General features: G+C 29.1%; 40 protein-coding genes and 1 pseudogene (2 of these 41 cut by a window edge). 4 read left to right on the top strand and 37 right to left on the bottom strand.

Going from position 1 to position 57,671, the window contains the following annotated elements; genetic code table 11:
- From RSF37_RS02060 to RSF37_RS02020, 9 genes are all read right to left on the bottom strand, one after another.
- Window positions 1-2,388, bottom strand: the 5' portion of a protein-coding gene (locus RSF37_RS02060; RefSeq protein ID WP_332562716.1) for a GH36-type glycosyl hydrolase domain-containing protein. 6,096 nt of this gene lie to the left of the window's left edge; only the first 2,388 of its 8,484 coding nucleotides appear in the window; it begins with the start codon at window positions 2,386-2,388; its stop codon lies beyond the left edge, outside the window.
- 284 nt (window positions 2,389-2,672) lie between these two features.
- Window positions 2,673-4,472, bottom strand: a complete 1,800-nt coding sequence (locus tag RSF37_RS02055; RefSeq protein ID WP_332562715.1) for an FUSC family protein — start codon at window positions 4,470-4,472, stop codon at window positions 2,673-2,675.
- Between the two features lie 192 nt (window positions 4,473-4,664).
- The gene (locus RSF37_RS02050; RefSeq protein WP_332562714.1) at window positions 4,665-5,936 is read right to left on the bottom strand and encodes an L-cysteine desulfidase family protein; all 1,272 of its coding nucleotides are present in this window, start codon (window positions 5,934-5,936) and stop codon (window positions 4,665-4,667) included.
- 113 nt (window positions 5,937-6,049) lie between these two features.
- Window positions 6,050-6,973, bottom strand: coding sequence for a DMT family transporter (locus RSF37_RS02045; RefSeq protein WP_332562713.1), 924 nt, complete (start codon window positions 6,971-6,973; stop codon window positions 6,050-6,052).
- Between the two features lie 108 nt (window positions 6,974-7,081).
- Window positions 7,082-8,164: a sensor histidine kinase gene (locus RSF37_RS02040; protein WP_332562712.1), complete on the bottom strand. Its 1,083-nt coding sequence runs from the start codon at window positions 8,162-8,164 to the stop codon at window positions 7,082-7,084.
- Window positions 8,164-8,835, bottom strand: coding sequence for a response regulator transcription factor (locus RSF37_RS02035; protein ID WP_332562711.1), 672 nt, complete (start codon window positions 8,833-8,835; stop codon window positions 8,164-8,166). The genes RSF37_RS02040 and RSF37_RS02035 overlap by 1 nt, the downstream gene beginning before the upstream one ends.
- A gap of 80 nt (window positions 8,836-8,915) precedes the next feature.
- Window positions 8,916-9,434 (bottom strand): PepSY domain-containing protein, encoded by a 519-nt coding sequence (locus tag RSF37_RS02030; protein ID WP_332562710.1) that lies wholly within the window; start codon window positions 9,432-9,434, stop codon window positions 8,916-8,918.
- Between the two features lie 105 nt (window positions 9,435-9,539).
- Complete coding sequence (locus RSF37_RS02025) at window positions 9,540-10,838, bottom strand: M18 family aminopeptidase (RefSeq protein WP_332562709.1); 1,299 nt, start codon at window positions 10,836-10,838, stop codon at window positions 9,540-9,542.
- A 127-nt stretch (window positions 10,839-10,965) separates the two neighbouring features.
- Entirely contained in the window at window positions 10,966-11,736 is a 771-nt protein-coding gene (locus RSF37_RS02020; RefSeq protein ID WP_332562708.1) for an N-acetylmuramoyl-L-alanine amidase, read from the bottom strand.
- A 185-nt stretch (window positions 11,737-11,921) separates the two neighbouring features.
- Here RSF37_RS02020 and RSF37_RS02015 point away from each other — a divergent pair, with 185 nt between their 5' ends.
- Together RSF37_RS02015 and RSF37_RS02010 are read left to right on the top strand one after the other, a co-directional pair.
- Window positions 11,922-13,103 carry a cation diffusion facilitator family transporter gene (locus RSF37_RS02015; RefSeq protein WP_332562707.1) on the top strand — a complete coding sequence of 394 codons (1,182 nt, stop codon included), beginning with the start codon at window positions 11,922-11,924 and terminating at the stop codon, window positions 13,101-13,103.
- Window positions 13,104-13,233: 130 nt separating this feature from the next.
- Entirely contained in the window at window positions 13,234-13,899 is a 666-nt protein-coding gene (locus tag RSF37_RS02010; RefSeq protein ID WP_332562706.1) for a DUF2628 domain-containing protein, read from the top strand.
- A 59-nt stretch (window positions 13,900-13,958) separates the two neighbouring features.
- On the opposite strand, the gene RSF37_RS02005 is transcribed toward RSF37_RS02010, so the two are convergent.
- The 14 genes from RSF37_RS02005 to ulaG form a co-directional block, all read right to left on the bottom strand.
- Window positions 13,959-14,366 (bottom strand): hypothetical protein, encoded by a 408-nt coding sequence (locus tag RSF37_RS02005; protein WP_332562705.1) that lies wholly within the window; start codon window positions 14,364-14,366, stop codon window positions 13,959-13,961.
- 18 nt (window positions 14,367-14,384) lie between these two features.
- The gene (locus tag RSF37_RS02000) at window positions 14,385-15,170 is read right to left on the bottom strand and encodes a hypothetical protein (RefSeq protein WP_332562704.1); all 786 of its coding nucleotides are present in this window, start codon (window positions 15,168-15,170) and stop codon (window positions 14,385-14,387) included.
- A 115-nt stretch (window positions 15,171-15,285) separates the two neighbouring features.
- Complete coding sequence (locus RSF37_RS01995) at window positions 15,286-23,574, bottom strand: SPOCS domain-containing protein (protein WP_332562703.1); 8,289 nt, start codon at window positions 23,572-23,574, stop codon at window positions 15,286-15,288.
- 41 nt (window positions 23,575-23,615) lie between these two features.
- Window positions 23,616-24,233 carry a hypothetical protein gene (locus tag RSF37_RS01990; RefSeq protein ID WP_332562702.1) on the bottom strand — a complete coding sequence of 206 codons (618 nt, stop codon included), beginning with the start codon at window positions 24,231-24,233 and terminating at the stop codon, window positions 23,616-23,618.
- 16 nt (window positions 24,234-24,249) lie between these two features.
- Window positions 24,250-25,449: an SPOCS domain-containing protein gene (locus RSF37_RS01985; protein ID WP_332562701.1), complete on the bottom strand. Its 1,200-nt coding sequence runs from the start codon at window positions 25,447-25,449 to the stop codon at window positions 24,250-24,252.
- A gap of 24 nt (window positions 25,450-25,473) precedes the next feature.
- Window positions 25,474-25,956, bottom strand: a complete 483-nt coding sequence (locus RSF37_RS01980; RefSeq protein ID WP_332562700.1) for a hypothetical protein — start codon at window positions 25,954-25,956, stop codon at window positions 25,474-25,476.
- A 13-nt stretch (window positions 25,957-25,969) separates the two neighbouring features.
- Window positions 25,970-26,458: a DUF3794 domain-containing protein gene (locus RSF37_RS01975; RefSeq protein ID WP_332562699.1), complete on the bottom strand. Its 489-nt coding sequence runs from the start codon at window positions 26,456-26,458 to the stop codon at window positions 25,970-25,972.
- Window positions 26,459-26,689: 231 nt separating this feature from the next.
- The gene (locus RSF37_RS01970) at window positions 26,690-27,535 is read right to left on the bottom strand and encodes an L-ribulose-5-phosphate 3-epimerase (RefSeq protein WP_332562698.1); all 846 of its coding nucleotides are present in this window, start codon (window positions 27,533-27,535) and stop codon (window positions 26,690-26,692) included.
- A gap of 30 nt (window positions 27,536-27,565) precedes the next feature.
- Window positions 27,566-28,264 carry an L-ribulose-5-phosphate 4-epimerase gene (locus tag RSF37_RS01965; RefSeq protein WP_332562697.1) on the bottom strand — a complete coding sequence of 233 codons (699 nt, stop codon included), beginning with the start codon at window positions 28,262-28,264 and terminating at the stop codon, window positions 27,566-27,568.
- Window positions 28,265-28,357: 93 nt separating this feature from the next.
- The gene (locus RSF37_RS01960; RefSeq protein ID WP_332562696.1) at window positions 28,358-29,392 is read right to left on the bottom strand and encodes a hypothetical protein; all 1,035 of its coding nucleotides are present in this window, start codon (window positions 29,390-29,392) and stop codon (window positions 28,358-28,360) included.
- Between the two features lie 23 nt (window positions 29,393-29,415).
- Window positions 29,416-29,706 (bottom strand): PTS sugar transporter subunit IIB, encoded by a 291-nt coding sequence (locus RSF37_RS01955; RefSeq protein ID WP_332562695.1) that lies wholly within the window; start codon window positions 29,704-29,706, stop codon window positions 29,416-29,418.
- Between the two features lie 60 nt (window positions 29,707-29,766).
- Window positions 29,767-31,233, bottom strand: coding sequence for a PTS ascorbate transporter subunit IIC (locus tag RSF37_RS01950; RefSeq protein WP_332562694.1), 1,467 nt, complete (start codon window positions 31,231-31,233; stop codon window positions 29,767-29,769).
- A gap of 99 nt (window positions 31,234-31,332) precedes the next feature.
- Entirely contained in the window at window positions 31,333-31,767 is a 435-nt protein-coding gene (locus RSF37_RS01945) for a PTS sugar transporter subunit IIA (protein ID WP_332562693.1), read from the bottom strand.
- A gap of 30 nt (window positions 31,768-31,797) precedes the next feature.
- On the bottom strand, window positions 31,798-32,862 hold the full coding sequence (gene ulaG / locus RSF37_RS01940) for an L-ascorbate 6-phosphate lactonase (RefSeq protein WP_332562692.1): 1,065 nt from the start codon (window positions 32,860-32,862) through the stop codon (window positions 31,798-31,800).
- A gap of 465 nt (window positions 32,863-33,327) precedes the next feature.
- On the opposite strand from ulaG, the gene RSF37_RS01935 reads away from it, so the two are divergent.
- The gene (locus RSF37_RS01935; RefSeq protein WP_332562691.1) at window positions 33,328-34,110 is read left to right on the top strand and encodes a DeoR/GlpR family DNA-binding transcription regulator; all 783 of its coding nucleotides are present in this window, start codon (window positions 33,328-33,330) and stop codon (window positions 34,108-34,110) included.
- A gap of 82 nt (window positions 34,111-34,192) precedes the next feature.
- Here the strand turns inward: RSF37_RS01935 and RSF37_RS01930 are convergent, their stop codons facing one another.
- The 9 genes and pseudogenes from RSF37_RS01930 to RSF37_RS01885 all read right to left on the bottom strand — a co-directional run bounded on the left by RSF37_RS01930 (window position 34,193) and on the right by RSF37_RS01885 (window position 47,247).
- Window positions 34,193-36,553 (bottom strand): glycogen/starch/alpha-glucan phosphorylase, encoded by a 2,361-nt coding sequence (locus tag RSF37_RS01930; protein WP_332562690.1) that lies wholly within the window; start codon window positions 36,551-36,553, stop codon window positions 34,193-34,195.
- A 5-nt stretch (window positions 36,554-36,558) separates the two neighbouring features.
- Window positions 36,559-38,040 carry a 4-alpha-glucanotransferase gene (gene malQ / locus RSF37_RS01925; protein WP_332562689.1) on the bottom strand — a complete coding sequence of 494 codons (1,482 nt, stop codon included), beginning with the start codon at window positions 38,038-38,040 and terminating at the stop codon, window positions 36,559-36,561.
- A gap of 11 nt (window positions 38,041-38,051) precedes the next feature.
- Window positions 38,052-40,077 (bottom strand): annotated as a pseudogene (locus tag RSF37_RS01915) (TIM-barrel domain-containing protein).
- A gap of 35 nt (window positions 40,078-40,112) precedes the next feature.
- Window positions 40,113-41,825 carry a glycoside hydrolase family 13 protein gene (locus tag RSF37_RS01910; RefSeq protein ID WP_332562686.1) on the bottom strand — a complete coding sequence of 571 codons (1,713 nt, stop codon included), beginning with the start codon at window positions 41,823-41,825 and terminating at the stop codon, window positions 40,113-40,115.
- Between the two features lie 26 nt (window positions 41,826-41,851).
- Window positions 41,852-42,709: a sugar ABC transporter permease gene (locus tag RSF37_RS01905; RefSeq protein ID WP_332562685.1), complete on the bottom strand. Its 858-nt coding sequence runs from the start codon at window positions 42,707-42,709 to the stop codon at window positions 41,852-41,854.
- A 1-nt stretch (window position 42,710) separates the two neighbouring features.
- The gene (locus RSF37_RS01900; protein ID WP_332562741.1) at window positions 42,711-43,586 is read right to left on the bottom strand and encodes a carbohydrate ABC transporter permease; all 876 of its coding nucleotides are present in this window, start codon (window positions 43,584-43,586) and stop codon (window positions 42,711-42,713) included.
- A gap of 122 nt (window positions 43,587-43,708) precedes the next feature.
- The gene (locus tag RSF37_RS01895) at window positions 43,709-44,920 is read right to left on the bottom strand and encodes a sugar ABC transporter substrate-binding protein (RefSeq protein ID WP_332562684.1); all 1,212 of its coding nucleotides are present in this window, start codon (window positions 44,918-44,920) and stop codon (window positions 43,709-43,711) included.
- Window positions 44,921-45,127: 207 nt separating this feature from the next.
- The gene (locus tag RSF37_RS01890; protein ID WP_332562683.1) at window positions 45,128-46,096 is read right to left on the bottom strand and encodes a PucR family transcriptional regulator; all 969 of its coding nucleotides are present in this window, start codon (window positions 46,094-46,096) and stop codon (window positions 45,128-45,130) included.
- Window positions 46,097-46,134: 38 nt separating this feature from the next.
- Complete coding sequence (locus tag RSF37_RS01885) at window positions 46,135-47,247, bottom strand: ABC transporter ATP-binding protein (protein WP_332562682.1); 1,113 nt, start codon at window positions 47,245-47,247, stop codon at window positions 46,135-46,137.
- 292 nt (window positions 47,248-47,539) lie between these two features.
- On the opposite strand from RSF37_RS01885, the gene RSF37_RS01880 reads away from it, so the two are divergent.
- The gene (locus tag RSF37_RS01880; protein ID WP_332562681.1) at window positions 47,540-48,337 is read left to right on the top strand and encodes a transposase-like zinc-binding domain-containing protein; all 798 of its coding nucleotides are present in this window, start codon (window positions 47,540-47,542) and stop codon (window positions 48,335-48,337) included.
- A gap of 313 nt (window positions 48,338-48,650) precedes the next feature.
- Here the strand turns inward: RSF37_RS01880 and pulA are convergent, their stop codons facing one another.
- The 5 genes from pulA to RSF37_RS01855 form a co-directional block, all read right to left on the bottom strand.
- A complete protein-coding gene (gene pulA, locus RSF37_RS01875) occupies window positions 48,651-50,657 on the bottom strand; it encodes a type I pullulanase (RefSeq protein WP_332562680.1) in 2,007 nt (668 codons plus the stop codon).
- 160 nt (window positions 50,658-50,817) lie between these two features.
- The gene (locus tag RSF37_RS01870; protein ID WP_332562679.1) at window positions 50,818-52,833 is read right to left on the bottom strand and encodes an amylo-alpha-1,6-glucosidase; all 2,016 of its coding nucleotides are present in this window, start codon (window positions 52,831-52,833) and stop codon (window positions 50,818-50,820) included.
- Between the two features lie 19 nt (window positions 52,834-52,852).
- Window positions 52,853-55,210 (bottom strand): glycogen/starch/alpha-glucan phosphorylase, encoded by a 2,358-nt coding sequence (locus RSF37_RS01865; RefSeq protein ID WP_332562678.1) that lies wholly within the window; start codon window positions 55,208-55,210, stop codon window positions 52,853-52,855.
- A gap of 3 nt (window positions 55,211-55,213) precedes the next feature.
- A complete protein-coding gene (gene malQ / locus RSF37_RS01860) occupies window positions 55,214-56,707 on the bottom strand; it encodes a 4-alpha-glucanotransferase (protein ID WP_332562677.1) in 1,494 nt (497 codons plus the stop codon).
- Window positions 56,708-56,718: 11 nt separating this feature from the next.
- Window positions 56,719-57,671 carry the 3' end of a TIM-barrel domain-containing protein gene (locus RSF37_RS01855; RefSeq protein WP_332562676.1) on the bottom strand. The gene runs 1,168 nt beyond the window's last position, so only the last 953 of its 2,121 coding nucleotides appear in the window; its start codon lies off the right edge, out of view; it ends in the stop codon at window positions 56,719-56,721.

Here is a 57,671-nt window from a genome sequence, read left to right as displayed (position 1 = left end):
TGGTGTAACTACAAAATCAGTTACTGTAAATAGTAAAGGTGAAATTATTGCTAAAAATAATATTACGGATACTTCAATACCTCTATTTAAGTACCTTAGCGCAATAATTAATCCAATTAATAGAGATGGTGCAAGTAAACTTCTTCTTAAATTATCAACTATTTTCCACTTTGATAGTAATGATAATTTTGATGAGAAAATCCAAGGTAATAACTGCCAGTCTCCTCTTACCCATCTATGTAATCTTTTTGCACTTCCTAAATAGCTTGAAGGATAATTGTCAATTAGTTCGCAATCAGTAACTAATGCACTTCTAACGAAACACCCTTCTAAAAGATCGTGACTTAAAATTCTATTGTTTGGAATTTCATCTTTTAAAATATTATAAAATACATCAATATCCAATATTCCTTTACCTGTAAATGAGCCTTCTCCAAATAAATCTTGGTAAGTATCTGAATATGCTGTTGAATATCCATCAACACCACCTTCCCCTCCAAAAATATTTGAAAATTCACTCATGTTTTTGCTTTCTAAAGATATCGATACTTTAGGTTGCATTATTCCATATCCTCTAACTACCTTATCTTTATCTATTAATGCTTTATTTAAAGGATGGCACATTGCCCCAACAAGTTTTCTTACAGTGTCTCTTGGCATAAATGTATCTGTATCTAAAGTTATTATGTATTTTGCATCTTTTAATATGTCAGTAGAACTACTTACAATATTAAAAGTTTGGTTTCCAGCTCCTTTTATAAGAGAAATAAATTCAATAATCTTACCTCTCTTTCTTTCTCTACCCATGAATTTTTCTTCTTTTTCATTATAAAGTCTTCTTCTATTTACATAGAAAAATTTACTTTGATTTGAATTACAATATTTATTATTTAATTTTTGAATTTCAGATACACCAAAATCATTAAGGATTTTATCCTGTTCATCCTGTTCATGATCACTATCTAAAAAGTCACCAACAATTGCAAAATATAAATTTTCTTCTTTGTTAGCTAAATATGAAACTTCTAGCTTTTCGATAAGATTTTTTATATTTTCTTTAGAGCTAATCATTGATGGAACTATAACTATAGTTTTATCACTTTTATTTATTCCATTTATTAAATCAATTTTAGGCACATACCTCATAGGAACCTTTTTTCCAACAAACCAATTTATACAAGTTACTATTATTTCACTTGAAGGGATTAATATTATAATTCCTGCAATTATATATTGGTATCTGTTGTATTGAACTCCTGATAAACGTCCAAGTAACAATACTACCGCTATAATTAATAAAGTACCTATTATATTAATGCCCCAAAACTTTATAGCGCTATATTTATTTCTAATACTACGACCTAGTACTTCACCTAATTCATTAATTCCGTCGTCTATTAAGTAATATCCAACATGAACTTTATACTCTTTCTTTTCTTTTTCTTTCGCTATATTTGATAACTCAATTAATTTCTCAGCAATTGTATTCTCATCTACTCCATACTTTCTAGATATTTTTTCTATAGTATGCCTATAGTAATCTTTTGATTCAAAGTCCATTTTTTCATAAATATTACTTGGATCTTTTTTAAGTATTTTTTCAACTTGTGATGTTTCCTCAAAAAATCTTCTCCAATTAATTCCGTCAATCTCTCTTAGTGATGTTATTGATGAACTTATAGTATCTTCTAAATACTCTTCTTTAAAACTATTCTTTATGGAATCTTCATCATGCTTAGCAGTTCCCATATTCACTACTATTGAGTTATAAAGTTCCTCATCATCTATTGAGTTGTCTTTAAGCACTTTATAAAACTCATGAATAAATATAGTTGATTTGCCGTTTATTTGGCTCTTTAAAAAATCATCTATATGTTCTTTATTTCTTGAGCTTATTATTCTATATGCTAATTCTTTACCACTTTTCTTATCTTTTTGTATCTCTTTCAGTTTCTCTGAAGCTTCTGAAAGATTTATTATTATCCCAGCTCTAAGCATTAATGGAAATGCCCAAAGCTCACCCATTTTGAACTTATCTCTTTTTTGATTTATAAAGTTTATTGAATTTTCTTCTGTTACCTTGCCTTTGCTATCTTTTATCATTTCTTTTGCTAAAAGATATATTCGTGGAGCTGCTTTGCTTTGATCTTGTGAAGTCTCAGTAAAAAGATTTTGGAAATACTCTTTTGGCATATTTGCTTTTATAGCTTTATACTCTTTTTCAATCAAGTAAATATTATCAAGAAGCCATTCGCCGGATCCTATTATCTCTTCCCCTTCATTTGATAAAACTTTTATATACTTGTAAGTATCCTTTATCTTCATAAAACTAAGCTTTAGCTCATTTAGAACGTTTCTTCTACTATTCAATGAATCATTTTTATTCATATCACTTTTCTCCTTTGCAAAGTTTTACTTATGGGAATAGTTTTTACCAAAATTCCAAAAATAATTACTTTTTTCTTCAAATTATTTCATAGGAGATTGTCTTATAGATTTATACGTTCTTATATTATTATTTGTAGTTTATTTCTTTATTGTTCTTTTATACTTAATTGTTGATATATATATGATTATTTTCTACAAATTTCTATCAACAATTAAATACAAAAGAGTTATAGTCTAAAATAAGTAAATTATTTTAGACTATAACTCTTTCCGAAATGTATTTATTATATCGTGCTCGGCTTCAAATTAAATATTAAATCTATATCTTTTTCAATATCAATAATAAGCCTTTTCTTTAGATAATTATCTAAGTCAACTTTTTCCCCTAGTACTACTAGCTTATATAAAAATGCTGAATTTACTGATATTCTATTGTGATACATTTTAAACTCTATATAAATGGCATTATCGTTATCACTTATTGTATTTAAATAATTTATCATAAGAGTATTTTGAAGCATTATCTCTCTTATATTGTTGTATCCCACACTATTACATCTAGCTGCTTTCTCTCTTATAAAATTAAATATCTTCCTGTCATTTCCCTTAATTTTAATAAGTTTTTTATTACACTCATCACTAAACTTATATGGTTTTATTATATAAGTTAGTATAATAGATATAGTTATTCCAACAAAAACAAATATTAATCTATCTCCAATTATTGATATTGAAGGACTCGTAATATCTTTAACACCTAATGTACATATAGTTGTAAATATCATTAATTTATCGTAGCTCTTAAATAATGTGGCACAAAATACAGCAATTATAATTAATGCTATTTTTAAATTCATATTATCTACATACTGGAATATTATAACCGATATACCAGCACCAATTATAGTTCCTTTTAGTCTTTTAAAGCCTTTTAAAAGTGTATCTCTTAAGTTAACTTGAATTACTACAAAAGCAGAAAATACCATCCAATAGTAATATTCTAAATTAATCATTCTTCCTACCCCGTATGTAATTGTTACTGCTAAAACCATTCTTATATTAAAATAAAATGTTTCTTCACGTTCTTTAAATGAATTAACTACCTTTTTTATTATCTTTTTTGGTGCTAATGTTATTTTAATTTCTTCAAAGAATGATTTATGTTCCGTATCACCAACTGAATATCCTCTAATTGATATTATCATTAAATCTATTAAACATAAATTAAGCTTTTCGCCATTACAATTGCAATTTGATATAATCTTTTTCTCTTCATCTAACTTGCTCATAGCTTCATCAATAGTTAATTTCCCTGTTATAAATAATTTTAAATTATTTAATGACCTCTCTATTGAATTTAATAATTCCTCATTCTTTTTATAATTTACACCTTTATCAATTTCTAAATTTATCTTTTCAATTGTAATTAAAACATCGAATAAGTATTTGCTTTGATAAATAAAATTACCATTACTATCTGTTGAATTATTAAGTAAATCCTCTAACTTGTTTGATAATTTTTCTAGCTTAATGTTAAATTCAATGTTGTTTTTATTTTCGCTTAAGTTTTCAATTTTACTATTTGTAACGTTAATCATTTCAACTAATAAATTCATCTTCTTATTTTTGAAATTAGCTTTAATTACATACAGCTTCAATACCATAATTAATACTGCACAAAATATAACTCCTAACAATCTTATAGGAAATTGATTAGTATCTACTGAAAATACTAAAGTATACAAATATAAATTTGTAAACGCATAATAATATCCATTGTCTAAATCATCTAAATATAATGCCCCTATCGTAAATAAAAATATTGCATTTAAAATAATTCCAAAACAAATATTTATATTAGCAAGCTCTGAAAATGTAGCTAATGATATAAATCCAACTAATAATTTTATGAATTCATTTTTTGGATTTATAGTAAAATCTTTTTTAGCTAAATTCATTATTGCAATAATTACTGCTAAAGCTAACACTATGTTTTCTTTACCAAATAAGAAGTATACAGCCGCAAGAATTAGTGTTGAAACTAATGTTAATGATGTTGCTGTAATAAGTTGTTTCTTCATCATATAATTGTTCCTCTTAACTTTTATTTTAATTATATCATTTGTAATTTTTATAATTAATATATAAACATTTAACTTTTAATTAATCTTCTTTTATACTAAATTGTTGATTTTAGAAAATCAACAATTTAGTATAAAAGAAAAAGAGTGTGAAAAATCCGCACTTGATTCCATCACACCCAATCTATTACTTTACTATTTTGCAAGCATTATATTTAATATAGTATTATCAGCATTTCCTAAGCCTTCCTTAACTAAAACACCAATATTTTTTATTGTATCTTCAGCATCCTCAAATATTATTCCGTCCTTTGATGTTGGAGATATGTTATTCATAGCTAATGTTGCACATTGAATTGCTGCATTAGTAGCAGTTGCTATTTTTAAAGCACAAGTGCTCTTTGCGCCATCGCATATCATTCCTGCAATATCTGAAATCATATTATTAACTGCATATTTTATATTAGTTAAGTTTCCACCTAAAAGATAAGTTATACCACAGCATGCTCCTGTCGCTCCTGCAATTCCAGCTCCACATAAAGGAGATAATCTTCCCATATACTCTTTTAAATGAATTGTAATAAGATTACTTATAACTAAGGCTCTCGCTATGTCTTCTCTTGATTTCCCTAAAACTTTTGCGGTTTCAACTATTGGCATTGAGCATGCTATACCTTGATTTCCAGAACCAGCTGTTGTCATAATAGTCATTGAGCAACCATCCATCCTCGCATCTGATGCTGCTGCAGTTGCTGCAATTACTCTATTTGCCATATTGTTAGTAAATAAATTAAACTTTTTATCTTCAATTATTTTACTACCAACTTCTAAGCCATAACCACCTTTTAGCCCTTCATCTGATACTTTACTGTTCATATCAGCTGCTTCTAATATAAACTTTATTTCTTCAAAAGGCATTTTAGTTGCAAATTCGTATATTTCTTCAATTGATAATCCTGTTTCTTGATTAGAACTATCATCATTCTCTTCTTCTGAATCCTTATTTAAAAATACTTCACCATTCTTTTCTATAGTAATTACATTAGTATGATCTTTTGAAATTACTACTCTTGAAGAATTACTTTCTCCTTTTGATATTACTTCTATATAAAGTTTTTCCTTTGTATCTTTCTGAGAAACTTTTATTTTTTTACTTAAAACAAGCTTGTTTGCTTTTTCTAATTCTTCTTCTGAAAAGTCTGATAACATTTCAAGCTTCTTGTTTGATTTCTTAATAACAGCTCCAAGTGCTGCTGCTATATCTATCCCAATTTTCCCGGTCCCTGGAATTCCAACGCCTAAAGCATTTTTTATAACGTTTGCACTAAGAAGTATATTTATACTCTCTGGATCTTCTCCTAAAGCTTCAACTCCTAATGCAACACCATAAGCTACTGCTATAGGTTCAGTACACCCTTCGGCAGGTACCATTTCTCTATTTAGTATTTCTATAAATTCTCTTCTCATAATTTTCGCCTCTTCTCCCAAGTTTATACTCTCATTATACCACCAATGTAAACAATTAACTAAAAAAACAACCTAATATTATTTTAGGTTGTTTTTAATATTAAACTTTTTATTTATGCTTTTACTTTTGTAATACTTTTATGTTCAATTAATTCTTCTAATGTTTCATCACCATTTTTATCTTTAGATAAAATTATTGTTGATATTAATATAAATATAGTTCCAAGTATTAAAGCAAAAGTAAGCTTTTCTCCAAATAATACTATTCCCATAACTATACTAACTATCGGCTCAAATGTTCCAAGTATTGATGCAGATGATGCTCCTATTATTTCTATACCTTTAAGTAAGAATATAATTGATAAAATAGTAGATACTACTGCAATTAATACGTATGATAAGCTAAGGCTTAAATTTATTTTATTAATTATTTGACCAGTTGCACCACCATAAACTAGCATTCCAGCTGCTGCTCCAAATGATATATACATTGTTATTACTCTATTATCTATATCAGCTATTTCCTTCATTGCAAGCATCAGTACATTAATACCATAAGATATTCCTGAGAATAATGCTAAAAATAATCCCATTGTGCTAAGCGTTTGATTTTCAAAGGCAACTAGTGCGTATACTCCAATTGCTGCAAACATAAGTGACATAACTTTTGCCTTACTCATGTTTTTCTTAAATAAGAAGTACTCTAAAACGCAAACAAATGCTGGATATATAAAATGTAATGTTGTTGCAAGTCCTACACTTAAATAGTTATAAGACATAAATAATGTTTGAGTTGTTATTGTATATCCAATTGCTCCTGTGAAAAACAAAAGTAAAAATTGTTTTCTAGAAACTTTTAATACTACCTTTTTAAACTTTAAATATACAAACAAAATTATTGCTGCTATTGAAAATCTATATAATAAAACTGTTGCTGGATTTGATCCATTTATATATGCTGCCTTTGCAAATATAGGCATTAATCCAAAAGCAACAGAAGCTAAAATCGCGTACATAATCCCTTTATAATTTTTCATTTCTTTCCCTCCAAAATAATGTAAATATTAAATTCCCAATTAACAATTTTAGTTATATTTTTTTCCATTGTCAATGGATTATTTAAATTATTTTTTAAGGTATATTTATTACTTTGGAATTAGCACTTTAAATATTGTTTGTACACCTTCTATACTACTAACAGAGATACTTCCCCCATACATTGTAATTAACCTATTTGCTATTGAAAGACCTAATCCATTACCACCAGTTTTACTATTTCTTGACTTATCAACTCTATAAAATCTATCAAATAAAAATGGTATATCATCTTTTGGTATTCCAACGCCTTTATCACTTACTTCTAATATTTGATAGTTACTATCTTCCTCTACATTAACTTCTATTTCATTGAATCCTTTTGAGTACTTTATAGCATTATCTAAAAGTATTATTAGTATTTGTTTTAAATGCTCACCTTTCATATTAAATACGTAAACGCCTTTATTTTTATAATCAATTTTGTAATCACTATTTAAAATAGAGAAATCATTTAATACTACATCCATAATTTCTTTAATGTCTGAACTTCCTTTAAAAGTTTCATTACTATTTTCAAACTTTGACATATCCAAAAGAGATTTAACTAATATAGTTAATCTATCAACCTCTTCTCTACTAACTTTTATTGACTTATCTAATACTTCTGGATTGTTTTTACCCCACCTACTTATAAGAGATAAATGCCCTTTTATTATTGTAAGAGGAGTCTTAAGCTCATGGGATGCATCTTGAACAAATCTTTTCTCACGATTAAAGGAGCTCTCAACATCGTCCATTAAAGAATTAAATACCCTTCCAAGCTTTGATATCTCGTCATTAGTATTGCTTACCTTCACTCTCTTATCAAGCTTGCCTTCACTTTTTATATTTTCCATAGTTACAATAACATCTCGTACATTTGATAAAAGTAACCTTGATATAATTATTCCACCTATTATGCTAAGTACTATTCCAAAGAATAGTGTAATTAAAAGTACAGCTCCATAAGACTGAAATATATCATCAAAAATATCAAGATCTATTCCATACTTATTTTTATGCTCAAAGAACCAATCAAAAAATATAACTGATTGTGCTATCCCTATAAATAATAAAAATATAAGAAAAATCATTACAGATGCTATAGTTATCTTCCAAAATATCGGTAAGTTTTTGTATTTTTCTTTCATTAGTCTCTCATTATATATCCAACACCTCTAATAGTTTGAATATATTTCTCCTTATCATTTTTATCTAACTTATTTCTAATATACCTTACGTAAACATCCACAACATTAGTTTCAGCTTCACTATTATATCCCCAAATGTTTTCTAAAATAATATCTCTAGTTAGTACACGATTTATATTTTTCATAAACATAAGGAGTAACTGAAACTCTGTATTAGTAAGTTCTATAGTTTCCTTATTTCTTCTTACAGTTCTTCCTTCTATATCAAGTTCTATATCTTTAAACTTCATCTCTGATTTATTATTATCTTTTTTATTCCTTCTAAATATAACTTCCATTCTTGCAAGAAGTTCTTCTATCGCAAAAGGTTTTGCTAAATAATCATCAGCACCTGCTTGAAGTCCTGTAACTTTATCCATTACACTATCCCTTGCTGTTAACATTATTATTGGAGTGTTTTTCTCTTTTCTAATTCTTCTACAAACTTCAATTCCATTTATACCTGGAAGCATTAAATCTAAAAGTATTACATCAAAATCATTTTCAAGTGCAAGAGATACAGCTTTTCTACCATCATTTGCAATACTTACATTATATCCTTCATATTCTAATTCCATCTTTATAAATGAAACCATATTTTCTTCATCTTCAACTATAAGTACGTTGTACACATTAATCATTTCCTTTCATAAGTACAATAAATATAAAAAAGGTAGAGTATGCAAAATAGTTAATGCACTCTACCTTTTAATTATTTACTAATTGAGTTTTCTTTATTAGAGTGATCTTTAGCTATATGATCATCATCTAAATGATTGTGTTCTGGAGAATCCACATCTAATATAGCTCCATTTGCACCATCTACAGTAACTTCATGTAACATATTTTTATCGTCTTTTATTTTAAACTCATATTCAACATGTAAGTCGTCATATTCTTTTTCACTACTAACTATAGTACCTGGTACTGCTTTTAATGCAATATCATTTGCTTGTTCTATAGTATACTTTGTTGATTGCTTTATTTTATAATATGCAAACCCTCCAGCTCCTATAGTACAAACTACAGCAAACATAATAGCTCCAATTAGGACTTTTTTAATTTTCTTTTTATGCTTACAAGCACTATCTTTTACCTTATTAAAACTTTCATTACAACTGCTCTTTGAACTTTCACTGCCATTATGAGCATTTGCATTACCCTCAATTAATTCAGTATTTTCTACTTCTATATATTCTTTCTCATTATTTATATTATCTTTATTTGTCATTTTTAACTTCCTCCCCTTGCCTCTTAATAGCTTATGAACTAATATTACCAGGGGAAAATTAAAATACTCTTTGATTTAAATGAGAATTTTCTAATTTAAGAAAATTTAGTTTAAACTAAAGAACTTAGTAAATGCTTCTACTGTATAGAAATTATCTTTAACTGATGCAAGTTCTCTAACTGAGTGCATTCCAAGTATTGGTGCTCCCATATCAACAACTGGTATACAAAGGTCAGCAGCTGACATTGGGCCTATTGTTGTTCCACCTTTAACATCTGATCTGTTTACGAACTTTTGCATTGGAACATTTGCACTTTCACATACTGATTTAAATATAGCTCCGGAGACTCCTTCTGTTGAGTAACTTCCTGATGCTGCAATTTTAAGAACTGGTCCTTTTCCAAGGAAAGGTCTATTTGTTGGATCATGCTTTTCAGGTAAGTTTGGATGTACAGCATGAGCTAAATCTGCTGATATCATTAATGAATTTTTAAGTGCTCTAAAGAATTCCTCTGTATCTTTATTTAAAGCTATAGCAATTCTTTCTAATGTTCTTCTTATTAAGTTTGATTGTGCACCTTGAGCTGTTAAGCTTCCTATTTCTTCGTTATCTATACAAATCATAACTTTAGTTGCATCAATATTAGTACTATTTAATAATGCCTTTATTCCTGCAAATACCATCCATTGGTCATCAAGCTTTCCAGCTGATATTAATTCTTCATTAATTCCAACTAATGATCCTTTTTCAAATTCATATAAGAATAAATCAAAGTCTAATATATCTTCTTTCTTAGCACCTGATGCTTCTGTTAATAAGCTCATTAAATAACCTTCTTTTTCTAATGAATCATTAACAAACCCTACTAAAGGTAATGTATCCTTTTGCTTATTGTATGCATATCCTTCATTAACATTTCTGTTCATGTGGATTGCTAAGTTTGGTATTATTACTACTGGTTTATTTATATTTATTAATTTAACTTCTGGTTTAAGTGGTGATTCACCTTTAACTATTACTCTACCAGCAATTCCAAGTGGTCTATCAAACCAAGTACTTAGTATTGGTCCACCATATACTTCAGTATTTAACTTAACGTAAGTATCTTCTACTTTCATTTCAGCATTTGGCTTTATTCTAAATCCTGGAGCATCTGTATGAGATCCTATAAGTCTAAATCCATCCTTTTCAAGATCTCCCATTCCAACTTCAAATGCAATAACTGCTGAGTCATTTTTATCTATAAAATATTTTTTTCCTTTTTCTAATTTCCATGCATCTTCTTCAAATATTTGCTCAAAACCTTCATTTTTTAAAATATCCTTAACTGATGCTGCTGCATGATATGCAGTTGGGCTTTCATATAAGAAATCTATTAATTCTTTTGCTAATTTCTTTTCCATTTGTCTTTCCTCCTAATATTTATATGAATTTTAGGTTCATATAATATGTTGTTTTATTAGTTGTATTTTATCATATCTTTAAATATATAACTTACATTACTATATATTTTAATACTTTATTCAAACTCTAAACAGTATTTCTTTTATAAGTTTTAAATAACATTTCACTTGTTAATCTCTCTATATTTAATATATTTTTCTTAATATATCCTAAATGCATACTATTTATATCTTCAACTACAGCTTTAATCCAGACTTCTCCATCTTCATACACATAAATGTTTTCCTGTGCTAAAACTTCTACTACAATGTTAGATTCTAAACTAGGCTCTTTTCTTATTATTAAACTATTAAAACCTTCTTTTATGTTAGCTATTCCAATTGGTCTTTTAGTTATATTTAAATTACAGAGACTTCCTTTAAACTTATGCCATGTAAATTCATTCATAAGTTCTTCTGGGCACCTCTTACCTGTTACATCATAATGTCTTATTATATTTTTAAGTGGAATATTATATTCATGCCTTAACTTATTTACAAGTTCTATTAAATTATTAAATACCTTTCTTGCATCCATTCCATACCTTAACCCTATACTAACACTTACTGAATTTGAATTATTTATTTCCTTAGTTACTTTATCTTTAATATGTAATGCTCTATTGTTATCTTTCAAAAGTTTTATAATCTCATTATCAGATACTATATAATGTACTGATTCTTTTGCCTTATCATTAGTCTTTACATAAATTTTATAATCATTGATATTTTTATATTTTCTTATATCAATTCCATGTATAACAATATATTTTTTACTTATATCTATACCTTTTGTAAAATTTATTTCTATATAATCTTCTTTAATCTCTGTACCATTTACTTCTGTAAGACAAACCAAATAGAACACCCCTTCTTTCTCTTTTACTTTTTTATGTAATTATTCAAAATATTTCACATAAACTTAATTATATCATAATTTGATATTTTTAATAATAAATAGACTTTATTTTCGATAGTAAATTTGATAATTTTTTCTTATTAGGATAGAATAACTATATTACTTAAATGGGAGGATAATGCGAAATGCTTTCTAAATTTTTAATAAAAACCTTTGTTAAAGATAGTGATAATATTAAAGATAGACATGTACGTAATTCTTATGGATTTTTAGGTGGAATCATTGGAATAATCGTAAATCTTATATTATTTGCAATCAAATTTACAGTAGGTATTGTCGTATCAAGTATTGCAGTTACTGCTGATGCTTTTAATAATTTATCTGATGTTGCATCATCTGCAATTACAATTGCTGGTTTTAAGATGGCTAATATGCCACCTGATGAAGAACATCCATTTGGACACGGAAGAATGGAATATTTATCTGGTCTTATTGTTGCATTCATGGTAATGCTAGTTGGATTTCAATTTATAAAATCTTCTTTTGATAGAATAATGAATCCATCACAAGTTCAATTTGAGTTAATACCTTTTATTTTACTTGTTATATCAATATTCCTTAAATTATGGCTTGCCATATTTAATAAATCAGTTGGGACAAAAATAAATTCTTCAGCCTTAAAAGCTGCTGGAGTTGATGCTTTAGGTGATGTATTTACAACAAGTTGCGTTGTTTTATCAATACTTGCAAGTAAATTTATATCTTTCCCAATCGATGGTTATGTAGGATTTATAGTTGCTTGCTTCATAGTTTATTCAGGTTTTTCACTTGTAAAGGAAACAATAAATCCACTGCTTGGTGAAGCTCCAGATCCTGAACTTGTAAAAAGTATTGAAGATATGCTTTTATCTTACAAACATATTACAGGTGTTCATGACTTAATAGTTCATAACTATGGTCCTGGTAGATGTATGGCTTCTGCCCATGCTGAAATACCTGCTGATATTGATGTTATGCAAATTCATAATATTATAGATACTGCTGAAAGAGATATCTCAAAGGAGCTAAATATTTACTTAACAGTCCATATGGACCCAATTTGTTTAAGCAATTCTGAAGTAAAAGATGCTTATGATGAAGTATTAAAGATAGTTAAATATAATCCTTTAATTAAATCAATGCATGATTTTAGAGTTGTTGGTGAAGGTACTCAAAAGAACTTAATATTTGATGTTGTTGTTTTTAGTAAAACTTTATCTAAGGTAACAAATGAAGAGGACTTAAAAGAATCAATTTCATCAGCAATAAAAGAAACTCACCCACAATATAATTGTGTAATAACAGTAGACCACGACTTTACAACTTAATATAAGTTAATTAAAAGGAGGCTGATTGCAGTCTCCTTATTTCTTTATATTTACATTTTTTTAATTGTTTACTATTTCTTCATATGTTATACTTATTTTATATTATTTATATAAAAAGAGGGGGACTTTTATGTTTTGTGAAAGATGTGGAAGTGAGATGGGTTTAGACGGCAAGTGTTCTAATCCTTTATGCGAATCTAACTTAAATGACGATTCTGCAGCTACTTTAAACACAACGAAAAACTATTCTGATGATTTCTCATCAAATAATTCTTACAATCAAAACACTTACAGAGATGCCAATACAGCTGATGGGGTAACAGCTGATGAATTTGCTACATTTGTTGGTGAAAAAAATACTGAGTACTATTTAGATAAGTTTGAAAAATACCAAACTAATCCGAGCTTTGCTTCTTGGAATTGGGCTGCCTTTTTCTTAGGATTATGGTGGATGTTATACAGAAAAATGTATAAAGTTTGCGGTATTGTTTTCTTAATAAGTTTCCTTAACACATTATTCTTAGGAGTATTTGCACCTATAGTTAGCTTATCTATTTCAATAGGTATCGGAGTTTACGGAAACTTATTTTACTTAAAGGATTCAATGAAAAAAATAAACAACATAAGAAGATTCTCAGCTAATTTAAATCCAGCTGATTTTAATAATCGTCTTATTATAAATGGTGGTACTAACATAGTTGCACCTCTTGTTCTAGCAGCAATAATGCTTATTGTAATAATCATTATTATAACAACATTTGCAGCTGCAATGTCATCACTATTTTATTCATTTTAAAATTATTTATATTTAAACTGAAAAATCCTAATGAACAATAACTGTCCATTAGGATTTTTTTAATAAAAACATTCCTCAATTTTTTTTGATGCTACAATTTTCAACTTATCATTTCTATCATTTTTATCAATTTCAAATCTATACCTTCCACGTTTATCTGTTACTGTTTTACAAATTTCAATATACTCTTCACCATAACAATCATCTATAACTTTCAAAAGTTTCACTACTGCTCCAGCAACAGGTTTACAATTATCAAATTTTATTTCTCCCCATATATTTAAAGTATCTATACACTTTAAAATAACATCTGCTCTTATTTCAAAGTCATCTTCTAAAACTTCTATTTCTCTTGTGCTTCCTTGAAATAATTTAATCATTTTTTTATCATTGACATCTTTTTTTTCACATTCAAAACATTTGTCAAATTCATCTCTATATTCTTCATAATCAAAATACTCTTTCATATAACTCTCCCACACAAATTATTCTAATGCATTAACTTCCTTTAAATAAACCTTTTCTGTTTTTAATTTAAAAACCTCATTATCTATTTTATTATTTTTTATGAATTTGTACTGCAATATACCTTGAACCCATAATGGTATATCTTTTTTATTATAATATTTACCTTTATTCTTAATAATTACACCACAATTTGGTTCTAGTTTAAAAGTAACATAATCTTTACATACTTTGTCTTCATCTACAACATATTTATCTAGTAAATTAATTGAATTTGAACTAGTTAATTTATACATAAAAATTGAAGGTTCTTTGCATCCATTTATTATTACTGTTTTATATATTATAGCTTCACCAGTTTTAACTTTATCTTTATTGCTTTGAATAAATACATTTAATTTATTTCCAAAAATATCTAAATTATTTTCTTTAATATTTTCATTTTTAATATATCCTACAATATCTTTAACTATCATCATACCTTTAGAATTAAAGCCCATTATTTGAACACTTACATCCAAACTTTTCTCTTTAAATTCTTTTTTAATTCCTATTTCAAACTCCAATATAAAACTACTATTCATATTCATTTCTTTTATATCAAAAGAAAGTCTTTTATTAAAACTTAAAAGCTTTTTATTTATAAAAATCTTTTCATCTTTTATATACAAACCTTCATTTAAATATATAGAAAGAGTTAAATTTTTATATGTTTTCGTGTCTGTATTTTCAATTTTAAATATCGCTTTAGAAAATTTAGTTGAATCTATTTTTTTATTTTTTATTAATCCATTTATTTCTAACATGATAAACTCCCATATTTAAAATTTTGCTATATTTTAACTAGTCTCTTCTATTATTATGCTAATAACAACTTAAATATTAAGGCTAGAGATGCTTAATTGCATCTCTAGCCAAAATTTATTTAACAGTTCCAACTAATAACAACATAATATTAGTCATTATATTTCTCTTATTTATCATGTCACGTTCTAATGATTCAATAACAGCTTTGACTTCGACTTGTGTTCCTTGAACATAATCTATAGGCAATATTAAAAATGTGCTAAATGGCATTTTAAAATGTGCTGAATGTATAGGTTGAGTTTCTAAAAGAGCAGTATATTCAACACTTATATTTACATACCCATGAATTATAAGTTTATATCCACTTAATATTTGACCTTCATTTGATGAACTTATCATAGTTTTTACTGTATAACTATCTTCTATTACAACATCCGCTGAAACAAAATCAAGTTCTTCAATATCAGGTTTTTCAATTGGAATTTCAAACTCTTTATTTATTGATAGTTGCTTAAATGTTGATATATTAATATCAACATCAACAAATGCTATATTAGATATACCACTACCTTCCCTTCCATCATCTAAAATATAATTATACGTTGCATAAGCTTTGTTTTCACTTATACCACTACAAGTTCCACTAATTACTTTAACACTATATTCTATAGTAGCACCTTGTCCTACATCTAAAGTTCCAATATTCACACCAGACTCTAAATCAACATCATTTATTAAAACATTATTTAATTTAAATGATCCTTCTACAAGTTGTAAGTTTGATGGAAGCTCATCTTTAAATATTACATTAAATAATTTAAGATCACCTGTATTTAAAATAGTAATTCTGTAATTAATAATGTCATTAAGGCTCGCTTCTGTTTTATCAGCTATTTTTGTTACTTGAAGCTCATTAGCTTTAACTATTATTTCATTTTCATTACTTTCCGTATCTTTAATACGAATTTGATCTTCAGGTGTTAACTTGTAAGTAAACACTCCTGTTGATTTATTTAATATAATATCACTTTCACCTTTACTTATAACTTTTGCCTTAAATGTAATTGTTTTTGAATCACCAATAGCTAAAGGACCAACATTTACTCCAAGCAATATACTAGATGTTAATTCTGCTATTCCATTAACCTTAACGCTACCTTCAACAAAATCTAAATTCGGTTCAAGTAAATCCTTCACTATTACACTTATTAAACCAGTTTCTCCATTATTTGTTGCAACTATACTATATAAAACCTCATCACCTACAGTTACAAAATGAACATTTGAATCTTTCACAAGTGATAAATCTGCTTTAAGATTATTAACTGTAACCTCATCAGAAATTGAACTATTTTCCCTTGGTGACTCTTCTGGATCAACAATATAACTATAATCTACTGTAGCAGTATTCACTATTTGACTTGGTGCATCTTCTCTTACCCTTACTTTAAATATTATTATGACAGTTGCACCAGCATTTATTGTCCCAATTAAAATACCATCATTTGGATTAACAGAAGGTTTGCTTACTCCTCCAACAATTACACTACCTTGTACAAAGTTTACTCCAACTGGAAGGACATCACTAACTACAACATCATTAACCGGAACATTACCAGAGTTAGTTACTTCTATTGTATAAGTTATAATGTCATTTTCTGTAGTTACAGCTCTATCAGCTAATTTTACTATATCTGAATTTGAAATTTCTCCATGCCTTACATGTATATCCGTTACATTTGATTTTGAACTTCCATCTACAGATTTCCCTTTAGGGTCAACTAAATAAGTGTACGTGCTACTTGCAAAATTATTTATTTGGTTTGATGGAGGTATACTTTTTATTTCTACATCAAACTCTATTGTTACTTCTGCCCCTGGCGCTATATTTCCTATTGTAAATCCAGAATTAGGATTTAATCCCGGTACTAATAAACCATTTATATAAACACTATTTGGAACAAAAGTTTGATAACTTTCCAATACATCAACAAAATTAACTCCATTTGCTTCTACATTACCTGTATTTTTAAGAACAAAACTATAGGTTGCTATATCTCCTAAATCTTTATACATACTATCTACTGACTTTTCTATACTAACAAATGCATTATTAACTTGGGTTTCAACATTATTAGTAATTGACGGAATACCATTTACAGGAACTCCATTTGGATTTACTAAAAAATCAAATGTTGTAATTGCTGTATTATTAATAGGATTTGGAACAGGGAATGCATCTAAAACAGCAACTTTAAAAGTAATGATAGTCGGTGTTGTTGTTCCTAAACTTCCTATATTAATCCCATTACCTGGCGATACACCTGGAATTAAAACTCCATTTACAAATACACTGTTTGGAACAAAGTTAGTTCCTTCAGGTATAACATCAGTAAACACAATATTATTTGCGCTGACATTACCTGTATTTCTTAAAGTAATTGTATAAGTTAACGTCTCAGCAAAATCTGCAAATTCTTTATTAACATCTTTAGTTGATACTATAGTTGCATCATTTACTGTAGTTATTGCTCTATTTGAAGGTAAATTTTCTACTATTATCGGTGGATTACCCTCATCAACAACATAGTTGTAACTTGTATTGCTTATATTTACTACAGGATTTGGACTTGGCACTGCTCCATTTACTCTTACAGTAAAAATAATAGGAACTGTATTTCCAGGAATTATTGTTCCTATATTTATTCCTAAAACTGGATTTTCACCTGGTCTTGGAACACCAGAAACAATTACACTATTTGCAACAAAAACTGTACCATTAGGTGGAACATCAACAAAGAAAACATTATTAACATCAACATTTCCAGTGTTAGTTAATAAAGCTGTATAAGTTATATTTCCATTTATTCCAACAAATTGCCTATCAACTAATTTACTTGAAGATATTTCACCATGATTTACTTTAACTTCAACCTCTCCTGATTCAGTAGATCCTTTAACAGGCTCACCATTTGGATCAACTAAATATTCATAATCAACTACTGCAACATTTACAGTAGGATTTGGAACAGGTATATTATTATCATTAACCACAACTTTAAAAGTAATTTCAACAGTTGTATTAGATAAAACTCCTATATCTATACCATCTTTTGGATCCACATTTGGACGTGGTATACCATCTACCTCTACACTATTTTCTACAAATAATAATCCTTCTGCTACAACATCTGTAACAATAGTTGATATAGTATCAACATTACCATCATTAACTACAGTTATAGTGTAAGTTAACTCTTCACCTAAATCTACAAAGTTCTTATCAACTGTTTTTGTAGCTGTTACTATAGCAGAATTAACTTGTGTCTCAACAGGATCTGAAGGTTCAGCAACTGCATTTACTGGTGCTGCATTTGGATTAACTCTATATTTATACTCAGCTATTGATTGATTTACTATAGGATTTGGTATTGGAAGTGCTGTAGAAATCACTTTAACTTTAAAACTTATAACCGCATCACTACCAGCGATTATTAAAGCTACAGGTACACCACTTACAGGACTTATACCAGGTGATTGTACTCCATTAATAATAACACTATCATCTACAAATGTAGTTCCTTGTGGTATATCATCAAGTAATAAAACATCAGTTGCAGAAACATTTCCTGAATTAGTTAAAGTAAGAGTATAAGTTAACTCTTCCCCCAAATTTGCAAACTCTTTATCAACTGCTTTAACTACTGACACTATAGCTCTATTAACTGTAGTACTCACTTCATTAGTTCCAAAAGGCTCACCGGTAATTGCAGGATCTACTGGATCTATAATATATTCATACTCAATATTCCCTCTATTTAAAATAGGGTTTGGATTTGGGAATCCATTATTTACAGTTACTCTAAATGTTACAAGAACTATTTGCCCAGCTGAAATTGAAGCTATATTTACTCCACTTGCCGGATTTTCCGCAGGCTGTGATACTCCACCAACAGTTACACTTCCTGTTACAAAAGTTGTTCCACTAGGTGCTGAATCAGTAACTACGATATTAACAGCTTCTGCTGTACCTAAATTTGCAACTCCTATAGAGTAAGTTAATTCTGTTCCAAAATCAGCAAAATTATCACTTACATTTTTCCTTGCGTCTACATTTACTTCTTTTGCTAAAGTACTTACTTGATTTGATGTAGCTTTAGGACCATCTATAGGAATTAATCCAGGATTAGTTCTAAACTTATAAGTTACATCACCTGTATTTATGATTGGATTTGGTGTTGGAAGCTCATTGTCAACTATTACTTCAAATGTAACTTCAACGCTTCCATTAATAGCTATAGAACCTGGTATATTTATACCAACGTTTGGATTTTCACCTACATAAGGAGTACCATCAATCTCAACAGTTCCAAGTACAAATGTTGTTCCATTTGGAACTACGTCAGTTAATACAACATTTAAAGCATCTGTTGTTGATGTATTTCTATTTGTAACTGTAAATGTATATATTAATGAATCTCCAAGTTCTACAAATTGGTTATTAACTGCTTTAGTAACATCAACACTTGCAAAATTACCTGCATCTAAAACTAAGACTTCTATTTCATTTGATGTTTGAGTAGGTGCAGTAATAGCTGGATTTGCTGGATTAACTAAATATTCATAATCAGCCTCAGCAAAATTAACTATAGGATTAATAGTAGGAAGTGTTGCATCTACATCTACATCAAATGTTACTATTACACTTGCACCACCTGCTATTGTACCGATTGTTATACCTGTATTTGGATTTTCTCCTGGCTGTCCTACACCACCGATTGTAACTGAATCTGTTACAAAGGTTGCTCCATCTGGTACTATATCAGTTAACTTAACAACTGATGCTGTAGCATTTCCTATATTGGTAAGAGTAACTGTATACGTAAATGTATCTCCAAGGAATACAACATTATCACTTGATGATTTTGTAAGTGTAATTTGAGCATGATTCACCGTCGTATCAACCACATTAGATTGACTTGGTATTGCATTTACTGGTAATCCAGCTGGGTTTACCAAATAACTATAAGTTGTTGTACTTTGATTTAAAATAGGATTATTAGGTGGATTCGCATTATTTACAGTTACTTTAAAAGTTACTGTTGCACTGCCACCAGCTGCTATACTAGCAATTGCTACTCCAATACCTGGATTAGCTCCAATTTGAGTCGTTCCATTAACTTTAACACTATTTGCTACAAAGGTTGTTCCTGCTGGAATAGTATCAACAAAGTTTAAATTATTTGCTGAAACATTCCCGCTATTACTTATTACAACAGTGTACTCTATTGTACCGCCCCAATCTACAAAATCTGTATCTACCGTTTTTACTTGATTTAATATAGCTCTATTAATTCTAGTTGAAACTTCATTTGAAGTAACTGTTGGCGCTGTAATTAACGGTCCTCCTGTATTTACTTCATATTTATAATCTACATCTGAAGTATTTAGTATAGGATTAGGTGTTGGGAATCCATTATTTACTATTACATCAAAAGATACAATAACTGCTGTTCCTGTTGGTAAGTCATCTAAGCTTACTCCACTTCCCGGATTAGCTAGTGGTTTACTAACATTATTTACTCTGACACTATTTGGTACAAATGTTGTTCCTACTGGTATAGTATCTGTAAAAATCAATTGCTCTGCTAATGTTGTTCCTACATTTGTTATAGTGACTGTATAAGTTATAACTTCATTAAAATCTGCAAATTGTTTATTTACTTGTTTATTTGCTTGAAGTACAGCACTTTTTATAGTTGTTGATACAGTATTTGAATTAACCGGTATTTTACCAGGTGGAGTTATAACTGCAAAATTATTAATTATATTCGGAAGTGGCAATATATTATTTACATTAACTTTAAATGTTATAGTCAATGAGCCACCAATAGCTATATTCGGCAATGTAAATCCTGTGTTAGTATTAAATGTTGGTTGATTAATGCCATTAATAAATACACTATTTGGTACAAATGTTGTTCCTACAGGAGCTACATCTACAAATTGGACGCCTGTTGCAACTATATTACCATTATTACTTACTACTACTGTATAAGTTATATCTTCTAAAGCATCTACAACTTGCTTATCTGCACTTTTAACAGCACTTATCACTACATCATTTATTTGGGTTGTAACTTCATTTGATATTGCAGCTACACCATCTACAGGAGATTCCGCTGGATCAACTAAATATTGATATGCTGCACCACTAATATTCGGAATAGGATTAACTGCTGGTAAACTATTATTAACAGTTACATTAAATAAAACAGTAACACTTCCTCCAACAGCTATTGTTCCAACATTAATAGGTACAGTTGGATCAAGTCCTGGCTGATTAACACCATTTATCGAAACACTATTTGCTACAAATGTAGTTCCACTTGGTATTGAATCTAAAAACCTTACATTTGTTGCACTTACATTACCAGTATTTCTTATAACACTAGTATAAGTTAAAACTCCCCCAAAACTTGATACTGCTTTGTCTACTGATTTAACTACTGAAACAATAGCAGAATTAACTTGAGTTGAAGTATTATTTGAAATAGTTGGAGGTGCAACTACTACTGGTTTAGTCGGATCTACTATATATTCATAAGTTGTTGTATTGTTATTAATTATTGGATTTGTTGTTGGTATAGAATTTATTATCTTAGCTTTAAACGTTACTATTACACTTCCACCAGGAGGTATTATTCCAATATTAATTCCTGAAGCTGGATTAACACCAATTTGTTGAACTCCATTTATAGTTAAACTATTTGCTACAAATGTTGTTCCTGCTGGAACACTATCTGTAAATACTACATTTTGTGCATTAGTTGTACCTATATTAGTTAAAACTGTACTATAAGTTAATTCATCATTAGGCTGTCCAAAATTTTCATTTACACTTTTTACAGCTTGTATAATTGCTGTATTTACTGTTGTTATTGCTATATTTGTAGATTCAGTTGCAGGAGCTACTCCTCCATATTGAAAGTTAACATTCCCAACATTCCCTATAGGATTTGGATTTGGTATACTAGTTACATTAACTTTAAATGTAACTGTTGTACTAGCACCTATAATTAAATTGTTAAGTGGTACCCCAATTTGAGGATTTGCTCCAATTTGAGCTATTCCATCTATTGTTACACTATCTTGAATGAAAGTTGTTCCATTTGGTATAGAATCTATAAATGAAACATTAGTTATAGGAACATTACTATCATTTCTTATAAATATTGTATAAGTTAATTGATCTCCTATATTTGCTAAAGCTTTATCAACAGTTTTATTTGCAAAAATATCAAGATTTAGTATGTCTGTATAAAGAGCAATCATATTTACCATATAAGCATCTTGAGACGTTTCAAGTCTTATTATTGCACTTGTTTGAGAATTAACCATGTATGGCGATACATTAATATTTGTTATATCCCAGCCCTGTCTTCCTCCAGATATATTTGTATTAGTTGATAAACTTTGATTTCTAGTTCCAAAAGTTCCAGTAGTATTTAAAGTTCCAGCATCATTGTTAATTTGTGAACCAAAAAAGTTATTTGAAAAATTATTAGGTCCAGATAATAAATTAGTTGCAAGACTCTCAATAGTTGGTCCAAACCTTACTCTATCATTTTGTAGGTCTGCATCCCCTTCTTGTGTACTTAATAGAAGTCTAGCCGCGATACTACCACCTGGAAGTGTTTCAAATCCAGAAACATTTATATCAACATTTGGATTGGATGTTGCTACTATTTCAGCACCAGTCCATAAATATAATCCTCTCTCAGGTAATAATGGACTTGTATATATTACAGCTAAAGTCCATCCTGCATGATTTGTTGCGGAAGTATAATTAGTAATTGGTTCTACAAGACCTGGAACTCTCTGAACTGTATATATCCCTGAACCTGCCGCTTGTACATATTGAGTTACATCAGTACTTCTCTCATAAAAACTTCTTGTTCCTGATAAAGCTCCACTTGTAAAATTAAAACTCCTTTCTTGCCCAATTTCTGGTGAGATACTAATATTACTAGCTGACGGTGTTGTAAATAATATAGAATTATTTAAAAGTCCAATTATACTATTACTGACATTTGTTACAGGATTTGTTGATGTATCTTGATAAGTATATGCATAATTTCCTCCCCAAAGTAATTCTGCACGTAATACGGTGCTTCCAGGAGGCAAAACAAGATTTGCTGCTGATCCATTTTCTTGAATATTTAATGTTGTTCCTGCTGGAAATGTACCAACTTGAAGATTAGTATTTAAAGATGTAAATGCTCCTATACTTCCAACTGTTCCTGGCTGATTTGCATTTGTTAATTGACTAAGCCCTATAGTATTACCTGTAAAAGTAATTGCACCTTTTGCCTGTGTACTGTATCTTAAATCAATGGACATAAAAACCCTCCTTTCTTTATTTCAATTAAATATGAAATATTTTATCTTGTATAAGATGCATAATTTGTATATCTACTATCTTTGCAATGTGTATTTATACATCTATCATCAACATAATCTTCATTGCATCCACAATTATTACTATGATTGTGTCCATGATTATGATCTCCTCCACATTCTTGATTATTACAATCACAATCATTTTGATTATAGTTAGTAACTACTGGCTCATATCTTCTACAAGGATCATATTTACCATGTCCATTTGGATTTCTATTATCAGACGCACACGCATTACAATTTCCACCATTAGTCTTTACAACTTTTTCTGGACCTGTAACTGCTTTATTAATTATTATCTTATAACATTCATTTTCTAAATTCTCGCATACATCAAATTGATAAAAGCCTTCACAATCTGTTATTGTATGAGCTATTCCTTCGTAATATTTTCTATTTCCTTGACAAACAACTCTAACTAACTTAACTAAGCTATTTGGGACTGGCTCCCCATTACAATTTAAAACTTGACCCCAAATTCTCTTAGAATTAAATTCATCAACCTTTATATCCGCTCTTATTTCTGCACTATTATCGCATCTATCAACATGAATATCTATTGAATTACCTAAAACACCATTTGAATAATTATTTTTCATAAAATAACCCCTCTCTTTAATTTGTTTTTGCTATTATTAAAAATACTATATTAACTATTGCCATTCTCTCATTTATAGCATCTGCATCTAAATTTTCTATAACACTTTTAATTTCAACATATTGATTATCTATATAATCTTCCGGAAGTATTAAAAATGTACTAAACGGAATTGTACAATGTGAAGAATGTATAGGCTGAGTTTCTAATGCAGCAGTGTACTCAATAATTACATTTAAATGCCCATGAATTATTAATTTTTTACCACTTAATTTTTGTCCTTCATTTGATTCTGCCTTAATTGTATTTATTACATAACTATCATCAATAACTACACCAACCTCAACATCATTTATTTCTTCTATATCTGGCTTTTCTAAAGGTATTGTACAATTTTTACTTAAACAAAGTTGTTTAAATGAAACTATTTGAACTGATATTATAACTTCTGCAATATTACTAAATTTTCTACCAGTTACTCCATCTGGAAGTACATAATCATATTCTGCAAATGCATTATTTACTATAAATCCTGAACAAGTTCCGCCTTTAACTTTAACTTTATAATCTACAATTACACTTTCACCTTTAGGCAATCCACCTATATTTACTCCATTTTCAATATTTACATCATTAACTGTAACTCCATTTACTTTAAAAGAACCTGCTATTAATTCAGTTGGAGAATTTATAACATCCTTCAGTACTATATTTAAAATATCTATTGTTCCTTTATTTTGTATAACTAATCTATAGCTTATTATATCGTTTAACATAACCTCTTCTTTATCTGCTGTCTTAGTTATATAAAGATCCGCAATTTCAACTAATATTTGATTTTCATTACTATCTTGAACTGCTATTTTATTAATACCATCATCTGGATCTATATAGTTAAACGTAACTGTTGATTTATTAGTTATTAAATTTCCACTTTTACTAACTATTTCAGCTTTAAAAGTTACTATAATTTCAGAACCAATGCCTAGGTTACCAACATTAACTCCAGTTAAAACATTTCCAGTAGGAATATTAATATTTCCTACATACACGCTTCCTTCTACGAAATTTAGATCTGGACTCAGTAAATCTTTTATGTTAATTTGATTTATTATTACTCCAGTTGTATTTATTATTTTTATCGAATAAGTAACTACATCTGAAACTACAGCTTCACTAAAATTGCTTAGTTTTTCAACCGTCAATGGATTTATCATTTTCATCCCCCAATTCTTTTAAAACTAAATCTTTTTAACGTCAACTAAAAGCATTACACATTTATGAATACTCCTATTGTCTAACATTCTCGCCTGGACACACTCTACATACGGAGTAATACTTAATTTAGATTTTTTGTATAAATTACAAACAAATTCATCATCAATTTTTTCAGGTAGTATAACAAATAAATTTTTAATTGTTTCATAATGAGCTGCATGAACTGACTGCGTACATCTATCTGCTACATAAGTTATTTTTTCTTTTATTCTAAGCTTTACAACTAATTTCCAACCAGTTAAATTTTGACCTTCATTTGATAATCCTTTTTCCGTTTTTATAAGCTTACTATCTTCTACTGATATACTTACAAGAGGCTTTAACATTCTTTCCATATTAGGTTTCTTTTCAGGTAGTATTAGTACCTCATTAATTATCTCTTCTTTAAAATATTTAACTTCTTCTGGTAATGATTGGTTTGGTGAATAATCACTTCTAAATGTCATAAAAATACCTCCTTTAACATAGGTCTGCTACAGTAAGTAATGTTACATTTCCAAAAAGGCATCTACTATCTTGCTTTCTTACATAAACATCTTCTACATATATCTCTGGTGATACTACACTAAACCCTTTAAACGTAAGAGGAAGTACTACATATTCACAAAATGGTATTACTACATGAAAACTGTGCATACTTTGCTCTGGTTCATCAGCAACATAAAATATTTTTAGAATGATATCTCCCATAACTAAAAGCTTATTACCTGTAATTTCTTGCCCTTCTTCAGATATTCCAACAGGCGTTTTTACAACTTTGTATTTTACTACCTCTTTTTTTATAGAAACTTTTACTACTTGTTCAATATCTGGTTTTTCTTTTGGTACACATAAATTGACATCAATAGTAGTTTGCTTAAAAGTTGTAGTTTCTTTTAATGGGCATACTTCATCTTCATAAGCATCTATTCCTTGATATTCAATTAAATTTCTAACAAAATTATCCATACATTTCCTCCTTATTAAACTTAGCCTTACATTTAAACTATGAAAACTAAAATAATTTGCTATATTTTTTTATTTATCACCCCTGTGTAAAATAATTAATTGCATAAAAATAAGAGGAAAAATTATATTTTATAATTTCTCCTCTTATTTATATTTTTTTAAACTCTATATTATGCAGTTTATAAATATCTAATTTAATTTAGTTATTTTAAAAGTTCAATTTTATTTAAATTATTTTGTAAATGACCTAAACTTTTCATCAATAAATTCTTTAGAACTTTTAATATCTGCTCTAAAATCTCCACTTCCAGTGTACCAAAATTCAGTTACAAATCTTCTAACACCCATATCTAAAGATGCTTTAATTATATTCTCAAAATTTACATGACCTGTTCCAAATGGAATTTCTCTAAACTTTCCTTGAACGGTTTCTTTAAGATGAACAGCTGCAATATGTCCTACTCCACTTCTTAAATCTGCTATTTCATCTGTTCCATATGTTTTAGCAGCATTTTTTATATTACCGCAATCTGGATATACTTGAAGGTATGGTGAATTAATTGTATCTACATACTTCATAGCCTTCCCTACAGTATTCATAAACTCAGTTTCCATTGTTTCAAATGCTAATATAACACCTGATCTTGCTGCCATGTTAACTGCTATTTTTAAATTTTCTAAAAATAGCCTCTTAGTCTCTTCATTTCCTTGTTCATAATAGACATCATAACCTGCAAGTTGTATTATTCTAATTCCTAAATCATCTGCAAGCTTTATAGCTTTCTCCATTATTTTCATTCCACGTTCTCTTGTCTCTTTATCTAAACTTCCAAGAGGATACTTTCTATGTCCACTAAGGCACATAGTTCTTATAGGAACAGCTACCTCATACATTAGATTAACAAGGGCCCATCTCTCTTCCTTAGTCATATCTAATCTCTTAAGTTTTTCATCAGTTTCATCTATACTAATCTCAACAAAGTCATAATTATTATCTCTTGCACACTCAAGCTTCTCTCTCCATGACAAAGTGCTTGGCATTGCTTTTTCATATAGTCCAATATAATATTCCTTCATATGCTATCTCTCCTTAAAGTTTAACTACATTTATCCTTCTGCTTGTCCATAATATGCATTTGGTCCATGCTTTCTATTAAAATGTTTATTTAGTAAATCATCTGATATTGAATCAACTTTCTTATTTGCAAGAATTTCTGTATTGTATGCCATCATTGCAACTTCTTCTAAAACTACTGCATTATGAACTGCCTCATTAGCATCTTTTCCCCATGTGAAAGGTCCATGATTTTTCACAAGCACTGCTGGAATACGATCAGGATTTATTCCATTAAATCTTTCAATTATAACTGTTCCAGTATTATATTCGTAATTTCCTTCTATTTCATTTTGTCTCATATCTCTCGTACATGGAATCTCATCTGCAAAGTAATCTGCTTGAGTTGTTCCATAAGGTTTAATCCCCTTCCCAGCTTGTGCAAATATTGTTGCCCATCTTGAATGAGTATGTACAACTCCACCAATATTTTTAAATTCTTTATATAATTTAATATGAGTATCTGTATCTGATGATGGCTTATAATTACCTTCAACAACATTACCATCTAAATCTACTACTACCATATCTTCTGGTTTCATAACATCGTACTCTACACCTGATGGCTTAATTACTATTAACCCCTTTTCTCTATCTATTGAAGAAACATTTCCCCAAGTAAAAGTAACTAAATTATATTTTGGAAGAAGCATATTTGCATCATAAACTTCTTTTTTTAACTTTTCTAACATAGTAAAACCTCCTTAATATATTAATAAAACCTTTTAATTAAGGCAGAAGCCTACCTTTATAGACTCCTACCTTACTACTTAAAATTTATTATTTTATTCTGTTACAATATATAGAGCAGCTTGTCCAAGTTCTCTATTTGCAGATATTATAATATCTCTATCTTCTTCATTTATAACTGCAACATTACTAGGACCTACCCCTGATTCAATAACTTCTGTCTTAAATGTTAAGTTATCTTTATCTGTACATTGAACATAGAATAAATCTTTATCATTTCTTCTATATCCACCTATTATTGTAGGAACTCCTCTAAGTTTTCCACCCCATACAACATGTCCAAAGTCCATCTCTTTTGGGTATTCATATATAATCTTATACTCATCGCCATATTTTTTATTAATTCTAAAATGTTTTCCGTGGAATTCTTCAATTGTAACTAATTCATCTTCTCCATCACAATCAATATCAACTACAGCTACATCACTTGTTGGTCTATCCATTATTTGCATAACAGTCCACTCATCATCTTTATTTTGAGGTGGAGTTACTCTAAATATTCCTTCTTCAGATGTAACTAATCCAACCATCTTACCTTCAAATTCACTTCTGCAATAACCATGGTTTTTAGTTAACCCTTCTTTAATTACTTTAAGCTCTATCTTTTCATTTAAATCTTCTGGAATTTCTCCAACATATATCTTACCTGGATCGCTCCAATCTTCTTTACATTTTTTGCTGTTACATAATACAGCTCCTAAGAAGTATAATTTCCCATTAGCTTCTAAAATATCAAATCTATGAAGGTATGGTAGTTTAAATAAAGTTTTTATCTCCCATTTACCATCAACAAATTTACCCCATACTATTTCAGCATCTTCAGATTGGAATGTTGGGAAAAATCTTTGTACTGCAAGGAAATCTCCGTTCTTTCCTGGAACTGCTATTATAGACATCGTTCCACCAGGACCATCCCAAACTGTTGACTGTTTAAAGTCTTCTCCTTCATACATGAAGCACTTACCTTCACCTTCTGTTGCGATAAGTATTTTTCTATCTCCATCTATAACTGTACTACTAGTTGCATAACATCTATGTAAATCAGTTAGAAATTTCTTTTCGATCTTCATATTAAAGCCTCCCTAATCTAAAACTATTTGTTTACTATATTCTCAACTATTTTTTCCTCTATTTCTTTTTCTGATAAAAGATTTCTAAGTCCTATAATTATAGTTCCTGAAGATTCTGCCTTTGCAAAATTCTTCTTAAGAGCTTCTGAACAAAATACTACATCATATCCTGATGCTTGAGTTTTTGCTTCACCAATACTAGTGTGATGTATTGATACTGGTATATTTAACTTTTTAAAAATCTTCTCTATTTTCATTTTAATTATTTGGCTTGAACCCATCCCATTTCCACATGCTGCTATTACTTTTAACATAATAATCTCCTCCTAAAATAAATTCTCTATTTATTTGAATTTTCTACTTAACAATATTTATTAAGCACTTTTCTTTTCTGCTTCTTTATCTTCTAAATATCCTTCGTAATCTTCAACTATCTTGAAGTAACCTCTCTTATCTTTTCTGTATTGTAATTGTGGTATTAGAAGCATTCCAATTATTACAACTGCAACACCTACATATCCTAAATTGTTCATTATAACTCCAATTACTGGCCATAATGTGTCCCAGTCAAAGTTACCATGCCATCCACCATATTGAGCTAATCCAAAGTAGAATGCTGCAAATGCTCCACCTAGTACTTGGATTACTCCTGATACGAATGGAATTATCATTGCTGCTTTAAGTCCACCCTTTTTATTAGCAAATACTGCAAAGGTAGCATTATCAAAGAATAGCGGTACGAATCCTGTTATTATAAGTACTGGACTTTTAAATACTACAAGACCTATAATTGCTATAAATTGTCCTATAGCTCCAAATAAGAATCCTATTGTAACTGCATTTGGATGACCGAATCCATAAGTTGCCGCACAATCTACTGCTGGCACTGATCCTGGAAGTAATTTATTTGAAATACCTTGGAATGATTCTGTAAGTTCTGCAACGAACATTCTAACTCCAAGTTGTAATATACTTAAGTAAACTGCAAAGTTAAGTGATTTTTCTAATATGTAGAACACAAAGTTTGTATTTGAATCAAATCCTTTGTCTATTGTATGCATTAAGTCTGGTCCTAAAATTCCCATTATTGTACCGAAGAATAACACCATTAATATTCCTGTTGCTACAACGTTATCACTAAAGATTGATAAAAATCCTGGAAGCTCTAAATCTTCAATACTCTTTTTACTATTACCTATTTTTCCTGCTACTTTATCAGTAAGCCATATACCAAACATTTGTTGGTGACCAACTGCAAATCCTCCACCTTCTGTAAGCTCTTGACAAGGCTCTACAGTTAGATTTGAGAATACTGCCCAGTAAGTTCCAAGTAATAGTCCAAGCATACATACTACTCCCATATCCGCTAGTTGTGGGAAGCAGAAGAATACAAGCCATAAAGCTGTTGCTGATTGTTGTACCATTACGTGACCTGTTATAAATACAGTACGAACTTTTGTTATTTTGCGAAGTAGTACTAATACTAAATTAAACATAAATGCTACAAGTAAAACTACCATCATCATTGAGAATGATCTTCCGATACTTCCAATAGCTTCTTGAGCTGCCGTTTGTCCAAAGTATGGATCTATAACTGCTGCTTGAAGATCAAAACGATCTTTAAGCCCTGCAAGTATTGGTCTGAAATTGCTAACAAGTCCACTTGCTGCAACATTTAAAATTAAATAACCAACTGTTGCCTTTATAAAACCTGCTACAGCTTCGTAAATTGGCCTCTTAAGTAATAAGTATCCTATTAAAACAATAAAACCTATGAAGAATGCCGGTTTAGTAAGAATGTTGTTTTGGAAAAACTCCCAAATTGAAATTAAAAAATCCATAAAATTTATCCTCCCTTTTCTATTTGTTTTTCACAATTTTAAGTATGGGATTCTCATTCCTTATTATTAAACTTCAAATAATAAGGAATAAGAAAATTTCTATAATATATCTTTTAAATCGTCTATATTTTGGGCTTTTAATAATTTTTCTACAACTTCTTCATCCGATATAAGTTCTACCATGTTTGCAAGATTTTGAAGATGTATATCGTTGTCTGTTGATGCTAGCACAAAAAATAATTGTGCATCTTCTGCTTCATCATCACTGAATTTTACAGGAGTATTCGTTTTCATAAAACACATTGATGTTTCATTAACCCCATGACCTTCTTGTGCGTGAGGTATTGCAATTTTCGGTGCAATTACTATATATGGTCCATATTTCTTAATGCTCTCTATTATTAAATCTGGATATTCTTTCTCTATTGCATTTTGCTCTTCTAAGGGAGCGCATGCAGCTCTCACTGCATCCTCCCAATTATCAAAGCCTTCATGAAAAGAATATCTCTTTTTTTCGATTAACTCTTTTAACATAACTTAAGACACCTCAGCTTTTCTAAATTCTTATAAGAATGAATTGTATGGTAAGTTTATATCAACTTCAAAGCAGTCATCAAAACCTCTTGGATAATGATACTCTCTCTTATCCTTATCTTCTGGGAATGTAAACTTTCCACCAACTTGCCATATAAATGGTTTAAATTTATATTGTAGTCTATCTTTTTTCATATCATATAATGCTAATATTTCATGAGTATCTGCTTGGAAGTTTGACCATATATCATGGTGGAATGGTATAACAACTTCTGTATTAAGTGCTTCTCCCATTCTTAAAATATCAACTGATGTCATCTTATCTGTAATTCCTCTTGGATTTTCTCCATATGAACCAAGTGCTACATCAATTTTATGTTCATTTCCATGTTTTGCATAGAAGTTTGAGTAGTGAGAATCTCCACTATGATAAAGATTTCCACCAGGTGTTTTAACTAAATAGTTAACTGCTTTATAATCCATATCAACTGGCATCTTTCCTCTTAAGTCTCCTTCTGGTGGAGCTGTTATTAATGCTGTTCTATCAAATGATTCTAATGCTTCAAGTTCTACATCTTTAATTTTTATTATGTCTCCAGGCTTTACTACTATACATCTCTCTGCTGGAACTCCCCATCCTATCCATTTATCAACACAAGCTTGTGGTCCAATGAACGGAACATCGTTTTTACAATTTTTAAGTACTGCAGCTGCTACATTAACATCTATGTGATCATTATGATCATGTGTTGAAATTACTGCATCAATTTCTTTTATTGCAAATGGATCTAATACAAATGGTGCTACTCTTAAGTTAGGTTGTAACTTCTTACCTCCACACATTCTAGCCATTTGATGCTCTGGATTTATGTAAGGATTTGTTTTCGTTTTCTTACCACTTCCACACCAAAAATCTATGCAAAGGTTTGCATTACCTTCAGTTTTAACCCATATTCCTGTACATCCAAGCCACCACATAGAAAATGTTCCTGGTTTTACTACTTCCCCTTCTATTTCTTCATTTAACCAAGTTCCCCATTCTGGAAAAGTATTTAATACCCATGACTCTCTTGTTATTTCATTTACTGTACTCATATTATAATCCTCCTCTTTTTACCTTTTGTTCTTTTTGAACGTTTTGATTTATTTAAAAGTTCTTTTAATCATTTATTGATTTTATTATAGCTTGTATATGTTTACTTTTCAAGTATTTTTTGATTATTTTTTCTTAAAAATTCATTTTTACACTTTTTATAGTTATTTTATGTTCATTGTGTTCGTTTTTTTCGCTTTATTTTATATATTTAATTGATTTTATCATTTTTTTTATATACAATTACAATATGAAGATTTTTTGATTGTATAAAATTATCATTTTGTCTGTTTTAATATAATTTTCATTAGTTTATCTAATAATATGTAAAATAAATATATAAATTTCTTTATATAAGAACTTTATAAGAAGTATCTATATAATTTGTTACATTTTAAAGGATACTCACTACTTAAATGGAATATTTAACTATGTGGATGCTATAGAACTTTAAGGAGGATACTAAATTGAAAAACGCAAAAGGCTTTGTTTTCAAAAGACAACAGGCCATAATCAAATACTTAAAAGAACATAAAAGTGCAAAAACTGAGGATTTAGCTGAGCTTTTAAACACATCAAATATAACAATACGAAGAGATTTTCAAAATCTTGAAAATGAGGGTGTAATTAAAAGACGTTACGGCGGAGCTGTTCTAATTGAAGGCGCATTAAGCGAAGATCCTTATTATAATGACTCAAATGATGAAAGACAAAGAAATAAAGAAGCTATCGCAAAGAAAGCTGCTGAGTTTATAGAGGATGGCGATAGTATATTTATAAATTCAAGCTCTACTGCAATTAAGATTTTAGAATATCTTGAAGATAAGCGAGTTGTCGTAATTACAAACAACGGTAAAGTTTTAAGCATGAACCTTTCACCTAAAGTAGAAGTTATTTTAACTGGTGGTGAAGTTTATGGTAGAAAACAATCTATGGTCGGTGATATAGCAACACAAATAATTTCAAAAATAACAGCTACTAAGTGCTTCTTAGGTGTTAGTGGAATAACTGCACACTCAGGTATAAGCACATCTGTATTACAAGAAACTACTATTAATATGAAGATGCTTGAAAATTGTAATGGACCAACTTTCGTTCTTACTGATAGTTCAAAAATTGGTCGTCATCATAATTTTTCTAGTGGTGATATTGATAAAATCAATTATGTTATAACAGATTCTAAAGCAGATACTAACGAAATACACCATTTAGAAGAAAAAGGTGTGGAAGTTATATTTACTACTGAATAAAATTAGAGGCTAATTGCATTATAACCCTATATTATTCCTAGGTTTAGCAATTAGCCTCTAACAAGTTATTTTTTTAATTTAACTATTTATTTTCTATCTTTTTTATATTCCAAATATCTTTAGCATATTCAAGTATTGTTCTATCTGATGAAAATGTTCCTGAGTTACATACATTTAGAAATGCCTTCTTAGCCCATCCCATTTTATCACTATATGCTTTAAATACTTTATCTTCTTCTTCTTTAAAGCTTTCAAAATCAGCTAATAAGAAGTATTGGTCTCCCTCTTCAACTAATGAATTATATAAATCTCTGAAAAGACCTGTATTAGAATCATCAAAAGTTCCATCTATTAATGAATCAACAACTCTTTTTAATCCTACATTATTGTAGTAATAATTTTGAGAATTATAGTTTCCTTTTAACTTTTCTATCTCTTCTACAGTTAATCCAAATATAAAGTTATTTTCATCACCTGATGCATTTACTATTTCAACATTTGCTCCATCCATAGTACCAAAAGTAGGTGCACCATTTAACATGAATTTCATATTACCTGTTCCTGATGCTTCCTTACCTGCTGTTGATATTTGCTTTGATACATCAGCTGCTGGGAATAATTTTTCTGCATATGAAACTCTATAATTCTCAACAAATACAACTTTTATCTTACCATTAATTGATTCATCATTATTTATAAGATTTGCAACTTCATTAGTAAATTTAATTATAGCCTTAGCTCTTCTATATCCTGGGAAAGCTTTTGCCCCAAATATAAATGTAGTATTTTCTATTTCCATATTTGGATTTTCCTTTAATCTATTATAAAGATCTAGTACATATAATGTATTTAAAAGTTGTCTCTTATACTCATGAAGTCTCTTTATTTGAATATCAAATATTGAGTTTGGATCAATTTCTATTCCTTGTGTTTCTTTTATATAATTTGCAAGTTCAACTTTCTTTTCATGTTTTATTTCCATAAATCTGTTTAAAACTTTATCATCATCCTTGTACTTTTCTAAAGTTTTAAGCTTTTCTAAATTAGTAACCCAAGATTCATCTCCAATAAGCTCTGTAATTAAATCAGACAACTGTCTATTACAAAGTCTAATCCATCTTCTTGGAGTTATACCATTTGTCTTGTTTTGGAACTTATCTTTGTATAATTTATACCAATTGTTAAGTTCTATTTCTTTTAAGATGTCAGTATGAAGCTTTGCAACACCATTTACTGCAAACCCTATATGAATTGCAAGGTTTGCCATTCTAGCTACCCCATCTTTAACTATTTTAAATTCTTCTATTTCACCTTCAGAATAACCTTTTTCTTTAAGTTCAACTATAAATCTATTATCTATTTCTTGAATTATTTCAAATATTCTTGGGAACAGTTCTAAAATTAAGTTAACATCCCACTTTTCAAGTGCTTCTGCAAGTATAGTATGGTTTGTATATGCAAATACTGTTTTTGAAATATTTATAGCCTCATCAAGACCTACTCCATGTTCCTCAGTTAAAATTCTTATAAATTCTGGTATAGCAAGTACTGGATGAGTATCGTTTAATTGAACTGCATGGTATCTTCCAAACTCATTAAAGTTTTCTCCATGAAGTGCAACGTGACTTCTTACTATATCTTTAAGTGATGCACTTACTAGGAAGTATTGCTGTTTTAATCTTAATAGCTTTCCTTCTTTTTTATCATCATTTGGATATAATACTCTACTTATATCATCAGCTTTATTTTTTTGTTCTACAGCTTTAGCATAATCGCCATCATTAAACGCATTAAAATCAAATTCTTCTGTAGACTCACATTTCCAAAGTCTTAAAGTATTTATATTTTTACTTTTGTATCCTATAATTGGCGTATCGTATGGTACTGCCTTTACTGTCATTTGGTTAAAATTTACTAAAACAGTTTCTTTTTCTTTTCTAATACTCCATGGATCTCCATGTGTTAACCAGTTATCTGCACATTCATATTGGTATCCATTTTCAAAGTATTGTTTAAATAATCCGTTTGAATACCTTATTCCATAACCTCTAAGTGGTATTTCCATAGCTGCAGCTGAATCCATAAAACAAGCTGCAAGTCTTCCAAGACCACCATTTCCAAGGGCTGCATCCTCTTCCCCTTCTTCTATTTCATTTATATCAATATTTAATTCCTTTAATAATCCTTCTACCTCTTCATAAATTCCAAGGTTTATTAAATTATTTCCAAGAGCTCTTCCCATTAAATACTCTGCTGAAAAGTAGTAAGCTTGTTTTTCTTTTTCATATATATTAGTAGTTTCATTCCAATTATCTACTATCATTCCCATTAATACTGATGAAAGGCTTGAGAATATCTCACCATTATCTGCTTTTTCTAATGACACACCATATTTTATTTTTAGTTCTCTCTCAATACTATTTTTTAATTCAATTTTATTCATATTTATTAAACCCTCCCGTATAACTTACTTAAGTCATATAGTCTTTTTGATAAATCTTTATTTAAAATACCTTTTTTCATTCTCCATTGCCAGTTTCCACCAAGCGTTGATGGAATATTCATTCTAGCTTCTGAATCTAATTCTAATAAATCTTGCATTGTAGCAATACTTATATTACTAACTGAACTCCAAATTCCTCTTATAAATCCAAAGCTTATTCCTTCTTCTTTATTAAGTTTTAAATATTCTATTGCTTTTTCTCTTTCTTCCTCTGATGCATTATTAAACCATCCAAGTACAGTATCATTATCATGAGTTCCAGTATAAGCTATTGTATTTCTAGTGTAATTGTGTGGCAAATCTGTACTATCTTCTCCACCAAAGGCAAACTGTAATACTTTCATACCTGGAAAACCAGTTGCATTTCTAAACTGTATTACTTCTTCAGTCATGAACCCTAAATCCTCTGCTATTACATTTACATTACCTAAGTCCTTTTTTATGGCATCAAATAGTTTAATTCCTGGACCCTTTGTCCACACTCCAAACTCTGCTGTTTTATCACCAAAAGGTATTTCATAATAACTTTCAAAACCTCTAAAGTGATCAATTCTAATAACATCATAAATCTTTAAGCTCTCTTTAATTCTAAGAACCCACCATTTGTACTCATCTTTATCAAGTTCATCCCAGTCATAAATAGGATTACCCCATAACTGCCCTGTTAATGCAAAGGAATCCGGTGGACATCCTGCTACAACTTTAAGTTTATTGTCTTTATCTACTTTAAACATATTAGGATTACTCCACATATCAGCACTATCATCTGCAACATATATTGGAAGGTCTCCTATTATTTCAATACCTTTATCATTTGCATAACTTTTAAGTAAGTTCCATTGTTTAAAGAATTCATATTGAAGGAAGTTATAATATTCTATTCTATCTTTAAGCTCTTCCTTGTACTTCATTAATGATTCTTCTTTTCTACTTACTATATTAAAATCATCCCATTCTCTCCATGACTTTAAATTAAACTTTTCTTTTATTGCCATGTAAGAACTATAGTCTTCAAGCCATACTTCATTTTCCTTTTTAAATATTTCGAAATCTGATTCCTTCTTATTTTTGAAATTTTCATAAGCAATATTTAATATTTTATTTCTTAATTCAAATATTAAGGAATAATCTACTACCTCTTCATTATTACCAAAATTTACATTTTTATAATCTATTTCATTTAAAAGTTCTTCTTTTTTTAAAATATCTAAATCTATAAAATTAGGATTTCCTGCAAATGCTGAAAAGCATTGGTATGGTGAATCCCCATAACTAGTATGCCCAAGAGGTAGTATCTGCCAATATTTTTGACCTGCCTCTACTAAAAAATCTACAAATTCATATGCCTCTTTTCCTACGGAACCGATTCCAAATTCTCCAGGAAGAGAGGAGATATGCATTAATACTCCACTACTTCTTTTATTCATTTTGCTTCCCCCTAAAAACTATAAGTTTTCTCTAATACCTCTCCGTTATTTAAAATAATTATGAAATTAATTTTTTCTATTTTTATGTCGCCTTTTTTTGTGCAATTAATTTCTACATCTCCATTATTATTTAGAAGAGCTATTTCTATTTCATCATATTTACCTTTTAAATAATCATTTGACTTTCCATCATCATCGTATAATTTGTAACTTCCTTTATCCTCTAAATACACTACTGCGTTTAGTTCCTTGTTATTTAAACTATCTGTATTTTTTGCATAATCTCCTAAAAGTAACACTTTATTTTTCTTAATAAAGAATATAAATTCGTCTAATAAAACTTCTATAAAGTGATGACCTTTTTCTTTTATTTCATATTGTAAATCTTTCTCCAAGTAGAAGTTGATCCTCTATCTCTTTTGATGTACTATCTTTATACTCAAAACTTAAAGGTTTAAACATAATCTTATTTGAAAGTACTGACTTCATATATTCACTATATAAATATGGAATAAACCCATATCTAAATTGTAGTAAGTTCCTTATATTACTTTCTACCTTTTCACCAAACGCATACGGCTCTTGCTTTCTTGTTCCCATAGCAGAATGATTTCTAAATAAAGGGGTGAATATACTAAATTGGAACCATCTAGTTAATAAGTCACCTGTACAGTTACCACCAAATCCACCTGTATCAGCTCCTGTATAAAGATAACCACACATATTTAAGTTAGGCATCATCTTAACATTCATCTCTAAATGTTCCCAAAGAGATGAGTTATCACCTGTCCAAATACCACCATATCTATGCATTCCTATTGATGAAGCTCTTGAAAATAATAAAAACCTCTTATTATTATCTATTTCATCTAAGCCTTCTTTTGCTGCCCTTGTCATATTGTGGCCGTAAAGATTATGTACATCATTATGCTTTAATATTTTCCCATCCATATTGTGATAGAAACTATTATAATCTTCAGAACTATTACTTAAACCTAAAAATGCATCTTTAAGGTTAAAGAAACTATAAATATCTAAGTTTTTATCTTTACTTTCTTCAACTTTCTTATATGCTCTTTTTAGTCCTTCCTCTGAATAAAATATAGCAGGTTCATTCATATCATTCCAAAATCCTTCGATTCCTTTATCAATTAACCATTTATATTTCTTTCCAAACCAAAGTCTTGCATCTTTATTTAAAAAATCTGGAAAATGAACTTTTCCAGGCCATACTGCTGCAACAAATGGATTACCACTTTTATCTTTGCAGAAATATCCCTTTTCTACACCTTCTTCATATACATCGTATCCATCTTCAACCTTTACACCTGCATCTATTATTGGAACAAGTCTTATACCATCTTTTTTAATATTAGAAGTCATAGATTCAAAGTTTTCAAATGCTCCTCTATCTATTGTAAAGTTTTTAAATCTTTCCATATAATCAATATCTAAATATATTGAGTCTATTGGTAAATCCCTTTTTATAAACTGTTCTTTAACGTTTAATACTTCTTCTTCATTTGCATAGCTCCATCTACTTTGACCATAACCAAAAGCCCATTTAGGTGGAACATAGCTCATACCAATTAGTTCCCTAAAACTTTGTACTATATTTTCTAAACTATTTCCTTCTATAACATATAAATCATATGGATTTCCTTCTGCATCAATTGTAAGCTCATCATTATTTGTATAACCTATATCAAAATTCACTTTTGATGGGGTATCAATAAGCACTCCAAAATCTTGAATACCATGAACTAAAATAAAATTGTGAGCCCCATATAAAGACTTCTTATCTTGTGAATGATTCGGATCATCAGAGCAGTAGCTTTCAAACATCCATCCTCTTTTATTTATTCCCCTTACATTTTCACCAAGGCCATAAACTATATCATCATCTTCTAATTGAAGTATTAATTTACCTTCCTCAACTGAGAAATAAGGAATATCATTACTTTCTTCTGCTTTAATGCATTTAACTACTGAATCACAATCTATTATGTTTCCAAATGAAAATCTCTTTATACTCATACATCTCTCTTCCTTCGTAATATAAATTTTAAAAATTACTTTAATATTTTAAAGTCCATTCCGTTAATTTCAAGCTCTCCATCTATTTTTATAGTCTCATCTAAATACATATCATTAAATTCACCAAAGATATTTAAATCTATCTTTTGTTTTTCTTCTTCATTATTTATAACAATTAAAATTTCTTCATTACATAATATTCTTTTATATATTAGAAGCTTTCCTTTAGAATATACTTCCTCATATTCTCCGACCATTAAAGCATTATTTTCTTTTCTTATTTTTATAAGCTTTTTGTAATGACTTAATAATTGTTTATTTTGATCTTTCTCATTCCAAATCATACACTTTCTACAGTCTGGATCATTCCCCCCGGATAATCCAACTTCATCTCCATAATATATATATGGAATTCCTTCACTTGTAAATTGGAATACTGTTGCAAGCATTAGTCTTTTAATATCCTCACTACACTCTGTTAAAAACCTTTTTGTATCATGAGAATCTAATAAGTTTAGCATTTGACTGTAAATATCTCGTCTTAACCCCTCTTTTCTCATAATAACTCTATCTAACAATTCCTTAGCGTTAATACTTCTGTATGCAAAAAAGTCTAAACACGCTTCTCTAAATGGATAATTCATTGATGAATCAAATTCATCACCCTTTAAGAATGTTTTTCCTTCATGCATAATTTCACCAATTATAAATATATCTTTATTCACTCTTTTAACTGTCTTTCTAAAAGCTTTCCAGAATGTATGAGAAACTTCATCACTAACATCAAGTCTCCATCCATCAATATTAAATTCCTTTATCCAATAAGTCCCTACATTTAAAAAGTACTCTTTTGTTTCTTCATTTTCCATATTAAGCTTTGGCATATACTTAAGTTTGTTTCCAAATGTTCTATAATTAATACTATCTTCTATTTCCTCACCATTTATAAAATACCAATCTTTATATTTGGAATTGATTCCATTTTTCTTAATATGTTTAAATGCAAAGAAGTCATCTCCTGAATGGTTAAAAACTGCATCTAAAATAATCTTTATATCTCTTTTATGAAGCTCTTCCACAAGTTTTCTAAACTCTTCCTTTGTTCCAAAACTTTCATCAATTTCAAAGTAATCTTCCGTGTTGTACTTATGATTTGATGATGATTTGAAAATAGGAGTTAAGTACACAATATTTATTCCAAGGTCATATAAATAATTAACTTTATCTAATACACCTTTTATATCGCCACCAAAAAAACTTTTACTTTTAACTTTATCTCCCCATTTTTCTGTTCCATATAAATCATTGTCTTTATTTCCGTTACAAAATCTATCAGGAAATATTTGATATACTACTGATTCATTAGTCCATTTAACATCTTCGTATATTTCATCAGAATTAATATATGGGTATTGAAAATCTCCAAGTTCTTCCGGCTTTTCTTTCAATGTTCCTCTTTCATTAAAGTAAATTATAGTTCCATCTAAGCCTTCTATTTCAAAGAAATATTTAACTCTACCTTCAGCTACACTAACTGTGTATTCAAAAAAATCAAAAAGCTCTGTTTCTGATACTTTCTTCATCTCACTAATCTTAAACTCATGTCTCCATTCATATCTGTCTTTATAATATAGGTTTACTTTTTTTACATCATTATTTGCAACTCTTAATTTAATAAATAACTTATTATCATCTATGCTATACGCATATGGCACTTCTGGAATATGATATATTGCATGTAAATTCATAATAGAAAACCCTCCTATTTTTCATATTAGCCTTTAACTGAACCTGCAGTTAATCCTTTTGACATATACTTTTGTCCTATTGTAGCTAATACAACTATTGGTAATGATGCCATTATTGCTGCTGCTGAATATTGTGTCCAGTTTGCTGAGAATTTATTTGTTATAAATTGTTGTAATCCTATTGGTAGTGTTTGGCATGTTGGATCTTTCATAAGTGCTGCTGCAAATATAAATTCACTGTATGCTCCAACGAATGTGAATAAGAATATTACAAGTAACATGTTTTTAGTTAATGGTAATATAACTTTTATAAATGTTTGGAATGTACTTGCACCATCAACATAAGCTGCTTCTGTAAGCTCCTTTGGTATACTATCCATAAACCCTTTCATAAGCCATATGTTATAAGCACTAGCACCAGCTTGAATAATTACAAGTGTCATTATATGGTCCATTGCATTAACTCTATATGCTATTGCAAGAATTGCTGGTAATGCCATTGCAGCTGGGAACATTTGAAGTAATAATAAGAACATTAGTCCCTTTTTTCTTCCTGTGAACTTTAATTTTGAGAAAGCAAATGCTATTGGTATTGTAAGTATAAGTTGAATTATAGAAATGCAAAAACATACTATTAATGAGTTTTTAATCCATACTAAAAAGTTTGTTTCTACTAATACTTTTTTATAATTTTCTAAAGAAAATGTTTTTGGAAATATTGTTGTTTGTGTGAATGCTTCACCTGTTGACATTGAAGCTGAAATTATTGATATTACTGGGAATAAAACTATACAAATCATAATTAATATAAATATTCTTGATATCCATAAACTTCTTACTTCTGCTGGTCTTAATTTTCTTTTGTACTTTAATTCCTTCTCCATCTTATTCCGCCTCCTCAAATTGGCCTGACATTCTCATTTGAACATATGACATTGTTGCTAGTATTAAAAATAATATAATACTTATAGCAGATGCTATATCAAATCTACCGAATTGTGTTGATAATTTGTAATTTACGGATGCAAGAATATCTGTATATCCAGCAAATTGAGTTGCTACTCTTGGAGGTCCACCCTCTGTAATTAAGAATGCTTGTGCAAAGTTATTGAAATTAAAAGCAAATGATGAAATTACAAGTGGATATGCTGTTCTTGCTAAACTTGGTAATGTTATCTTTCTAAATTGAAGGAACTTACTAGCACCATCAACGTCTGCTGCTTCATAGTAACTATCAGGTATAGCCCCTAAAGCTCCTAAGCATACATTCATCATATATGGGAATCCAAGCCATACACTTACTATTATTATTGAAACTCTAGCCATTGTTGGATCTGTTAACCATTCAATTGGCTTTGCAATTACATGCATATTCATTAGTAAATTATTTATAGCTCCGTAGCTACCATTTAAAAGTCCTTGCCATGAAAGTATTGCTACTGTTGCAGGCAATGCCCATGGAATTATTAATATAGCTCTGTATACTCCCTTTTCTCTCATATTAGGATTATTAACAGCCATAGCAACAATTAGCCCTAAGAAAAATGTTAATAATGTTGCACTTACTGCATATATAATGTTCCAGCCTAGTACTGGCATAAATACTTCTTTAAAAGGCCCTGTAAATACTTCTATAAAGTTTTTAAATCCTACAAATTTAGGTGACCCTTGAGTAAACATTGTATAGTCAGTAAATGAAATATAAATTGTATATAATATAGGTAAAACTGTGAAAATAATTATTGAAATAATTGCTGGCATTAAATATGGTAATGCTTTTTTAGTTTGATTCTTTTTCTTAGCTTTATTAACCACGTTTCATCTTCCCCTCATTTATAATTAATATAGAAGAAGGGGATTAAATCCCCTCTTATTCTACATCTTTACTTTTGTTGTTCTATACCTTGTTTAATTTGCTCATTCATAAGCTTTCCACATTCTTGTGGAGATATTTTTCCTGAAGTTAATAAAATTAAGTTAGCTCCTGCTGGTTGCCACATTGCTTGAACTTCTGGTATGTTTGGCATTGGTGTAGCATTTTTAGCTTGTTCAGCAAATGCTGACATATATTTATTATCTTTAAAGTCTTTACTTTCTAATGCACTCTTAAGTACTGGTATTCTATTACCTTTATCTAATAATACTTTTTCTGAATTATCTAAAAGGTATTTTCCAAGCTTCCAAGCTAAATCTTTGTTTTCTGATTTAGCACTTACAAATGCTGTTTGAACACCCATAAATGTTGGAACTTTCTTACCATCTAAAGTTGGCATTGTTGCAACACCAAAGTTTACTCCTGCTTCTTTAAATGAAGCTACATCCCAAGGTCCTGAAATATAGTAACCTATTTTATTGTTTGTAAAGTCACCCTTTGCCATATCACCTTTAATATCTGCTGGCATTAGTTTATCTTTTTGAACTAAATCTTGTATAAATTGATATCCTTTTATAGCTCCTTCATTATCAAGACCTATATCTTTTGGATCTAATGTTCCATTAGTATCTTTAAATACATAACCACCATTTGCTGCTATAAATCCATAGCTGTTATAGAAGTTATTTATGTCAAATTTAAATCCAACATCTTTACCTTTTTTAACTACTTCTTCCATAGTTTTTGGTGCTTCCTTAGCTTTATCTTTATTGTAGAAAAGAGCAACTGTTTCTTGTGCTATTGGAAGTGCGTATCTCTTTCCGTTTACTGTTACAGCATCCATAACTTGTTTTGATGAGAAGTCACTGTCTTTTACTAAGTCTTTAGGTAACTCTTCTAAAAGCCCTGCTTTTTCAAATAATCCTATATTGTCATGTGGTATACCAAACATTAAATCTGGACCTTTTCCAGCATTTATAGCTTGTACCGCTTCTTGTGTTTTTGATTTATCTATTGCAATAGTGACCTTAACACCATTTTCTTCGCCCCATTTTTCTGCTAAAGGTTTTATTTCTGCTACTTCTTGTTCTGTTAATCTTGACCATACCTTAAGTTCTTTTGCTGATGATTCTTTTGAAGAACTTCCACCACATCCAACTAAGGCTCCTGTTAACACCATAGTTGCCACTATGGCAGATAAAATTTTCTTTCTCTTTATCATTTTAAATTCCTCCTTGTAGTATGTATTATTTTTGGTAACGGTTCCAAAAAGTATAAAAATAAAATAAAAGATTTCATATAAGTAATTTTAAACTTATTAAGTATCACTTTCGGAATCGTTTTCATTTATATTTTATACTCTGTAGAAAACATTTTCAACGGTTTTATTATAATTTGGACACTTTTGTAATATGATCCAAAAACATTGTTAATAATTTGTGAAGAGGCTTATTTTCCTTTTGTTTTCTCTCCAAATGGAAAATATTATTTTAAAGTCTATTGCTTCTTGAAAATTTCTTATATCATAGGTTGTATACTTTTGAATTTTATCAATTCTATATAAAAGTGTATTTCTATGTATGTATAACATTTTAGATGCTTCACTTAAATTCATTCCTGATTTATATAAAATATCTATTGTTCTTACTAGCTCATCATCAAGCTTAGAGCAACGTTTTTCTATATCTTTTAATATTCTGCTTTTTATATTTTCATCTAATTTATCTATTACACATTCAAAAAATAAGTCTTTTTCGCCATATACATTCTCTTCTAACTCATATCTTATAGCTAAGTCTAATTTAAACTCATTTACTTCAAAGCATTCCTTTATATTCTTTAATGACTTTAACTTCTTATAACTTATATAGCATTCAGAATAAAGATTTGATTCTATCGAATCCTTAAGACTAATCATATGATCTGAAATATAATCAAAATTACCTAAAATAACAATATGATCTTCAACTATTAAAGTTGTAACGCCTTTATAAAGAGCATCTATTAATTCTTTTCCACCTATTAAGTTATTGTTTTTTAAAATAATATTTATAATATAAAATTTATCCCCTATTTTTGAAAACTCTTTTTCTAATAGCCTATAATCTACTATTTCACCTTTTAGTATCTTTCTTATTAATTTCTCATTATTTTGAGATGCTTTATTTAGGTTTTCTTTAATTAAATATATTAATAAAGGTATGCAGTTTTCATCTCTTTCTAAAGTTATAATGCTTATTTTTTTATTATTAAATTCTAATACATTCGCTACTATTTTATGTTCTATTAACAATTTATTATCTATTGAATTAAATACTTCTTTATTATTTAATTTCACAATAAAAGATATCTCAGTATTTAAATACACTTCCTTTAAAAAATCTTGAAAACAGCACATTTTAATCCCCTACCTTTTAAATCCATAATTTATAACAATTATAATATATTCAAATTACTTTCTCTATCAAAAACATGAATTTTATCGCTATTTACATAAAATATACCTTTATCACCAGTTCTTAAATCACTTGCATAACTTAATTTTACTGTTATGTTTTGATCATTATATTTAGAATATATATAACTTTCAGCACCCATAAGTTCTGTAACTTCTACTGTAACTTCTATTGTACGATCCTTATTTTCTTTTAATAATTCTTCATCATCTTTAATATTTTCAGGTCTTATACCAAATATTACTGACTTTCCTATATATCCATCTTTATTAAGCTTATCTCCCTTTTCTTTAGGTAATGAAATTTTTCCGCCCTTTTTGAAATAAATATAATATTTTTCTTCTTCCTTTTCAACTTTTCCTTCTAAGAAATTCATTTGAGGACTTCCAATAAATCCTGCAACAAATACATTTGCTGGATTGCTATATATATTTTGTGGAGTATCTACTTGTTGTATTATTCCGTCTTTCATAACAACTATTCTTGTACCCATTGTCATAGCTTCAACTTGGTCATGTGTAACATATATAAATGTTGTTTGTAATTTTTGATATAATTTGCATATTTCAGTTCTCATTTGAACTCTTAATTTAGCATCTAAATTTGATAATGGTTCATCCATTAAGAATACTTTTGGTTCTCTAACTATAGCTCTTCCAAGGGCTACCCTCTGTCTTTGACCTCCAGATAAAGCCTTTGGTTTTCTTTCTAATAAATGTTCTATATCTAAAATTTTTGCTGCATCATGAACTTTTGTATCAATTTCTTCTTTAGGAATCTTTCTAAGCTTTAATCCAAACGCCATATTATCATATACTGACATATGTGGATATAAAGCATAGTTTTGGAATACCATTGCGATATCTCTTTCCTTTGGCTCTACTTCATTAACTACTCTATCCCCTATTTTTAAAGTACCTTTTGAAATCTCTTCAAGTCCTGCAATCATTCTAAGTGTTGTTGATTTACCACATCCTGATGGCCCAACAAATACAATGAATTCTTTATCCTCTATATTCAAATTAAAATCCTTTACTGCAACTACGTCACCAGGATAAATTTTGTAAATATGTTCAAGTAATACGTTTGACATTATTACTACCTCCTAAAATATATTTAATTTTTATAGGTTAATTCTACATCAGTTAAACATTTTCATCTATAGACAAAACTCCCAAAAATAAGAATGATGATTTGTATAAATTCACATTTTTTCGTTTTATTTGTTAAATATTTTTGGTGATATTAACATTCTATTAACTTAATGTATGATTTTTGTTTATTGGGTTTATGTATAACTAATTCTTCATATAGCAATGTTACACTTATGTATTGGTAGTTTAAATATATGTTTCTTTGTCTATAATCTAATGAGGTGAATATATATGAATAATTATAAAAATTGTCCATTTTGCTCAAATGAATCTTTTATAAAGTATGGACGATATAAAAAAGTTCAAAGATATAAATGTAAAAGCTGTAATAAAACATTTTCTGATTGTACGAATTCCGTCTGGTACAATTCTAAAAAATCATCTAATGCATGGTATGAATACTGTTTCCTTATGTTTTCTGGTAATAGTATACGTGCCTGCGCTGCAAAATTGAATATTAGTATTACTACTTCCTTTAAGTGGCGGCATAAAATATTAAATAAACTTTCAAACTGCAATAACAACATTTTTCTTTATAATTATATAGGCTTAAAACATATAAATTTCCGTGAAAGCTTTAAAGGCCAGAAGGTTCCTCCAGTTTCATTAGTCAAAGAGCCTAGAAAAAATGTTTTTCTTAACGTCGCAGTTAATGAGAAATGTATGTCTTTTTCTAAAGTAGTTTCTAAAGGGATATTATTTCAGCATATTTCTCAAAATATTATAAAAAATAAAATTAATTTTAATTCAAATATAATTGGTTTTTTCGATAGATACTCACCAGCAATTGCTAGAAGATTGAATACAGATTTGAAAAAATTTAAAGACTGTCCTAATCTTATAAAATATAATTTGAATGATTTTTTATATAAATTTTCTTCTTTTCTGAAAGTATGGCTTGGCAATTTTAAAGGAGTTGCAACTAAATACTTAGATTCTTATTTAGATTGGTTCATTCACGTATTTGAAGATTCTTTTAAGAGTAAAGTTATGACTTCCAATATTCTTAATGCAATATTTTGCTCTTGAATTTTTTTATTTTTATTTAAATTTTATTAGATTAGATCCCGTCTAGGACAACCATCCCATTTAATAATAATGCATTTTTTATTCATCTTACATTCTACACATTTCGCCCTCTTTTATCTTAATATTATACTTTACCCTATTTTTCTACAAACGGTGATTTTCATTACCAATATTTAAGTATAACATTGCATTATAGTATTTTTTTACTATCAAAACCACTTCTCACCTCAAGTTATGTCCACTCAAGCAACACACAAAAAAAGCTATACCTAAAAACTGTACAGCTTAAAGATATAACCTTCTCTACATATTATTATATTCTAACTAATATTGTTGCACTTCTTCCAAGTACCTCAAGTTCACTTCCATCAAATTCTCTAATTCCATCTTCATTTATTTCATTTCCATCTAATATCACTTTCCAAATTCCATCATTTATATTAACTGATATATTATCTTTATTACCATTAAATACAACAACACATTCATTAAATGAATCATCTAAATTATTACTATTTAAAGTATAATGAACAACATTTCTATAATTAGTATCAACAAATTTTAGATTGTTTACTATATCTTTTGCTGTATCCATTCTAAATATTTTGTGATTCTTTCTTAGTCTTATTAAACCTTTATAATAATTATATACATCTTCACATTCTTCTTTTCTAGTCCAGTCTATCTTATTTACATAGTCTGGTGACTTAAAACTATTCTCAACTCTATTACCATTTTCATCAGTTTTAGTTCTTAATATTTCTTCACCTGAATGTATGAAAGATATTCCTTGTGATGTTAGTATAATCGAAGCAATTAACTTATTCATCTTTATAAGTTCTTCTTCACTTTCATGTTGCGCTGTTAAATACAATTTATCGAACAATGTGTAATTATCATGTGCTGAAGCATACGTAACTGTTTGATATGGTTCATTTGCCCAGAAGTTATCTGAATAAATAACTTTAGAATAATCTATTTCTGGATGGTTTATTGATGCAACAATTCCACATTTAATCGTCTCTTCAAAACCTTCTCCTCCATTTATAAATCCACCTTTATCAGCTATGAAAACATCACCTTTTACTGCATCCCTCATATCATCACTAAATGCTGCTATTTGCATATTTCCATACTTGACTGTGTTTGCTTTTAATGCTCTATCTTCATACTTAAGTGAAGTATCTCCACCAGTCCATCCTTCTCCATACATTATAATCGATGCATCTATTTTATTAAGTTCTTCCCTTATTTGTCTCATTGTATCAATATCATGTAAACCCATTAAATCAAATCTAAATCCATCTATATGATACTCCTTAGCAAAGTAACAAACTGAATCTATCATGAATTTTCTAAACATACTTCTCTCTGATGCTGTTTCATTACCACAGCCTGATCCATTTGAGAAATTACCATTATCATCTTCTCTATAATAGTAGTAAGGTACTACCTTATTAAATATAGAATCATAACTTTCATAAGTATGATTATATACAACATCCATTACAACTCTTATTCCTTCATTATGAAGATTTAAAATCATCTCCTTAAATTCCTTAATTCTAATATCTCCATCAAAAGGATTTGTTGAGTATGAGCCTTCTAATGAATTATAATGTTCTGGATCATAGCCCCAATTATAACCTGGGTTACTTAAATTCTTCTCATCTACAGATTTATAATCAAAAGTGGGTAGTAAATGAACGTGTGTTATACCAAGATCTTTTAAGTGATCCATACAAGTTTTGGTCCCACGTTCTGTTGTTGTTCCAATTTCATATACCCCTTTATATTTCCCTTTAAAACTTGCTCCTGAATTATTATCTATTGAGAAATCCCTTATATGCATCTCATATATTATTGAATCTACTGCTGATTTAAGAATTGGCTTTTTATCTTCATCCCAATTTCTAGGGTTTGTACATTCTAAATCTACAACCATTGAGTATTCGCCATTCGCAGATACCCCTTTAGAATATGGATCAGTAACTACATTAATTTCATTACCTATTTTTACTTTATATCTGTAATAAATATTATTTAAATCTTCTTCTAAAAAAGCATTAAAAACTCCATTTTCTTCTTCCATTTCAATACTATCTAATTTAATAAAATTATCTAATCCTTCTTTTTTAAATAGCTCTAAAGTAACAGTACTAGCTACTGGTGACCATAACTTAAATTCTGTCTTCTCTTTGCTGTATATTGCACCAAGCTCTCCATTATAAGTGTACTCTTCCTCAAATTCTTCACTATTAAAAATATCCCTTATTCTTCTTAAATCTTCGTTATATATGTTTTTTATATCAATATTCATATAAGTTACCTCTCTTACAACTATTTTATATTTTTAAATATAATATGTACTGTATCTTTAAAAATAAGTTTTAGAATTTCAATATTTAGAAAAGCTAGTTGTATAAATACAATTAACCTTTCAAAATATTAAAAATTCTTAACTTACTTTTTAGTGTGGTTTATTTATTAAAAAGATAATTGTGGGCTTTTTGTAAATTTTCCATGTTTCCTAAAATACATTCATAATATACTCTAAGCATTTCTCCAACTCCCCAGGCTTGGTTATAACAACCTCTTGCAGTATGCGGAGAATCTCCATCAAATATTTCTGCAATTCCACCAAGGCATTGGTCTTCAATATGTGTTTCCATTTCTTTTAGGCTGTCATCTATAAACTGTACAGCTTCTTTTGAGCCGTTATAAGCTTTATAATATCCACTTAAAAATGCTCCAAGTGGGAATGACCAGACTGTACCTTGATGATATGCCATATCTCTATCCATTAATTTTCCAACATATACATTCTTATAATCTTTATGAGAAGTATTTAAACTTCTAAGTCCAAATGGTGTATATAACTCTTCATATACTTTCTTAATAACTAATCTTTCCTTTTCCTTATCTAACATAGTGAAAGGAAGTGATATTGCCCATACTTGATTTGGTCTTATTGATGGGTCACTTTCTTCTTTTCCTACAACATCATAAAGACATTTATCTTTCTCATTCCAGAACTTCTCATTAAACGACTTTTTAACTTTATCTGCAAGGATTGAATATTCCTTATATTCAATATCTGAGAACTCTTCTGCAAGAATTGTAGCTATTTTTAATGCGTTATACCATAATGCATTAATCTCAACAGGTTTTCCATGCCTTGGAGTTACAACAATTCCATTTGCTCTAACATCCATCCAAGTAACTTGGTCTAATCCATCTCCTGCATTTATTAAGAAGTCATCATCCATCTTAATTGAGAAATCTGTTCCTTCTTTATAGGCTTGTATTATATTTTTAATTGTCTTATATAATTCTTTTTTTATAAATTCTAATTCTGTCTTATCATTTTTATATAATAAGTACATATATACTGCGTGTATATACCAAAGTGATGCATCAACTGTATTATAAAGAGGTTCTTGACCAAAGTCTGGGAACATATTTGGTATTAAACCTTTCTCTTCATAAATAGCAAAGCTTTTTAAAATATCTTTAGTATCATCTAATCTTCCTGTTGCCATAGTAATTCCAGGTAATGCAATCATAGTATCCCTTCCCCAGTCTAAAAACCAAGGATAACCTGCAAGTACAGTTTTACTGTTTATAGAATCTCTATCAACTATAAAATGATCTGCTGATATTGGAAGATACTTAGCTAATATTCTTTCATCACTAAATGTATTTCTTAGTGACTCTATTCTCTTTTCTTCATTCTTAACAATTTCTTCTGGATCTATACAGCCTTTTTCAATAGTGCATACAAAGTATACTTTCTTTTCTTCATTTCCTTTAAGTAATACTTTAAGTTCACCTGGAATGTAACATTTATCTAAATAGTCATCTCCAGTTGATTTATCTACATTATAGAAAATTTCTTCTGATAATTTTTCTTTTTCTGAACATACTGTACTATCTGTTAAATATAATTTTATTTCAACATCTTTTTTTATTTCTGGAACTAAGTTAAATCCATTTTTCCTAACTGTTCTTTCAAACTTAAGATTTTCTTCTAAGCTAGCTTCTCCTGGATTTCTAAAAGAAGCAAAGGGAGTAATTATAAATTCTGAATCTCTACTATTTCCTTTTAAGCTATACTCAATAACAGCTGTATTCTCTCCTTTTTTTAAGAACACTCTCTTTTTAATTTGAGTACCATTTACAAAGTATGTGTACTCAGGTATTCCATCATAAGAAAAACTTTGAAGATTATTGTATCCTGTAACAACTCTATCTTTATATTTAGTAGAAGTTAGGGGATACTTAATCCCCTTCTCTACAAGAACTTCTTCTACCTTTGGTAATATCATATATCTCTCATCTGGAGATTTAAGTGCTGCAACTAAAACACTATGATATTTTCTACTATTTGAACCAATTATAGTACTTCCTGAAAATGCACTTCTTCCATTAGAAAGCATCCATTCTTTTTCAATGCCTCTATCATAATTTTTAAAGCTATTTTTACCAAATCTCATAATTTTCTTCTCCTAACGTTTATTTATTTACAGTTCTTTTTACATTCCAAATATCTTTAGCATACTCAAGTATTGTTCTATCTGATGAGAATATTCCCGCATTACATGTATTTTCAAAGCATATTTTTGCCCATTTCTTTTTGTCCTTATAAGCTTCAAATACTTTATCTTCTGCAAGCTTAAATCCTTCAAAGTCTGCTAATAGGAAATATCCATCTCCTTCTTCAATTAATGAATTATAAAGATCTTCGAAAAGTCCTGTATTACAATCATCAAATGTTCCATCTATTAATGAATCAAGTACTCTCTTTATTGAAGGATTATTTTCATAATATTCCATTGAATCGTACTCGCCATTTAACTTTTCTATTTCTTCTACTGTTAATCCAAATATGAAATTATTCTCTTCACCTGATTCTCTTACTATTTCAACATTAGCTCCATCCATAGTTCCAAAAGTTGGTGCTCCATTTAACATGAATTTCATATTACCTGTTCCTGATGCCTCTTTACCTGCTGTTGATATTTGTTTTGATACATCAGCAGCTGGGAATAATTTTTCAGCATATGACACTCTATAGTTTTGAACAAATACAACTTTAATCTTTCCATCTATATCTTTGTCATTATTTATAAGTTTTCCAACTTCATTAGTAAACTTAACTATAGCCTTAGCTCTTTTATACCCTGGGAATGCTTTAGCTCCATAAATAAATGTTGTCTTTGGAATATCCATGTTAGGATTTTCTTTTAATCTAAAGTAAAGATCTAACACATACATTGTATTTAGAAGTTGTCTCTTATACTCATGAAGTCTCTTAATTTGAACATCAAATATTGAACTTGGATCTATTTCTATTCCTTCTGTCTCTTTGATATAATTTGCAAGCTGAACTTTCTTTTCATGTTTAATGTCCATAAATCTATTTAATATATCTTCATTTTCCTTAAACTTCTCAAGTTCCTTAAGCTTACTTAAATCTCTAACCCATGTTTCATCTCCTAAAAGTTCTGTAATAAGTGCTGATAACTCTTTATTGCATGATCTTATCCATCTTCTTGGAGTTATTCCATTAGTTTTATTTTGGAACTTTTCTGGGTATAATTTATACCAGTTGTTAAGCTCTGTATCTTTTAATATTTCAGTGTGAATTTCTGCAACACCATTAACTGCAAATCCTATATGGATTGCAAGGTTTGCCATTCTTACTACTCCATCTTTATATATTCTAAATTCTTCAACAGCTTCTTTATCGTAGCCCTTTGATTTTAATTCCTTAATAAATCTAGTATCAATACTCTTAATTATTTGAAGTATTCTTGGGAATAAGGCTACTATAAGCTTGCTATCCCACTTTTCTAAAGCTTCTGCAAGTATTGTATGATTTGTATAAGCAAATACTCCTTTAGAAATGTTTATTGCTTTATTTAATGTTAATCCATATTCATCAACTAATATTCTTATAAGTTCTGGTATTGCAAGAACTGGATGAGTATCATTTAATTGAACTGCATGATACTTATAAAGTTCATCAAAGTTTTCTCCATGAACTTTTACGTGGTTTCTTATTATATCTTTAAGTGATGCACTTACTAAGAAATATTGCTGTCTAAGTCTTAAAAGCTTTCCAGCTTTCATATCATCATTTGGATATAATACTCTACTTATATCATCAGCCTTATTTTTAAGTTCTACTGCCTTTGCATACTTTCCAGCATTAAATGCATTAAAGTCAAACTCTTCAATAGGTTCACATTTCCAAAGTCTTAAAGTGTTTATATTCTTACTCTTGTATCCGATAATTGGAGTGTCATATGGAACTGCATATACTTCCATATCTTTAAATGTTACTTTGACCTTTTCTTTTTCTTTTCTTATACTCCAAGGATCTCCATTAGTTAACCAATTATCTGCACACTCATATTGGAATCCATCTTCAAAGTATTGCTTAAATAATCCATTTGAATATCTAATTCCATATCCCTTTAGTGGAACTTCCATTGATGCTGCTGAATCCATAAAGCAAGCTGCAAGTCTTCCAAGACCACCATTTCCAAGGGCTGCATCATCTTCCCCTTCTTCTATTTCATTTATATCTATATTTAAATCTTCTAAAAGTTCTTTAACTTCTTCATATAGTCCAAGACTTATTAAGTTGTTACCAAGGGCTCTACCCATTAAATATTCTGCTGATAAATAATAAGCTTGCTTGTCTCCATTATAAAGAGTTGTTGTTTCATTCCAATTATCAATTATTGTTTCCATTAACGCTTGTGATAAACTTTGGAAAACCTCTGTCTTATCTGCATTTTCTAAACTTACTCCATATTTTATCTTTAATTGTCTCTCCATATTTTCTCTTAAATTATTCTCCATCTCTTACACCCTTCCATATAACTTAGTTAATTTATATATTTTTTTTGATAACTCTTTAGTAAGTGATCCTTTAGCCATTCTCCATCCCCAGTTTCCACCTAGAGTTGATGGAGTGTTCATTCTACCTTCTGTACCAATTTCTAATAAATCTTGCATTGTTGCTATTGATAAAAAGCTAACTGAACTAAAAATCCCTCTTATGCATCCAAAGCTTACTCCTTCTTTTTCATCAAGCTTTAAATACGCTTCAGCTTTTAACTGTTCCTCTTCTGCTATATTAAGAAACCATCCAAGTACTGTATCATTATCATGAGTTCCAGTATATGCAACTGAATTATTTATATAATTGTGTGGAAGATCTGTACTGTTTTCTCCACCAAATCCAAACTGCAATACTTTCATTCCTGGAAAGCCTGTCTCATCTCTAAACTTAATTACTTCATCAGTCATAAACCCTAAGTCTTCAGCAATTATATCAACTTCACCTAAATCTTCTTTTATTGCATTAAATAATTTTATTCCAGGGCCTTTTACCCATGTACCATTTACAGCTGTTTTATCTCCATAAGGTACTTCCCAGTAACTTTCAAAACCTCTAAAGTGATCTATCCTAACCATGTCATATATTTTAAAACTTTCTCTTATTCTTGAAACCCACCATTTATAATTATCTTTCTCCATAGCATCCCAGTCATATATCGGATTACCCCAAAGTTGTCCTGTTACTGCAAATGCATCTGGTGGACAACCTGCCACAAATTTAGGGTTATTTTTTTCATCTACTTTGAACATCTTAGGAGCACTCCACATGTCTGCACTATCTTCTGCTACATATATTGGTATATCTCCAATTATTTTTATTCCTTTATAATTTGCATACTCTTTAAGTTCATTCCATTGTTTAAAGAATATATATTGGATAAAGTTATAATATTCGATTTCATCTTTTAACTCTTCTTTATATTTTTTTAGAGCTTTTTCTTCTCTATTTCTAATATCTTTATCCCAATCTTTCCAACATACTAATTTAAAACTTTCTTTTATAGCCATGTATGCACTGTAATCTTCAAGCCAGAAATTATTATCTTCTTTAAACTGTGAATATTTAAAATTTATATATTTAGTATTTTTTCTTCTTTTGAAGTTTTCATATGCAATTTTAAGAATTTCCTTTCTTACACTAAATAATAATCCAAAGTCCACTTCTTCTTCATTGCTTCCAAAATTCTTTCCTTTATAATCTTCTTCTTTAAGCAATCCTTCTTTTTTTAAGATCTCAAAATCTATAAAATTTGGATTACCTGCAAATGCTGAGAAACACTGATATGGTGAATCTCCATAACTAGTATGCCCTAGCGGTAGTATTTGCCAATACTTTTGTCCTGATTGAACTAAAAAATCTACGAATTCATATGCTTCTCTTCCAACGGAACCGATTCCGAAATCAGTTGTAAGAGAAGATATGTGCATTAAAATCCCACTACTTCTCTTTCTCATAAAAAATCCTCCTATAAGTTATAATCTTTCTTTATAACTTCCCCATTACCTTTTACTGCTATTATATTAATTTTCTTTGTATTAAATACCCCTTTTTTATTACAAATTACATTTAGCCCATTATTATTGTTTTCTATTTCAATATTTATATTATTAAAGCTTCCATTAATATATTCTTTTGAAATTCCATCATCATCATATAATGAATACTTCGCCTTATTGTCTACAAAAGCTATTACTTTTAATTGTTCCTTATTAATGCTTTCAACATTTTTAGCATAATCACCTAAAACTATCATTTTATCTTTTCTTATAAAGAACACTATTTCATCAATATTAACATTTATATAATGATGTCCTTTCTTAATTACTTCATAAGTTATATCTTCTAATGATGTTCCTTGTACTTTCATCATGTCCTCTGGAAGGTATACATATCTTCCTTTAGCATTTTGCTTAAATATTGGTGCAAGCATTAATGAATCTCCAAGTAATAATTGATCTTCTACTTGCCTTGAATCTTTATCATTAAATTCAAATGAAAGTGGTCTAAACATATTTTCATTATTTATTGCTGATTTCATATATTCACTATATAGATATGGAATTAGTGCATATCTAAATTGTATTATTTTCTTTAATACTTTTTCTGTTTCAACGCCAAAAGCAAATGGTTCTTGTCTTCTTGTACCCATAGCTGAATGATTTCTAAATAATGGAGTAAACATACTAAACTCACACCATCTCATCATTAAGTCTTCTGTACAGTTTCCACCAAAGCCACCAGTATCAGCTCCTGTGTAAAGATATCCACACATATTTAAATTAGGCATCATCTTAATATTCATCTCTAAATGTTCCCATAGTGATGTGTTATCTCCAGTCCAAATACCACCATATCTATGCATCCCAATTGATGAAGCTCTTGAGAATAATAAAAATCTTTTGTTACTATCAATACTTT

The sequence above is a fragment of the Clostridium sp. genome (genome assembly GCF_036643715.1).
Taxonomy (GTDB): Bacteria; Bacillota; Clostridia; order Clostridiales; family Clostridiaceae; genus Clostridium.
This window is presented reverse-complemented; position numbering and strand designations above follow the sequence as displayed.

Bases quoted from the DNA above. Each gene is read 5' to 3' on its own strand.
- RSF37_RS01970 (WP_332562698.1), bottom strand. From the start codon at position 27,535: ATGAAGGAATATTATATTGGACTATATGAAAAAGCAATGCCAAGCACT.
- RSF37_RS02005 (WP_332562705.1), bottom strand. From the start codon at position 14,366: ATGAAAGAGTATTTTGATTATGAAGAATATAGAGATGAATTTGACAAA.
- RSF37_RS01880 (WP_332562681.1), top strand. From the start codon at position 47,540: ATGAATAATTATAAAAATTGTCCATTTTGCTCAAATGAATCTTTTATA.
- malQ (WP_332562689.1), bottom strand. From the start codon at position 38,040: ATGAATAAAAGAAGTAGTGGAGTATTAATGCATATCTCCTCTCTTCCT.
- ulaG (WP_332562692.1), bottom strand. From the start codon at position 32,862: ATGAGTACAGTAAATGAAATAACAAGAGAGTCATGGGTATTAAATACT.
- RSF37_RS01895 (WP_332562684.1), bottom strand. From the start codon at position 44,920: ATGATAAAGAGAAAGAAAATTTTATCTGCCATAGTGGCAACTATGGTG.
- RSF37_RS02055 (WP_332562715.1), bottom strand. From the start codon at position 4,472: ATGATGAAGAAACAACTTATTACAGCAACATCATTAACATTAGTTTCA.
- RSF37_RS01960 (WP_332562696.1), bottom strand. From the start codon at position 29,392: ATGAAGATCGAAAAGAAATTTCTAACTGATTTACATAGATGTTATGCA.
- RSF37_RS01995 (WP_332562703.1), bottom strand. From the start codon at position 23,574: ATGTCCATTGATTTAAGATACAGTACACAGGCAAAAGGTGCAATTACT.
- RSF37_RS01945 (WP_332562693.1), bottom strand. From the start codon at position 31,767: ATGTTAAAAGAGTTAATCGAAAAAAAGAGATATTCTTTTCATGAAGGC.
- RSF37_RS02030 (WP_332562710.1), bottom strand. From the start codon at position 9,434: ATGACAAATAAAGATAATATAAATAATGAGAAAGAATATATAGAAGTA.
- RSF37_RS01885 (WP_332562682.1), bottom strand. From the start codon at position 47,247: ATGTCAAACGTATTACTTGAACATATTTACAAAATTTATCCTGGTGAC.
- RSF37_RS01955 (WP_332562695.1), bottom strand. From the start codon at position 29,706: ATGTTAAAAGTAATAGCAGCATGTGGAAATGGGATGGGTTCAAGCCAA.
- RSF37_RS01870 (WP_332562679.1), bottom strand. From the start codon at position 52,833: ATGAGATTTGGTAAAAATAGCTTTAAAAATTATGATAGAGGCATTGAA.
- RSF37_RS02025 (WP_332562709.1), bottom strand. From the start codon at position 10,838: ATGGAAAAGAAATTAGCAAAAGAATTAATAGATTTCTTATATGAAAGC.
- RSF37_RS01890 (WP_332562683.1), bottom strand. From the start codon at position 46,096: ATGTGCTGTTTTCAAGATTTTTTAAAGGAAGTGTATTTAAATACTGAG.
- RSF37_RS01985 (WP_332562701.1), bottom strand. From the start codon at position 25,449: ATGATAAATCCATTGACGGTTGAAAAACTAAGCAATTTTAGTGAAGCT.
- RSF37_RS02040 (WP_332562712.1), bottom strand. From the start codon at position 8,164: ATGAAAGAAAAATACAAAAACTTACCGATATTTTGGAAGATAACTATA.
- RSF37_RS01910 (WP_332562686.1), bottom strand. From the start codon at position 41,825: ATGAATTTACATGCAATATATCATATTCCAGAAGTGCCATATGCGTAT.
- RSF37_RS02050 (WP_332562714.1), bottom strand. From the start codon at position 5,936: ATGAGAAGAGAATTTATAGAAATACTAAATAGAGAAATGGTACCTGCC.
- RSF37_RS02015 (WP_332562707.1), top strand. From the start codon at position 11,922: ATGCTTTCTAAATTTTTAATAAAAACCTTTGTTAAAGATAGTGATAAT.
- RSF37_RS01975 (WP_332562699.1), bottom strand. From the start codon at position 26,458: ATGGATAATTTTGTTAGAAATTTAATTGAATATCAAGGAATAGATGCT.
- RSF37_RS02000 (WP_332562704.1), bottom strand. From the start codon at position 15,170: ATGTTAGAAATAAATGGATTAATAAAAAATAAAAAAATAGATTCAACT.
- RSF37_RS01930 (WP_332562690.1), bottom strand. From the start codon at position 36,553: ATGAATAAAATTGAATTAAAAAATAGTATTGAGAGAGAACTAAAAATA.
- malQ (WP_332562677.1), bottom strand. From the start codon at position 56,707: ATGAGAAAGAGAAGTAGTGGGATTTTAATGCACATATCTTCTCTTACA.
- RSF37_RS01905 (WP_332562685.1), bottom strand. From the start codon at position 42,709: ATGGAGAAGGAATTAAAGTACAAAAGAAAATTAAGACCAGCAGAAGTA.
- RSF37_RS01865 (WP_332562678.1), bottom strand. From the start codon at position 55,210: ATGGAGAATAATTTAAGAGAAAATATGGAGAGACAATTAAAGATAAAA.
- RSF37_RS02010 (WP_332562706.1), top strand. From the start codon at position 13,234: ATGTTTTGTGAAAGATGTGGAAGTGAGATGGGTTTAGACGGCAAGTGT.
- RSF37_RS01900 (WP_332562741.1), bottom strand. From the start codon at position 43,586: ATGCCAGCAATTATTTCAATAATTATTTTCACAGTTTTACCTATATTA.
- RSF37_RS01965 (WP_332562697.1), bottom strand. From the start codon at position 28,264: ATGTTAGAAAAGTTAAAAAAAGAAGTTTATGATGCAAATATGCTTCTT.
- RSF37_RS01990 (WP_332562702.1), bottom strand. From the start codon at position 24,233: ATGAAAAATAATTATTCAAATGGTGTTTTAGGTAATTCAATAGATATT.
- RSF37_RS01980 (WP_332562700.1), bottom strand. From the start codon at position 25,956: ATGACATTTAGAAGTGATTATTCACCAAACCAATCATTACCAGAAGAA.
- RSF37_RS02045 (WP_332562713.1), bottom strand. From the start codon at position 6,973: ATGAAAAATTATAAAGGGATTATGTACGCGATTTTAGCTTCTGTTGCT.
- RSF37_RS01950 (WP_332562694.1), bottom strand. From the start codon at position 31,233: ATGGATTTTTTAATTTCAATTTGGGAGTTTTTCCAAAACAACATTCTT.
- pulA (WP_332562680.1), bottom strand. From the start codon at position 50,657: ATGAATATTGATATAAAAAACATATATAACGAAGATTTAAGAAGAATA.